55 protein-coding genes, 3 tRNA genes and 5 rRNA genes (1 of these 63 running past the window's edge) are annotated in these 57671 nt (G+C 44.9%); 54 read left to right on the top strand and 9 right to left on the bottom strand.

From position 1 onward, the window contains the following. The 7 genes from SJY39_RS19610 to hflC form a co-directional block, all read left to right on the top strand. Positions 1–877: the 3' portion of a LysM peptidoglycan-binding domain-containing protein gene (locus SJY39_RS19610; protein ID WP_010434091.1), read on the top strand. The gene continues 845 nt to the left of window position 1, outside the view; only the last 877 of its 1722 coding nucleotides appear in the window; its start codon lies beyond the left edge, outside the window; the stop codon is at positions 875–877. A 51-nt stretch (positions 878–928) separates the two neighbouring features. Then, on the top strand, positions 929–3124 hold the full coding sequence (mutL, locus tag SJY39_RS19605) for a DNA mismatch repair endonuclease MutL (protein WP_010434093.1): 2196 nt from the start codon (positions 929–931) through the stop codon (positions 3122–3124). Between the two features lie 167 nt (positions 3125–3291). Next, on the top strand, positions 3292–4224 hold the full coding sequence (miaA, locus tag SJY39_RS19600; protein ID WP_010434095.1) for a tRNA (adenosine(37)-N6)-dimethylallyltransferase MiaA: 933 nt from the start codon (positions 3292–3294) through the stop codon (positions 4222–4224). 193 nt (positions 4225–4417) lie between these two features. Then, positions 4418–4681 carry an RNA chaperone Hfq gene (hfq, locus tag SJY39_RS19595; protein ID WP_010434097.1) on the top strand — a complete coding sequence of 88 codons (264 nt, stop codon included), beginning with the start codon at positions 4418–4420 and terminating at the stop codon, positions 4679–4681. A gap of 44 nt (positions 4682–4725) precedes the next feature. Further along, positions 4726–6033: a ribosome rescue GTPase HflX gene (gene hflX / locus SJY39_RS19590; protein ID WP_010434098.1), complete on the top strand. Its 1308-nt coding sequence runs from the start codon at positions 4726–4728 to the stop codon at positions 6031–6033. Positions 6034–6059: 26 nt separating this feature from the next. Continuing rightward, the gene (gene hflK, locus SJY39_RS19585) at positions 6060–7262 is read left to right on the top strand and encodes an FtsH protease activity modulator HflK (RefSeq protein WP_010434100.1); all 1203 of its coding nucleotides are present in this window, start codon (positions 6060–6062) and stop codon (positions 7260–7262) included. Positions 7263–7264: 2 nt separating this feature from the next. Next, positions 7265–8242, top strand: a complete 978-nt coding sequence (hflC, locus tag SJY39_RS19580; protein WP_010434102.1) for a protease modulator HflC — start codon at positions 7265–7267, stop codon at positions 8240–8242. 189 nt (positions 8243–8431) lie between these two features. Here hflC and SJY39_RS19575 read toward each other — a convergent pair whose 3' ends face one another. Further along, entirely contained in the window at positions 8432–8620 is a 189-nt protein-coding gene (locus tag SJY39_RS19575) for a DUF2065 domain-containing protein (protein WP_010434105.1), read from the bottom strand. A 172-nt stretch (positions 8621–8792) separates the two neighbouring features. Here SJY39_RS19575 and SJY39_RS19570 point away from each other — a divergent pair, with 172 nt between their 5' ends. Then, complete coding sequence (locus tag SJY39_RS19570; protein WP_010434108.1) at positions 8793–10109, top strand: adenylosuccinate synthase; 1317 nt, start codon at positions 8793–8795, stop codon at positions 10107–10109. 334 nt (positions 10110–10443) lie between these two features. Further along, a complete protein-coding gene (locus tag SJY39_RS19565) occupies positions 10444–11079 on the top strand; it encodes a flagellar protein MotX (protein WP_010434109.1) in 636 nt (211 codons plus the stop codon). Between the two features lie 171 nt (positions 11080–11250). Here the strand turns inward: SJY39_RS19565 and SJY39_RS19560 are convergent, their stop codons facing one another. Then, positions 11251–12660, bottom strand: coding sequence for an amidohydrolase (locus SJY39_RS19560; protein ID WP_016794670.1), 1410 nt, complete (start codon positions 12658–12660; stop codon positions 11251–11253). Positions 12661–12907: 247 nt separating this feature from the next. Here SJY39_RS19560 and rnr point away from each other — a divergent pair, with 247 nt between their 5' ends. The 5 genes from rnr to rplI all read left to right on the top strand — a co-directional run bounded on the left by rnr (position 12908) and on the right by rplI (position 17793). Then, the gene (gene rnr / locus SJY39_RS19555; RefSeq protein ID WP_016767556.1) at positions 12908–15406 is read left to right on the top strand and encodes a ribonuclease R; all 2499 of its coding nucleotides are present in this window, start codon (positions 12908–12910) and stop codon (positions 15404–15406) included. Positions 15407–15554: 148 nt separating this feature from the next. Then, complete coding sequence (gene rlmB, locus SJY39_RS19550; RefSeq protein ID WP_371979037.1) at positions 15555–16295, top strand: 23S rRNA (guanosine(2251)-2'-O)-methyltransferase RlmB; 741 nt, start codon at positions 15555–15557, stop codon at positions 16293–16295. A gap of 277 nt (positions 16296–16572) precedes the next feature. Continuing rightward, positions 16573–16962, top strand: a complete 390-nt coding sequence (rpsF, locus tag SJY39_RS19545) for a 30S ribosomal protein S6 (RefSeq protein ID WP_004741278.1) — start codon at positions 16573–16575, stop codon at positions 16960–16962. Positions 16963–17074: 112 nt separating this feature from the next. Next, entirely contained in the window at positions 17075–17302 is a 228-nt protein-coding gene (gene rpsR / locus SJY39_RS19540) for a 30S ribosomal protein S18 (RefSeq protein WP_000090472.1), read from the top strand. A gap of 38 nt (positions 17303–17340) precedes the next feature. Beyond that, positions 17341–17793, top strand: a complete 453-nt coding sequence (gene rplI / locus SJY39_RS19535) for a 50S ribosomal protein L9 (protein WP_010434182.1) — start codon at positions 17341–17343, stop codon at positions 17791–17793. 162 nt (positions 17794–17955) lie between these two features. Here the strand turns inward: rplI and SJY39_RS19530 are convergent, their stop codons facing one another. Further along, the gene (locus SJY39_RS19530; RefSeq protein ID WP_016767559.1) at positions 17956–18873 is read right to left on the bottom strand and encodes a DUF481 domain-containing protein; all 918 of its coding nucleotides are present in this window, start codon (positions 18871–18873) and stop codon (positions 17956–17958) included. A gap of 175 nt (positions 18874–19048) precedes the next feature. Between SJY39_RS19530 and SJY39_RS19525 the strand changes: the two genes are divergently transcribed. From SJY39_RS19525 to SJY39_RS19515, 3 genes are read left to right on the top strand one after another with little or no spacing between them, the layout of a single operon-like run. After that, positions 19049–20440, top strand: a complete 1392-nt coding sequence (locus SJY39_RS19525; protein WP_016767560.1) for a replicative DNA helicase — start codon at positions 19049–19051, stop codon at positions 20438–20440. Between the two features lie 6 nt (positions 20441–20446). Continuing rightward, positions 20447–21532, top strand: a complete 1086-nt coding sequence (alr, locus tag SJY39_RS19520) for an alanine racemase (protein ID WP_016767561.1) — start codon at positions 20447–20449, stop codon at positions 21530–21532. Positions 21533–21534: 2 nt separating this feature from the next. Beyond that, the gene (locus tag SJY39_RS19515) at positions 21535–22740 is read left to right on the top strand and encodes a BamA/TamA family outer membrane protein (RefSeq protein WP_016790124.1); all 1206 of its coding nucleotides are present in this window, start codon (positions 21535–21537) and stop codon (positions 22738–22740) included. A 118-nt stretch (positions 22741–22858) separates the two neighbouring features. Here SJY39_RS19515 and SJY39_RS19510 read toward each other — a convergent pair whose 3' ends face one another. Further along, positions 22859–23278, bottom strand: coding sequence for a secondary thiamine-phosphate synthase enzyme YjbQ (locus SJY39_RS19510; protein ID WP_010434207.1), 420 nt, complete (start codon positions 23276–23278; stop codon positions 22859–22861). A 326-nt stretch (positions 23279–23604) separates the two neighbouring features. Here SJY39_RS19510 and pgi point away from each other — a divergent pair, with 326 nt between their 5' ends. Beyond that, a complete protein-coding gene (gene pgi, locus SJY39_RS19505; protein ID WP_016787894.1) occupies positions 23605–25257 on the top strand; it encodes a glucose-6-phosphate isomerase in 1653 nt (550 codons plus the stop codon). 139 nt (positions 25258–25396) lie between these two features. On the opposite strand, the gene SJY39_RS19500 is transcribed toward pgi, so the two are convergent. The 4 genes from SJY39_RS19500 to SJY39_RS19485 all read right to left on the bottom strand — a co-directional run bounded on the left by SJY39_RS19500 (position 25397) and on the right by SJY39_RS19485 (position 28079). Beyond that, positions 25397–25858 (bottom strand): chemotaxis protein CheX, encoded by a 462-nt coding sequence (locus SJY39_RS19500; protein ID WP_009847897.1) that lies wholly within the window; start codon positions 25856–25858, stop codon positions 25397–25399. A gap of 17 nt (positions 25859–25875) precedes the next feature. Continuing rightward, the gene (zur, locus tag SJY39_RS19495; protein WP_010434215.1) at positions 25876–26334 is read right to left on the bottom strand and encodes a zinc uptake transcriptional repressor Zur; all 459 of its coding nucleotides are present in this window, start codon (positions 26332–26334) and stop codon (positions 25876–25878) included. Between the two features lie 699 nt (positions 26335–27033). Next, the gene (locus SJY39_RS19490; RefSeq protein ID WP_017071571.1) at positions 27034–27453 is read right to left on the bottom strand and encodes a type II toxin-antitoxin system PemK/MazF family toxin; all 420 of its coding nucleotides are present in this window, start codon (positions 27451–27453) and stop codon (positions 27034–27036) included. Between the two features lie 20 nt (positions 27454–27473). After that, entirely contained in the window at positions 27474–28079 is a 606-nt protein-coding gene (locus SJY39_RS19485) for a helix-turn-helix transcriptional regulator (RefSeq protein WP_372275796.1), read from the bottom strand. A gap of 134 nt (positions 28080–28213) precedes the next feature. On the opposite strand from SJY39_RS19485, the gene SJY39_RS19480 reads away from it, so the two are divergent. From SJY39_RS19480 to SJY39_RS19380, 21 genes are all read left to right on the top strand, one after another. Continuing rightward, on the top strand, positions 28214–28468 hold the full coding sequence (locus SJY39_RS19480; protein WP_371975450.1) for a pyocin activator PrtN family protein: 255 nt from the start codon (positions 28214–28216) through the stop codon (positions 28466–28468). 9 nt (positions 28469–28477) lie between these two features. Next, a complete protein-coding gene (locus tag SJY39_RS19475) occupies positions 28478–28672 on the top strand; it encodes a hypothetical protein (protein ID WP_102313228.1) in 195 nt (64 codons plus the stop codon). Next, a complete protein-coding gene (locus SJY39_RS19470) occupies positions 28672–30501 on the top strand; it encodes a replication endonuclease (protein ID WP_016787886.1) in 1830 nt (609 codons plus the stop codon). Before SJY39_RS19475 ends, SJY39_RS19470 begins: the two co-directional genes overlap by 1 nt. 3 nt (positions 30502–30504) lie before the next feature. After that, a complete protein-coding gene (locus SJY39_RS19465; RefSeq protein WP_016787885.1) occupies positions 30505–30690 on the top strand; it encodes a hypothetical protein in 186 nt (61 codons plus the stop codon). After that, complete coding sequence (locus SJY39_RS19460) at positions 30683–31066, top strand: hypothetical protein (protein WP_372275794.1); 384 nt, start codon at positions 30683–30685, stop codon at positions 31064–31066. The genes SJY39_RS19465 and SJY39_RS19460 overlap by 8 nt, the downstream gene beginning before the upstream one ends. Next, the gene (locus SJY39_RS19455; protein ID WP_102315761.1) at positions 31067–31537 is read left to right on the top strand and encodes a hypothetical protein; all 471 of its coding nucleotides are present in this window, start codon (positions 31067–31069) and stop codon (positions 31535–31537) included. Continuing rightward, complete coding sequence (locus tag SJY39_RS19450) at positions 31538–32197, top strand: ATPase (protein ID WP_102315762.1); 660 nt, start codon at positions 31538–31540, stop codon at positions 32195–32197. A gap of 252 nt (positions 32198–32449) precedes the next feature. Beyond that, complete coding sequence (locus SJY39_RS19445; RefSeq protein WP_102351225.1) at positions 32450–33253, top strand: major capsid protein P2; 804 nt, start codon at positions 32450–32452, stop codon at positions 33251–33253. A 10-nt stretch (positions 33254–33263) separates the two neighbouring features. Further along, positions 33264–33536: a hypothetical protein gene (locus SJY39_RS19440; protein WP_372275791.1), complete on the top strand. Its 273-nt coding sequence runs from the start codon at positions 33264–33266 to the stop codon at positions 33534–33536. A 13-nt stretch (positions 33537–33549) separates the two neighbouring features. Then, positions 33550–33702 carry a hypothetical protein gene (locus tag SJY39_RS19435; RefSeq protein ID WP_016783619.1) on the top strand — a complete coding sequence of 51 codons (153 nt, stop codon included), beginning with the start codon at positions 33550–33552 and terminating at the stop codon, positions 33700–33702. After that, the gene (locus tag SJY39_RS19430) at positions 33699–33920 is read left to right on the top strand and encodes a hypothetical protein (RefSeq protein WP_102351227.1); all 222 of its coding nucleotides are present in this window, start codon (positions 33699–33701) and stop codon (positions 33918–33920) included. The genes SJY39_RS19435 and SJY39_RS19430 overlap by 4 nt, the downstream gene beginning before the upstream one ends. 5 nt (positions 33921–33925) lie before the next feature. Continuing rightward, positions 33926–34327, top strand: coding sequence for a hypothetical protein (locus tag SJY39_RS19425; protein ID WP_372275790.1), 402 nt, complete (start codon positions 33926–33928; stop codon positions 34325–34327). Further along, positions 34327–35022, top strand: a complete 696-nt coding sequence (locus SJY39_RS19420) for a hypothetical protein (protein WP_210473924.1) — start codon at positions 34327–34329, stop codon at positions 35020–35022. Before SJY39_RS19425 ends, SJY39_RS19420 begins: the two co-directional genes overlap by 1 nt. Next, on the top strand, positions 35019–35624 hold the full coding sequence (locus tag SJY39_RS19415; protein WP_372275788.1) for a hypothetical protein: 606 nt from the start codon (positions 35019–35021) through the stop codon (positions 35622–35624). The genes SJY39_RS19420 and SJY39_RS19415 overlap by 4 nt, the downstream gene beginning before the upstream one ends. Further along, on the top strand, positions 35621–35893 hold the full coding sequence (locus SJY39_RS19410) for a hypothetical protein (protein ID WP_102413450.1): 273 nt from the start codon (positions 35621–35623) through the stop codon (positions 35891–35893). Before SJY39_RS19415 ends, SJY39_RS19410 begins: the two co-directional genes overlap by 4 nt. Next, the gene (locus SJY39_RS19405) at positions 35886–36734 is read left to right on the top strand and encodes a hypothetical protein (protein WP_372275787.1); all 849 of its coding nucleotides are present in this window, start codon (positions 35886–35888) and stop codon (positions 36732–36734) included. Before SJY39_RS19410 ends, SJY39_RS19405 begins: the two co-directional genes overlap by 8 nt. An 83-nt stretch (positions 36735–36817) precedes the next feature. Continuing rightward, on the top strand, positions 36818–37060 hold the full coding sequence (locus tag SJY39_RS19400) for a phage tail assembly chaperone (RefSeq protein ID WP_372275798.1): 243 nt from the start codon (positions 36818–36820) through the stop codon (positions 37058–37060). A gap of 17 nt (positions 37061–37077) precedes the next feature. Continuing rightward, complete coding sequence (locus SJY39_RS19395) at positions 37078–37497, top strand: virion protein (protein ID WP_132764229.1); 420 nt, start codon at positions 37078–37080, stop codon at positions 37495–37497. A gap of 91 nt (positions 37498–37588) precedes the next feature. Then, positions 37589–37807: a hypothetical protein gene (locus tag SJY39_RS19390; RefSeq protein ID WP_016783629.1), complete on the top strand. Its 219-nt coding sequence runs from the start codon at positions 37589–37591 to the stop codon at positions 37805–37807. Then, positions 37808–37972 (top strand): hypothetical protein, encoded by a 165-nt coding sequence (locus SJY39_RS19385; protein WP_372275786.1) that lies wholly within the window; start codon positions 37808–37810, stop codon positions 37970–37972. A gap of 74 nt (positions 37973–38046) precedes the next feature. Then, positions 38047–39618 carry a hypothetical protein gene (locus SJY39_RS19380; protein ID WP_372275785.1) on the top strand — a complete coding sequence of 524 codons (1572 nt, stop codon included), beginning with the start codon at positions 38047–38049 and terminating at the stop codon, positions 39616–39618. 21 nt (positions 39619–39639) lie between these two features. Here the strand turns inward: SJY39_RS19380 and SJY39_RS19375 are convergent, their stop codons facing one another. Further along, complete coding sequence (locus SJY39_RS19375; protein ID WP_372275783.1) at positions 39640–40710, bottom strand: tyrosine-type recombinase/integrase; 1071 nt, start codon at positions 40708–40710, stop codon at positions 39640–39642. Positions 40711–40814: 104 nt separating this feature from the next. Here SJY39_RS19375 and dusA point away from each other — a divergent pair, with 104 nt between their 5' ends. The 15 genes from dusA to SJY39_RS19300 form a co-directional block, all read left to right on the top strand. Then, on the top strand, positions 40815–41819 hold the full coding sequence (dusA, locus tag SJY39_RS19370; RefSeq protein ID WP_372275782.1) for a tRNA dihydrouridine(20/20a) synthase DusA: 1005 nt from the start codon (positions 40815–40817) through the stop codon (positions 41817–41819). A 261-nt stretch (positions 41820–42080) separates the two neighbouring features. After that, a complete protein-coding gene (gene pspG / locus SJY39_RS19365) occupies positions 42081–42302 on the top strand; it encodes an envelope stress response protein PspG (protein WP_372264240.1) in 222 nt (73 codons plus the stop codon). Positions 42303–42437: 135 nt separating this feature from the next. Further along, positions 42438–43109, top strand: coding sequence for a TIGR04219 family outer membrane beta-barrel protein (locus tag SJY39_RS19360; protein ID WP_010434222.1), 672 nt, complete (start codon positions 42438–42440; stop codon positions 43107–43109). A gap of 204 nt (positions 43110–43313) precedes the next feature. Further along, a complete protein-coding gene (locus tag SJY39_RS19355; RefSeq protein ID WP_004735813.1) occupies positions 43314–43544 on the top strand; it encodes a hypothetical protein in 231 nt (76 codons plus the stop codon). 123 nt (positions 43545–43667) lie between these two features. Continuing rightward, positions 43668–45533, top strand: coding sequence for an assimilatory sulfite reductase (NADPH) flavoprotein subunit (locus tag SJY39_RS19350; RefSeq protein ID WP_372264241.1), 1866 nt, complete (start codon positions 43668–43670; stop codon positions 45531–45533). Further along, positions 45533–47260: an assimilatory sulfite reductase (NADPH) hemoprotein subunit gene (gene cysI, locus SJY39_RS19345; protein ID WP_016796224.1), complete on the top strand. Its 1728-nt coding sequence runs from the start codon at positions 45533–45535 to the stop codon at positions 47258–47260. Before SJY39_RS19350 ends, cysI begins: the two co-directional genes overlap by 1 nt. Further along, positions 47253–48029: a phosphoadenylyl-sulfate reductase gene (locus SJY39_RS19340; RefSeq protein WP_016799327.1), complete on the top strand. Its 777-nt coding sequence runs from the start codon at positions 47253–47255 to the stop codon at positions 48027–48029. Before cysI ends, SJY39_RS19340 begins: the two co-directional genes overlap by 8 nt. A gap of 675 nt (positions 48030–48704) precedes the next feature. Then, positions 48705–50259, top strand: a 16S ribosomal RNA gene (locus tag SJY39_RS19335). A gap of 64 nt (positions 50260–50323) precedes the next feature. Beyond that, positions 50324–50399 (top strand) — tRNA-Glu (locus SJY39_RS19330). Between the two features lie 428 nt (positions 50400–50827). Next, a 23S ribosomal RNA gene (locus tag SJY39_RS19325) occupies positions 50828–53720 on the top strand. A 101-nt stretch (positions 53721–53821) separates the two neighbouring features. After that, a 5S ribosomal RNA gene (gene rrf, locus SJY39_RS19320) occupies positions 53822–53937 on the top strand. 424 nt (positions 53938–54361) lie between these two features. Then, positions 54362–55916: ribosomal RNA gene (locus SJY39_RS19315) — 16S ribosomal RNA — on the top strand. Between the two features lie 66 nt (positions 55917–55982). Further along, positions 55983–56059 (top strand) — tRNA-Ile (locus SJY39_RS19310). A 14-nt stretch (positions 56060–56073) separates the two neighbouring features. Next, positions 56074–56149: transfer RNA gene (locus tag SJY39_RS19305), tRNA-Ala, on the top strand. Between the two features lie 378 nt (positions 56150–56527). After that, positions 56528–57671, top strand: a 23S ribosomal RNA gene (locus SJY39_RS19300); the annotation flags it as partial.

The following is a 57671-nucleotide window of genomic DNA, read 5'->3' as shown; positions in this document are numbered from 1 at the left end:
AGAGTTGCTCGGTGGCAGTGGTGCTGCGTTCACTGGCAATATTGATGATAAGAACGTAAACCAAACCCTGCTTGATCTGCAGTTTAGTCACTCTCAAAAAGAGGGTTATAAACTGGCAACGGCGATTCTATCTGAAATGGGTAAAGTCGCGAAGCTGCATAACAGTAAGCCAATAAACACCAGCTTAGCAGTATTACGCTCACCACAAATTCCATCGGTGTTGGTCGAGACAGGCTTTATTTCAAACCCGACGGAAGAGAAGCTTCTTTTCCAACGTTCGCACCAAGACAAGCTGGCTCGTGCTGTGACTAAAGCCGTTGTTAAGTATTTGAAAGCTAACCCGCCAGAAGGGATTATCTTATCGAATGCGACATCTTCAACAGGCAGCGTAAGCCAACATAAAGTATCGCGTGGTGAGTCTTTATCTGTGATTGCGAGTAAATATGGCACCTCGACGCAAGCCTTGATGAAACTCAATAATCTGAAGTCGAGTAGCCTAGCGATTGGTCAAGTACTTAAGATACCAAGCAGCGCTCAAGGTTCATCATCAAGCAGTGCAGTCAAAACTAAGACTATTACTCACACGGTTAAGTCTGGAGAGTACCTAGGCAAGATCGCCAGCCGTTATAAAGTATTGGTAGCGGACATTAAGCGTGAGAACCGTTTAAAATCTGAAACATTGAGAGTGGGTCAGAAGCTACGTATTACGGTAGAAGTAAAAGACATACCTCTGCGTAAACACAAAGTCGCAAGAGGTGATTACCTAGGTAAGATAGCCTCTAAGTACGGTGTGAGTGTTGATGCTATCCGTAAAGCGAATAACCTACGTTCTGACAGCCTAGCGGTGGGGCAGGTGTTGATTATTCCGCATAAGTAATCTTTTTAACGCAGACATGTTTCCATCAATGGCAGTAAGGTAGCTATAAATATGACGATCAAAATACTGCCAGCTCGGTTAGCGAACCAAATTGCAGCCGGTGAAGTGGTAGAAAGACCCGCTTCTGTTGTGAAGGAGTTGGTTGAAAACAGTTTGGATTCAGGTGCCACACGTATCGATATTGATATCGAGAAAGGTGGCGCCAAGATGATCCGCGTGCGTGACAACGGTAAGGGCATCGTTAAAGATGAACTTGCGTTGGCATTGAGCCGTCATGCGACCTCTAAGATTCATACCCTTGATGACCTCGAGGCGATCGTCAGCCTTGGTTTCCGTGGTGAAGCGCTCGCGAGTATCAGCTCGGTTGCACGTTTAACCATGACTTCGCGCCCTGCGACTCAAGATCAAGCTTGGGCTGCGCACAGCGAGGGCCGAGACATGCAGGTGAAACTGCAACCTGCAGCGCATCCCATTGGCACTTCGGTTGAGGTGTTGGACCTGTTCTTCAACACACCAGCACGTCGCAAGTTCTTACGTACTGAGAAAACCGAATTTACTCACATTGATGAATTGCTTAAGCGAATTGCGTTAAGTCGCTTTGATGTGACGATCAACCTTCGTCATAACGGTAAAATGATTCGTCAATACCGTGCGGCCAAAACCGATGTTCAGGCTGAAAAACGCATTGCAGCGGTATGCGGTAATCCTTTTGTTCGTCATATGCTTAAGATTGAGCTGGAGCATCAAGGTTTGAAGCTTCATGGCTGGATCACCACACCTGAAGGGGCAAGGCAACAAAGCGACCTACAATACTGCTATGTGAATGGTCGTATGATGCGCGATAAGCTGATCAATCATGCGATTCGTCAAAGCTATGAGACCAGCCTACGCCCAGATCAATTCGCAACGTATGTGTTATTCATTGAATTAGACCCGCATCAAGTGGATGTGAATGTTCACCCAGCTAAACATGAAGTGCGCTTCCATCAAGCACGATTAGTACATGATTTTATTTATCAAGCCTTGAGTGATGGCCTGGCACAAAGCAAGCAGATTGATGCAGCTCCGCTCAATCAATCTGCGTTCCATCAGTCAGATACTGATCATTATCAGCAAGATGCTTCTGGCGATGCGACGCGTTTTTCTGATCAAGAAGACACGGTGCCTTCCAACTCAGAGCCAGATTTGGTTTCAGAAAGGGTGCGACATGCCATCGAGCAAACGCCAGCCTATCCAAGAAAAGCTGAATCTGAGCAGGTTTATGATAAACCCCAACACAGCGTTAATGATGCGAGCCAACGCTATAGCTCATCATCTAATACAGGCTCATCATCTACCACAGGCTCGTCATCTAGCGAAATCAGTTTTACCGGCTCTCCTCGACAAGAGTGGATTGAGTCTCGACCTGCGCCGAAGAAAGAAAAAGAACCGCACCAACATCATGCTGAACCGGCGCCCTCTAAGCGTGAAGTGAAAGCCTACAAAGAGCTTCTGAAAACGCCAGATTTTGATGATCAAGTTGTAGCTCCATCATCTCCTCAAGAGCATGTCGCACCAGCCGAAACCAGAGAAAATATAGAAAATATAGAAAATATAGAAAATAAAGAAGCTAAGCCTGTTCAACAGAATCCCGTTAACTCGAAACCGCGAGCACCCGTCACTGATTTGGGCAAAGCGGTTTCAATTGTTGAGGGGCAGTATCTGGTCATGGGCAATAAGAATGGTTGTGTCCTGGTTTCCTTAGCAAAAGCTGAATTATTGCGTGTTGTGGGTCAACTCGATACTCGTAACGGGCCATTAAAAAGCCAACCATTACTGGTGCCTTTGTCGATCAAGCTTGGTAGTGAATTGGTTGAAGTCGCGAAAGCGCTGAGCCAAACATTGGCGCTGCTTGGTATTGAGCTTAAAGCACGAAACAGTGAAGCAGTGATGGTGATGGGAGTTCCTTCTCCTCTGAGACAGCAAAACTTACAAATTTTGATCCCAGATCTGTTATCGTACGCGGCTTCAATAAATACTCAGATTTTAGATAATAACGCGGGTAATGTTTTGAACGACCTGTTGCCATCATTGGTTAACTGGGTCGGGATTCAAACGGCACAAGTAAAAAGCGACTACACTTTATCTGAAGCGGTTCAACTAGTTGGGGAACTTGAGCAGCTTTGGCATGGTCTACTTCCATTAGATGATCCAGAGTTTGTTAATCCTATCGACTTTTCGGCGACTATTGCGGCTTTTATGGCTTAGTTTGTAGGTGAATTTTCACCGCTGAGTTTTAGATAAATTAAGCTTATTTCGGCTTCGGCTGTTTACGATTTAATGTGTTGTGATGGCATTGACCTTAGTTACAGGGCACATCGCGACATGAAGCCTTTTTATAAAGCGCTCTAACAGAGAAACAAATACAAAATATCATGACTGAAAAATTACCTTTAGCGTTGTTTTTAATGGGCCCAACGGCATCAGGAAAAACAGATTTAGCTATCCGCTTACGTCAGAAATACCCAGTAGAGATCATCAGTGTTGATTCTGCATTGATCTATAAAGACATGGATATTGGCACCGCTAAACCCGATGCGGAAGAGCTCGCGCTCGCGCCTCATCGCTTGATTGATATTCTGGATCCAAGCGAAGCGTATTCTGCGGCAGATTTTCGTCGTGATGCGATCAGCGAAATGAATAAGATTGTAGCGGAAGGAAAAATCCCGTTACTGGTTGGCGGCACGATGCTGTATTACAAGGCGTTGTTGGAAGGTTTATCGCCACTACCCGCAGCGGATCAAGAGATACGCAAGCAGATTGAAGCGGAATCTATCGAGCAAGGTTGGCAAGCTTTGCATGATCAATTAAGAGAGATAGATCCCGTATCCGCTGAAAGAATACACCCAAATGATCCACAAAGGCTTTCAAGGGCATTGGAAGTTTACCGAATTTCGGGTAAAACATTAACTGAGCTAACTCAAACGAAAGGCGATAGCCTGCCATTTCGTGTGAAACAATTTGCTATAGCTCCCAAGGAAAGGACTGAACTCCATCGTCGTATTGAGCTGCGTTTCGAGAAAATGATAGAAGCGGGGTTTGAGGATGAAATGAAGGCGTTGTATGCCAGAAAAGATCTTCACCCAGAGCTACCTTCGATCCGATGCGTTGGTTATAGACAGATGTGGGATTATTTAGACGGGAATTGTGATTTAGACGAAGCGGTTTTCCGTGGTGTCTGTGCAACTCGTCAGTTGGCCAAGCGACAAATCACCTGGTTGCGCAGTTGGGATGATTTAACTTGGTTAGATAGCGAAAACATTGATCAAGCGTTAGAAACTCTTTCAGATGCAATAGCATCTGATTAGTATTGCTGTGTATAATGTGATCGCTTTTGCGTGAATATACTCTGGAAAGGATCAGTTATTGAGGCTTTTAAAAAATCACAGCCTTTCAATAACAACGGAGTTTTTTTATTCGTTTAGCTCAGATGCAAAGGCCGCACCTTTTTGTGCACCACTAGCTAAATAATTACAACAAAATATAAATAAGGAAAATAAAATGGCTAAGGGGCAATCGCTACAAGACCCATTCCTAAATGCACTCCGTCGTGAGCGCATTCCAGTCTCTATCTATCTTGTTAACGGCATTAAGCTGCAAGGTCAGATCGAGTCTTTCGATCAATTCGTGATCTTATTGAAGAACACAGTAAACCAAATGGTTTACAAGCATGCGATCTCTACTGTGGTTCCTGCTCGTGCAGTTAGTCACCACAGCGGCGAGCAACGTGCTCCATCTGATCGTCCAGAGAAGACTGAAGATTAATCGTTCAATTGATACAGCTTGCGCTGTAATAAGGAGTTGGTTGCTTGTTTGACCGTTATGAATCTGGCGAGCGAGCCGTACTTGTTCATATCAACTTCACGCAAGAGGGAGAATGGGAAGATCTAAGCGAGTGTGAAATGCTGGTCTCTTCTGCGGGGGTAGAAACGCTACAAGTTATTACTGGTAGCCGACAATCCCCACTCCCTAAATACTACGTTGGAGAAGGTAAAGCCCTAGAAATCGCTCAAGCCGTTCAGCTGACCGGAGCTGAAATTGTGATTTTTAACCACTCTCTCTCTCCTGCCCAAGAGCGAAACCTTGAACAGTTGTGCAAATGTCGTGTGATTGATCGCACGGGTTTGATCTTAGATATCTTTGCACAGCGTGCACGAACTCACGAAGGTAAACTGCAAGTTGAGCTCGCTCAGCTTCGTCATATTTCTACCCGACTGATTCGAGGTTGGACTCACCTTGAAAGGCAGAAAGGTGGTATTGGTCTTCGTGGTCCAGGTGAAACTCAACTGGAAACCGATCGACGTTTGCTGCGTGACCGTATAAAGGCAATATTGCGTCGTTTAGCGAAAGTCGCTAAGCAGCGTGAACAAGGACGACGTGCTCGTAATCGAGCTGAAATCCCAACAATTTCTTTGGTTGGTTATACCAACGCAGGGAAATCAACACTTTTCAATCGCATCACAAGTGCAGGTGTTTATGCTGCAGACCAGCTGTTTGCAACCCTAGACCCAACACTACGTAAGATTGATTTGGCAGATGTCGGGCCTGCAATTCTCGCAGATACCGTAGGTTTTATCCGCCATCTACCACATGATTTGGTCGCTGCATTTAAGGCAACGTTACAAGAGACGCAGGAAGCTGACATTTTGTTACATGTTGTTGATGCCAGTGATGACCGCTTTCGTGAGAATATTCAGGCTGTTCATGATGTATTAGAAGAGATCGATGCTCATGAAGTGCCAACCCTTGTAGTCATGAATAAGATTGACTGCATGGAAGACCAAAAACCTCGAATTGAAAGAGACGAAGAGGGCGCACCACGCGCTGTTTGGGTTTCTGCAATGGAAGGAGAAGGTATTGAACTGCTGTTTGAAGCTTTAACTGAGCGTTTAGCGAGTCAGATGGTTCAATTCCGGTTGTGTATTCCACATCAACATCAGGGCCGTATTCGTAGCTTATTCTTTGAGATGAAATGTATTCAACAGGAAGAGTATGATGAAAATGGTAACTTGTTGATAGATATTAGAATGCAACAAATAGATTGGTCTAAACTCGAAAAAAGAGAAGGGGCGCTCTTAGGTGACTTTATCGTTACCAAAGAGACTGCTACAGTATAACGTCATATCAATGATGGAGTTTTCTAATGGCGTGGAATGAGCCTGGAAATAACAACAACGGCGATAATAACGGCCGCGATAACGACCCTTGGGGTAAGAATAATAATCGCGGCGGCCGAGATCAAGGACCGCCAGATCTAGACGAAGTGTTTAGTAAACTAAGTCAAAAGTTAGGTGGCAAGTTTGGTAAAAAGGGTGGTAGCGGTAACGGACCATCTATTGGTGGTGGCGGTGCAATTGGCTTTGGTGTCATTGCCGTTATTGCGATTGCTATCTGGTTCTTCGCTGGTTTCTACACCGTTGGCGAAGCAGAAAGAGCAGTAGTACTTCGATTGGGTCAGTTCGACCGTATCGAAGAGCCTGGTCTTAACTGGCACCCACGCTTCATCGATGAAATCAAAGATGAGCAACTAGTAAACGTTCAAGCGATTCGTTCACTACGTGCTGCTGGCACGATGCTAACGAAAGATGAAAACGTTGTGACCGTTGAAATGGGTGTTCAATACCGTGTTTCTGACCCATACAAGTACTTGTATCGTGTAACGAATGCAGACGACAGTTTACGCCAAGCAACCGATTCTGCGCTTCGTGCGGTAATTGGTGACTCACTAATGGATAGTATCCTGACAAGTGGTCGTCAACAGATTCGTCAAAGCACTCAAGAAACGTTGAACCGTATTATTGATAGCTACGACATGGGTATTCTGATTGTTGATGTGAACTTCCAGTCAGCACGTCCACCTGAGCAAGTGAAAGATGCATTTGATGATGCTATCGCGGCTCGTGAGGATGAAGAGCGTTTCGAGCGTGAAGCTGAAGCTTACCGAAATGACATTCTTCCAAAAGCAACAGGTCGTGCTGAGCGTTTGAAGAAAGAAGCGGTGGGTTACTCAGAGCGCACAGTTAATGGTGCTCTAGGTCAAGTGGCTCAGTTCGAGAAACTGCTACCTGAATACCAAGCAGCTCCTGAAGTAACACGTAACCGTATGTACCTTGATACAATGGAAAAAGTGTACTCAAGCACATCGAAAGTCCTGATTGATTCTGAATCAAGTGGTAACTTGCTATACCTACCAATTGATAAGCTAGGCGCACAAAGTGGTTCTCAGTCGGGCACTCGCCCTGCAAAAGCATCATCAACTTACGATCAAATTGAGTTAGAAACTCAAGCGGATCCAAAGTCTAGCACTCAAACTCGTTCAGACAGTTCACGTCAAGGGAGATACTAATAATGCGTAAATTAATGATCCCTGTATTAGTTGTGACGATTGCCCTTTTATTGATGTCACTATTTGTGATTCAAGAAGGCGAACGTGGCATGGTAATTCGTTTTGGTCGAGTTCTCGATGACAACGGCGTATCACGAATCTATGAACCAGGCCTGCACTTTAAACTGCCTATGTTTGATCGCGTAAAAGTGCTTGATGCTCGTATTCAAACGATGGATGGTCGTTCTGACCGTTTCGTAACGTCAGAGAAAAAAGACGTTCTAATTGATACCTACGCAAAATGGCGTATTGCTGATTTTGGACGTTTTTATCTGAGTACAGGCGGCGGCAACATCATGACGGCAGAAGCACTTCTTGAGCGTAAAGTGACAGATGTTCTTCGTTCTGAAATTGGTTCTCGTGAAATTAAGCAGATCGTATCAGGCCCTCGTAATAAGGACATCCTGCCAGACTCTGCTGATAGCGAAGTCGTCACAACGGTAGCGGCTGCAGAAGCACTAGAAGTTGATGGCGAACGCGATAAGATCATGGAAAACGTTTTGTCTGGAACGGCAGAAAGTGCGATGGCTGATTTAGGTGTTGAAGTTGTTGATTTCCGAATGAAGAAGATTAACCTTCCTGACGAAATCAGTGAATCTATCTACCGCCGTATGCGTGCAGAGCGTGAGTCGGTTGCTCGTAGACACCGTTCACAGGGTCGTGAGAAAGCGGAAGTTATCCGTGCTCAAGCTGAGCTAGAAGTGGCAACAGTTCTTGCTGAAGCTGACCGTACAGCTCGAATCACTCGTGGTGATGCTGATGCAGAAGCAGCGAAGATCTACTCTGATGCGTTCAGCAAAGATCCTGAGTTCTATGGCTTTATGCGTTCACTGCAAGCTTATGAGACATCATTTAGCGATAAGAGCGACATTCTAGTACTGGATCCGAAGACTGACTTCTTCCAATACATGAATCAAGCAAGCGGCGCTCCAGCAAAATAAGCTGATGCGTTAGCGAATGCTTAGCTCAATAAGCAAAATACGTTAAAACTCAAAAGGCTCCTATTATGGGAGCCTTTTTGTTTTCTATGACCTATTTCAGGACGAGACATGTTTGCGGATTCGCTATTGGGGCGCGAGGGAAGGCGCTTAACAGAGTGGTACTTATAAACAGATTAGTACTTATAGAAACTAACGGTAGGTCATGAAAGCGATAACGGCGCCAGCGACCACAAGACAACCGCCAATGCGTCGCAGTTGCGTGTCGGGTTGTTCGCTCAGTTGCGCGACCATGTTTCTCCAGCCATTGGGTGCAATCAAAGGGCCGAGCCCTTCAACAATAAGTACGAGCCCAATAGCGAGCCAAATTGATTGAGACATGCTTCTGCCTTTTGTCTGTAAAAACGCAATGATATCAGCATCTTTACACATTCGCCTTCAGTTACGGGTGGTTTATTTCTGTACAGCATTAACGTTTATGAACAAAAAGTGACTGCAAGAAGTGTGATTCAGTGCTAGAATCCATTTTTAATTAGCAACAGAAATTGGAAAGATGGGAAATAACGTAGTCGTTCTAGGCACCCAATGGGGTGATGAAGGTAAAGGTAAAATCGTTGACCTTTTAACTGAAGATGCAAAATACGTGGTTCGCTACCAAGGCGGTCACAATGCAGGTCACACACTTGTAATTGACGGTGAAAAAACCGTTCTTCACTTAATTCCATCAGGTATCCTACGCAATAACGTTAAATGTGTTATTGGTAACGGTGTAGTATTATCGCCTGACGCACTTCTAAAAGAAATGAAGCCTCTTGAAGATCGCGGTATTCCAGTACGTGAGCGTCTTTTCATCTCTGAAGCTTGTCCTCTAATTCTTCCGTACCACATTGCTATCGACAACGCGCGTGAAATCGCTCGTGGCGCTAAAGCTATCGGTACAACGGGTCGTGGTATCGGTCCTGCTTACGAAGATAAAGTTGCTCGTCGCGGTCTACGCGTTGGCGACCTTTTCGATAAAGAAGCATTCGCTGAGAAGCTAAAAGAAGTTATGGAATTCCACAACTTCCAACTAGAGCACTTCTACAAAGCTGAAACAGTAAGCTACGAAGAAGTTCTTGAGCAAGCGATGAGCTACGCAGACATGTTAACTGCGATGGTTATCGACGTAACTGACGAACTAGACGCAGCACGTAAGCGCGGCGACAAGATCATGTTCGAAGGTGCTCAAGGTACGCTACTAGATATCGACCACGGTACTTACCCATACGTAACGTCTTCTAACACGACTGCTGGTGGTGTTGCTGCAGGTTCTGGTTTCGGTCCTCGTCATATCGGTTACATCCTTGGTATCACTAAGGCTTACTGTACTCGTGTTGGTTCAGGTCCATTCCCAACTGAGCTATACGATGGCCTTGAGAAGCAAGACCCAGTTGGTAAACACCTAGGCGATGTTGGTCACGAGTTTGGCGCAACAACGGGTCGTCTACGTCGTACTGGTTGGTTCGATGCTGTTGCTATGCGTCGTGCAATCCAAATCAACTCTCTATCTGGTATGTGTCTAACTAAACTAGACGTTCTAGATGGCCTAGAAGAGCTAAAAATCTGTACTGGTTACAAGATGAAAGATGGTTCTATCCTAGAAGTTTCTCCAATGGCTGCTGAGTCATTTGAAGAAGCAACGCCAATCTACGAAACAATGCCTGGTTGGTCTGAAAACACATTTGGTGCTAAATCTATCGACGCGCTTCCACAAGCTGCTCTAGATTACATCAAGCGTATCGAAGACCTAACTGGTGTTCCAATTGATATCGTATCAACTGGCCCAGATCGTAACGAAACTATCATCAAGGTTCACCCATACGGCGCATAATGCCCGTTGAGTGATTACCACAGCACAAATCGTACTGTGGTAATTAAAGTACTTTGCTAGTTAAAGTGCTCTGATAATGAAATAGTTTTCTAAAAGCCGACTTTATTAAGTCGGCTTTTTAATACCTGCAATGTGGCTAAGCACTCTTTGATGGTGATATTTTAAGCGTCATCAGGCAAAATATTGCCCATTAGCGGCAAGTTTTGTCTAAAGCCGTCAGGGTTATTGCCGATACAGATATCATGGAAAGTGAAGTTCACCCTATTTTGGGGCTTGTAGAGATTGTCTGCATCCACCAAGAGATAACTTTAGCGACAGATAATAGAGTGCAGGTATGAAGCTACGAATTGTGGCAGCTTCATTGATAATGGCGCTGAGCTCACCCTTGAGTCATGCAAATTTGGCTGAAGTGGGAGAGCCTGTTCCAATATACACAGAAGCTGAACTGATTAAGTTAATCGAAAATAATCAACATCTTGAGCGTGTGAAAGCGGATAAGTGCCAACTAGTGGAAGACATCGTTGCGCGTGCAACGCGTATTAGTTTGCCTTCTTATGAGTTTTTATACGGCGATATGTTGGCGTGGGGCGTGTGTGTTCCACAAGATGTAGAGCTTGGCCTTTACTATATGGAAAACGCGGCACATCAAGGTTTGCCAGCTGCGCTAGAACAGCTAGGGCGTTATTACTCTCGTGGTACTTTGGTACAACAAGACAAAGAGCGCGCGATTCCGTATTTACGTGAAGCCGCCTCTATGGGGAACCTAAGTGCGAGTATTCACTTAGCGGAACTCTTGCTGCGTGATTACGGTAGCCCGTTAGATTATGAAGATGCTTACCGTTGGTTGTATAACTCGGTAACGGCTGATCAAAGACAACACAAACGCATCACTGTGCTTCGTAGCGGTTTAGAACAGAGAATGCCAGACAATATTATTGCACGAGCAAAACGTCGAGACGTGTTCTGGTAAGAACGATTATTGAATGAACGTTGATGATTAATGACTGCACTCGTTAATGATTGACCTACATTAAAAAGGCCTCATAGGTATATACCTATGAGGCCTTTTTTGATTTAACCGTTGTCTCGATTTACCCGCTTTTTAGAGTTAACAGAAAGCGCAGCGAATGAGTTGGAGTCGTTATTGAACTACTTCACCAGACTCAATCACCGTTTTACGAACAATTTTGGTGAAGTCGAGTGCTTCTTGGCGGATCTTATCTTCGTCTACCGTTAACATGTCGCGGTCTTGCATGATGATCTTGCCATCGACGATGGTGTGGCGAACGTTGCCAGAGTTAGCTGAGTACACTAATGCAGAGTATGGGTTGTAGACAGGTACCATGTTCGGAGCCTTAGTATCGATTACTATGATGTCGGCTAGCTTACCCGCCTCAAGAGAACCGATCTTATCTTCCATGTGTAGCGCTTTTGCTGCGCCCATTGTCGCCATGTCGATCACTTTGATCGGCGGCATTGCAGCACGATCTTTATTAACCAGTTTGTGAACTTTAGCCACTTGGTTGAACTCATCAATGGTGCTCAGTGTGTTACCTGACATTGGACCATCAGTACCTAGACCAATACGCACGTCTTCGTCATACATCTTAAGTGCTGGTGATACGCCTTTTGCTGATTTGATGTTAGCACTCATGTTATGAGCGACACCCATATCTGACTTTTTCACCAGTTCGATATCATGGTCATCAACCAAGATCATGTGTGCACCCACCAAGTTTTTGTTGAGTGCGCCAATGCTGTCCATGTATTGAACTGGGGATAGGCCTTCTGAGCGCTCGGCGATTTTCTCTTCTTCGCGGTGCGATTCAGCAAGATGAATCATCACAGGTACATCTAACTCTAGAGAGAGCTTGGAAATTTTCTGCAGGATCTCAGTCGTATTTGTGTAAGGCGCATGTGGGGCAAACGCTGGGGTGATACGCGGGTGATCTTTGTATTCTTCAATGAAGTTCAATGCGTACTTAATGCCCTCTTCGGCGTTGGCTGCGTCAGCGACTGGGAACTTAATCACGGTTTCACCAAGAATGGCACGCATACCGATCTTATCGACGGTTTTCGCTACTTCATCTTCAAAGTAGTACATGTCGGCGTAAGTGGTTACACCGCCTTTTACCATTTCGACGTTACCTAGGTTAGCACCAATACGTACCATGTCGCGTGACACCAACTTCTTCTCTAATGGGAAGATGTAGCGGTGCAGGCGATCAGGCACATCATCGGCTAGTGAGCGGAAAACCGTCATTGATACGTGAGTATGAGTATTGATGAGACCTGGCATAACGATGTCACCATCCACATCGAGTACTTGCTTAGCTTGGTATTGCTTCTCTAATGAAGCATCGCCTACCGCAATGATCTTATTGTCTTTCACGACAACAGTGCCGCTTTCATAAACCGTTTTGTCTTGATTCATGGTGAGAACCATCGCATCGGTAATCATTAGATCGGCTTTTTCCATCGCTGAACTTGTAAATGGAAATAGAGCGAGGCTTGCCATTGCTGAAGCCAGTAGGGTGCGTTTTAATTTCATATCAATACTCAGAACAGGAGTTGGTAAAGTGTGTGGATAATAGTGTATTTCATTCATGCCGCAAACGTTTGTTTTATCGTTTGCTTCAAATTCTGATGATAAATGTGGTTGTGAAATAATGTTTCACAGCATGAAAATGGACGTCAATCTGAGGTTATTTTAGGCTTTTCCAAAGCATATCTGTAGGTTACCTCTAGCATCAGATATACTAGGGGTATATACATTCCTTGCTTAAGCAGGCCCGCCTATGTCAAAAAACACACCAATGCCAGAAAACACGACAGCGACAACCACTGTTGACCCTTTTGCCGACCGAGAGTCGAAAAATTACGAAAACCCAGTACCAAGCCGAGAGTTCATTATTTCGTTCCTAACAGAAGCGAATATTCCAATGAACCGTAATGACCTATTCGAAGCTTTGGGTCTTGCTGGAGAGGAGCAATATGAAGGGCTGCGTCGTCGTTTACGTGCAATGGAGCGTGATGGACAGCTAATCTTTACTCGTCGTCAGTGCTATGCATTGCCCGAGAAGATGGAACTGATTAAAGGCTATGTGATCGGTCATAAAGACGGTCATGGTTGGGTTCGCCCAGATGGCAGTGTAGGTAAAGATAACGATATCTTGTTGCCGCATCATCAGATGAAAACCATCATGCACGGGGATTACGTGTTGGCTCAGCCGACTGATAACAGTAAGCGTGGTCGTCGTGAAGGTCGTTTAGTGCGTGTTCTTGAAGAGCGCAAAACGCCACTGGTTGGTCGTTTCTTCCTAGAATACGGCCATTCTTATGTGGTTGCTGATGATTCACGTATTAGTCATGATATTCAGATCCCTACTGAGCATAAAGGCGGTGCTCGAATGGGTAATGTGGTTGTGATTGAAATTACGGATCGCGGTGGTCGTTCTCGTAACATGATGGGTAAAGTCACTGAAGTTCTTGGTGAGAACATGGCGCCGGGTATGGAAACGCAAATTGCGATCCGTACTCACCAGATCCCACAAGAGTGGCCTGAAGCGGTAGATAAGCAAATCGAAAACCTTGGTGAGCATGTTCCTGAGGAAGCAAAAGAAGGACGTGTTGATCTGCGTAAACTGCCATTAGTTACCATTGATGGTGAAGATGCACGTGACTTCGATGATGCCGTTTACTGTGAAGCGAAGAAAGGCGGAGGCTGGCGCCTATGGGTAGCGATTGCTGACGTAAGTTACTACGTTCGCCCTGATACAGCGCTAGACAAAGAAGCGATTAACCGTGGTAACTCGGTATACTTCCCGTCACAAGTGGTGCCAATGCTGCCAGAAGTCCTTTCTAACGGCTTATGTTCACTGAACCCTCAAGTCGACCGTTTATGTATGGTGTGTGAGATGACTATCTCAGACAAAGGTAAACTGTCGGGCTACAAGCACTACGAAGCAGTAATGAATTCTCATGCTCGTCTTACTTACAATAAAGTAGGCGCAATCTTAGATGGCAATGAAGAACTTCGCGAGCGTTACGAGCCAGAAGTACCGCATCTTGAAGAACTGCATAAGATGTACAAAGTACTTAAGAAAACGCGTGATGAGCGTGGTGCGATTGAGTTTGAAACGGTCGAAACGAAATTCATCTTCAATGCGGATCGTAAGATCGACCGTATTGAACCAGTAATCCGTAACGATGCACACAAGATCATCGAAGAATGTATGATTCTTGCGAACATCGCATCGGCATCTTACGTAGAAAAATCGAAAGAGCCAGCTCTGTACCGTGTTCACGATACTCCGGGCGAAGAGCGCTTAATGGGCTTCAAGAGCTTCTTAAGTGAATTAGGTTTAACACTGGAAGGTGGCCTGTCGCCATCTCCAGTAGACTACGCACAACTGATGCAACAGATTAACGAGCGTGAAGATCGTGAGTTAATCCAAACTATGCTGCTGCGTTCAATGAAGCAAGCGGTATACAACGCGGATAACGCGGGTCACTTTGGTTTAGCACTTAAACGCTACGCTCACTTTACCTCGCCGATTCGTCGTTACCCTGACTTGTTATTGCACCGTGCGATTAAGTACCTTATTGCGAAAGAAGGTGGGCGTAACAGCGAACGTTGGACGCCTACCGGTGGTTACCACTACACGTTCGATGATATGGACTTCTACGGTGAGCAGTGTTCAATGACTGAGCGTCGTGCTGATGACGCAACGCGTGAAGTAAACGACTGGTTGAAGTGTGAATACATGCAAGACCATGTCGGTGAAGTGATGGATGGCGTGATTGCCAACGTGACTGGCTTCGGTTTCTTTGTGCGTCTAACTGAACTGCACATCGATGGATTAGTACATATCTCAGCGCTAGCGAATGATTACTACCAATTCGATGCTGTTGGTCAGCGTTTAGTCGGTGAAAGCTCAGGTAATATCTATCGCTTGGGTGATTCGGTTAAAGTGAAAGTTTCTGCCGTTAATTTAGAAACTCGTCAAATCGACTTCGATCTAGAAGACACCGATCGTCAGCCACGCGGCAAAGGTAAAACAGCCAAGAAGCGTGCTGCAGAAGCGATGAAAAAGGCGAAAAGTAAGAAGCGTTCAGCGGTGAAGAGCAATCAGCCAGGCGTTTCTGCGAAACCTTTAGTTGAACCCACTAAGCGACCAGATGGCAGTAGCGAAAGTTCAGCTAAGAAAAAGTCGTCGAATAAAACCGGTGCGGCTAAGGCGCGAGCTAAGAAAAAGCGTACAGCAAGCCGTAAGCCAAAGGCTGACAAGTCTTAAAGCTTTTTGGGTTACAAGGGTTAGCCTTTAACTGATTAAATGCGAGAGTATCAGGCGGAAGATGCATGCTCTCGAAATAAACAATACAGAGATGGATGCATCGGGTTTGATGTCGTTCATCTCTGAGCAATAAGAGTAATTTGAGACAATGAGTAACGAATTTATTTACGGTATTCACGCGGTGAAAGCCGTACTAGAAAAAGATCCTGCGCGCTTTATCGAAGTTTATGTATTGAAGGGCCGCCAAGACGAGCGTCTTCTTCCATTACTGAACCAACTGCAGCAGTTTGGTGTGTCGATTCAACAGATGGGTCGTAAGCCGCTTGATGAAAAATCACAAGGCGCGAATCACCAAGGCATTATCGCTAAGGTGAAACCTGCTAAGCAGCTTAATGAAACTCACCTAGACGACATCCTAGCGCAGCACGAACAACCGTTACTGTTGGTTCTAGATGGTGTAACAGATCCGCACAACCTAGGCGCTTGTCTGCGTAACGCAGATGCGGCGGGTGTTGCTGCGGTTATCGTACCGAAAGACCGTTCTTCGCCTTTAACGGCAACGGTTAGCAAGGTAGCGTGTGGTGCGGCTGAAACGGTTCCTCTAGTACGTGTAACTAACCTTGCTCGTACTATGCGTGCATTGCAAGAACAAGGCGTATGGTTCGTAGGTACAGCCGGCGAAGCAACGCATGATATCTACCAAGCGAAACTAACAGGCCCACTTGCAGTTGTGATGGGAGCCGAAGGTGACGGTATGCGTCGTTTAACTCGTGAAACTTGCGATGATCTGATTAAGATTCCAATGGCAGGTAGCGTATCGAGCTTAAATGTTTCTGTGGCGTCGGGTATTTGCCTGTTCGAAGCGGTAAGACAGCGTTTAGCTCAGTAATGCGTTAACGCTGCTTTAAGTCTATGAATTTATTAGCGCTCACCACTTGCTGGTGGGCGTTTCTTTTTAGGCTGTTATAGCAAAATCCATTGGTTTGTCGGATGGCTAGATGGCGACAGAAAAACTGTTTCATTATTCACCAAATAGCGCTTGCCAATACCGGGTTCTTTCTATAACATTTGCCGTCCTTAAAACTCGGTCATTTATCTTTAGTTCCTTGCTTCCTCTGGACGACCGGGCCACTCGTGGAAGCTAATAATCCGTAAGGAGCAACCAAATGCGTCATTACGAAATCGTATTCATGGTTCACCCTGATCAAAGCGAGCAAGTTGCTGGCATGATCGAGCGTTACACTGGTTCTATCACTGAAGCTGGCGGTACTATCCACCGTCTAGAAGACTGGGGTCGTCGTCAAATGGCTTACCCAATCAACAAGCTTCACAAAGCTCACTACGTTCTTATGAACGTTGAAGCTGGTCAAGAAGTGATTGACGAGCTAGAAACTGCTTTCCGTTTCAACGATGCAGTTCTACGTAACATGATCATGCGCACTAAAGGCGCTGTGACTGAGCAATCTATTATGCTTAAGCAAAAAGAAGAGCGTGCAGAGCGTGCTCCTCGTCGCGAAGAGCGTACAGAAGCTAAACCAGAAGCAGCTGCTGAGTAATTCTTTTTTGGCTTAATGCCTTAAAAAATTCTCAACTTGTTTAAGGTCATTGATAGTTATTTCGATAATTGTGAAAGACCGCTTTACTAAATTTAAGATCAGGAGATAGCCCATGGCTCGTTTCTTCCGTCGTCGTAAATTCTGCCGTTTCACTGCAGAAGGCGTACAAGAGATTGACTACAAAGACGTAGCAACTCTTAAAAACTACATCACTGAAGCTGGTAAAATCGTACCTAGCCGTATCACTGGTACAAGCGCTAAGTACCAGCGTCAACTAGCTCGCGCTATCAAGCGTTCTCGTTACCTAGCTCTACTACCGTACACTGACAAGCATCAGTAATCGGTAATAGTTAATAATAGTTTAAGAGGACTAAGATAATGCAAGTTATTCTACTTGATAAGATCGGTAACCTAGGTGGCCTTGGCGACCAAGTAAACGTTAAATCTGGTTACGCTCGTAACTTCCTTATCCCACAGGGTAAAGCAGTTATGGCAACTAAAGACAACGTTGCTATGTTCGAAACTCGTCGTGCTGAACTAGAAGCTAAAGTTGCTGAGCAACTAGCTGCTGCTGAAGCTCGTGCAGAGAGCGTTAACACTCTAGAAGGCGTTACAATCGCTTCTAAAGCTGGTGACGAAGGTAAACTATTCGGTTCTATCGGTACTCGTGACATCGCTGACGCTATTACAGCGGCAGGTGTTGCAGTAGCTAAGAGCGAAGTACGCCTACCTGAAGGCGCTCTACGTAACATCGGCGAATTCGAAGTAAGCATCCAACTTCACTCTGAAGTTTTTGCTACTGCGAAAATCGCTATCGTTGCAGCTGAGTAATTTCAGTACCAAGACGAATTCTTTCTTTTGAAAGTTTTAAACACCAGCTTCGGCTGGTGTTTTTTTATGTCTGGAATATAGGAAAAGGTAAGAGAGGGTTACATTAGGTTAAAAGCCTACTATGATCCAAAAGCTCTGATGGCTGAACAACCAGCCATGGAATTAGAATTGAAAGAGTAGGTTAATCGACAGCACAGAGTCTTCTTTGCTTAATCCTTCAGGAACTTTGTCGTGGTATTGACGAGAGTGAGCGATCTTCAGCGCGATATTGTCAGTGATATCATTGATGGCTTCTAATTCGGTATCAAACTTAAGGTTGCTGTGACCAGACACTAACGTCACGTCCGCTTTAAACTGCAAGTTCTTCAACACCTGCCATGATGTATTCACATTGCCACGGAAAATCGCTTCTTCAACAATTTCAGGAAAGATGATGTCATCGTCGTCTAGTTCATCGAGATTCGGTTCTTGATAACGAAAACCCGGCCCGACTTCCACTTCCAAAACAAACTCTTCGGTATTCGAAAACTGATAACCCAGACCACTCGAAACGGTATAGTCCTTAAAGTAAGCACTGTATCGTGAATCAACACCTTTGAAGCTGCCGTAAAGGTAGGTTTTAGGACTTAACTTGTAGTCACTCTGAGCCGAGTAAGTCGATTGCCTTTTATCTTCCTCACCATCTTTATAGAGATTGTAGTATTTCCATTCGCCACTGGTTCTATGACGACCAGCGGTATACTCACCGTTCAGGCGTGCGTTAAGCGATCGTGAATCCGAATTACCAGTATGCGACTGATATCCAAATTCGACCTCAGTCTTTAGTGGGTTAGGCAGCTCTGTATCAGCCGTATCACTTGGTGCGATATCCAACTCTTTTTCTTCAGGTGTCGGTGCAACGACGATCGGCTCAGCTGTAGTTTCTGGTACTACTATAGAGTCGAGAATAGAATCAACAGAGGTATTAGCATCAACAGAGGCTTTAGTATCATCAGCTAAGGCCAACGGAGTGCTCAGGAGACCGATGCTTAGAAGACTAGAGCTCAGAAGACCAGTGCTCAGAGCCAATAATTTGGACACGCATACCCCAGTTATACAGTGAATGAATGGAAGGATCGTAATGCTACCCTTGGTTAATTCCGTCAGCAATAAGTAAATTCTTTCTGAAGAATAAAACAAACTCATAGGATCGGATTACAAATGGATGTTCTTGGGTATAATGAACGATCATTATTAGTTATTGAGTGTAGTCATAGTGGATACCAAAAGTCAGAAATCAGCCAACGATCAGGTGGACGCCATCAAGGTCCCGCCACATTCATTAGAAGCTGAGCAATCTGTTATTGGCGGTTTGTTATTGGATAACGAACGCTGGGATACAGTTGCCGAAAAGGTTGTGGCCAAAGACTTTTATAGTCGTCCTCACCGTCTGATCTTTGAAGCGGTAAAAGATATCCTTGAAGAAAGTTCTCCTTTGGATCTTATTACACTCTCTGAACATCTAGAGCTGCGTGAGCAACTTGAAGAAGTGGGTGGCTTTGCTTACCTTGCTGACCTAGCTAAAAATACCCCAAGTGCGGCGAACATTAACGCTTACGCGGATATCGTGGCACAACGTGCGTTGGTACGTAGTCTGATTGGTGTTGCGAATGAGATTGCTGATTCTGGTTACGATCCTCAAGGTCGTACATCGGAAGAGCTTGTTGATCTGGCTGAGAGTAAGGTCTTTGCGATTGCAGAAGGTCGAGCAAGTGAAAACGAAGGTCCACAAAACGTTGATAGTATTCTAGAGAAGACTCTGGAACGAATCGAGATCCTATATAAAACACCACAAGATGGTGTGACTGGTGTCGATACTGGCTTTAACGACCTCAATAAGAAAACAGCAGGCCTACAAGGTTCTGACTTAATTATTGTCGCCGCTCGTCCATCAATGGGTAAAACCACGTTTGCGATGAACTTGTGTGAAAACGCGGCGATGAAGCAAGATAAGCCAGTGTTAATCTTCTCGTTAGAGATGCCAGCTGAACAGCTAATGATGCGTATGCTTGCGTCACTTTCTCGCGTAGACCAAACCAAGATTCGTACCGGTCAATTGGACGATGAAGATTGGGCTCGTATCTCGTCGAGTATGGGGATTCTGATGGATAAGAAGAATATGTATATCGATGACAGTTCGGGCCTGACACCAACAGAAGTACGTTCTCGTGCTCGACGTATTGCTCGTGAGCATGATGGTATTTCCATGATCATGATAGATTACCTTCAATTAATGCGTGTACCTTCGTTATCTGATAACCGTACTCTTGAAATCGCCGAGATTTCTCGCTCATTGAAAGCGCTCGCAAAAGAGCTCAACGTTCCGGTTGTTGCACTTTCTCAGCTTAACCGTTCCCTAGAGCAACGTGCTGATAAGCGTCCAGTAAACTCGGATTTGCGTGAGTCAGGTTCGATTGAGCAAGATGCCGATTTGATCATGTTCATCTATCGTGATGAGGTTTATAACCCAGACAGTTCATTGAAAGGCATCGCTGAGATTATCCTGGGTAAGCAGCGTAACGGCCCGATCGGTTCGGTTCGTCTGACATTCCAAGGGCAACACTCCCGATTTGATAATTATGCAGGCCCTGCATTTGATGATGAGTAATCGCTAATGACTTACATGAAAGCGGCGACGGCGAGCATTGACTTAAACGCGCTCGAACATAACCTGAACCAGATAAAGTCGAAAGCGCCTCAGTGCAAGGTAATGTCCGTTGTGAAAGCGAATGGCTACGGGCACGGCTTACTGCATATCGCTAAGCATTCAAAAAGTTCTGATGCTTTTGGTGTGGCGCGTATTGAAGAAGCATTACAACTTCGTGCTGGTGGCATAGTTAAACCTATTTTGTTGCTGGAAGGCTTTTACTCTTCGGGTGACTTACCCATTCTAGTAACCAATAACATTCAAACCGTGGTGCATTGTGAAGAGCAATTAAGCGCGCTAGAGAATGCCGATTTGGAAACACCCGTTGTGGTATGGCTAAAAGTCGACAGTGGTATGCACCGCCTAGGCGTTCGCCCTGAGCAATACCAGAACTTTGTTGAGCGTTTGCATCAATGCCCAAATGTGGCAAAGCCATTGCGCTACATGAGCCATTTTGGATGTGCTGACGAGTTAGATAGAACCACAACAGTTGAGCAGACTGAGCTTTTCTTATCTCTTACCGACGGTTGTGAAGGGGAGCGTTCACTTGCGGCCTCTGCAGGTCTATTAGCTTGGCCTGATAGTCATCTTGATTGGGTTCGTCCCGGAATCATCTCTTATGGTGTTTCTCCGTTTGTTGATAAATCAGCGCAAGAGCTGGGCTTTTTGCCGGTGATGACTCTGACTTCACACTTAATTGCGGTTCGTGATGTGAAGGCTGGTGAAAGTGTGGGTTATGGTGGTAACTGGACCAGTGAGCGTGATACCAAGGTTGGTGTTATCGCAATTGGTTACGGCGATGGTTATCCTCGCACTGCACCTAACGGCACCCCAGTATTCGTTAATGGACGAAAAGTACCAATCGCAGGGCGTGTGTCCATGGACATGCTAACAGTTGACCTTGGTCCTGATGCTACGGATAAAGTGAGTGACGAGGCGACGCTTTGGGGTAAAGACTTACCCTCAGAAGAAGTGGCTGAACATATCGGCACTATCGCTTACGAGCTCGTGACTAAACTGACGTCTCGCGTGGCAATGGAATACGTAAAATAGATATGTTCAAGCGAACTTCTCGATACTGGTTAATGTCTGCAATGGCAGTAACTGGTGTCAGCTTTTCTTCTTCTGTTCTAAGTGAAGAAAAAGACTCCGCTTTTGTTCCTTTCTATTTCAGTACTGAAACCATGGGCAATACCTTTGGGGTTGCTGGTGTCGCAAAGGGCGTTTGGCAACCTCAAGCGGCTCTGTTTGGTATGGCTTTGTATTCAGACAAAGACAGCTATGTCGGTTTTCTATCGGCCTTTAATTATGCCTTGTCTGAGAATATCTTGTTTAGTACTCAGATGTACCAAGCGCGCTTCAACGACAATCCTTATTATATTGGCTCTCAAGGCGATAACGATTCATCTATCGATGACAAAACTATAGTTGATGGCTTAGAGCAGAATTATCAGTTTGAATTTAAATATCTGCTGCCTTGGGGCAATGTTGCAGAGCATGGCTTACTCGGCGCGTTTCAACCAATCAAAGAGGTCAGTTTTGCTTCGCCAGTCGAATCGGGTGTCAGTTCGATTTTATTTACACCTTTTTATACTGCTCGTGAGCTAGAAGGTTTAAATAATACTGAAGAGGCGACCGGTTTTAGTTTGGCGTTCGATTGGGATAATCGTGATAGCACACGTAACCCAACCAAAGGATCTCATACCAATCTTGAGTTCACGACGGGCGCTGAAAGTTGGTCTAACGACGATTTGTGGCTGAAATGGACTTTTCAAAACAGTCAGTACTTCGCTTTAGGTCCTCTAGGAGACTTGTTCGACCAACAAGTTGTGGCACTCGATTTCTATACTGCTGATACACCAACCTGGGATAACTGTTCTGGGCAGGATTGTGCTCGTCCACCGGAAACAGAACAAGCTCGATTGGGTGGTTTGTATCGTTTACGTGGCTATACCGGAGGTCGATATCATGGGCGATCTGCTGTTCACTATTCTGCAGAGTATCGAGTGCTCCCAGATTGGCAGCCACTCGGTGATATTCCGCTGATCAACTACTACGACCTGCCTTGGTGGCAATGGGTCGCATTCGCCGAAGTAGGGCGTGTGGCTGATGAGTACGATATCAAAGAATTGCACACCGATATGAAATGGAGCTTAGGCGGCGCGGTTCGTTTTCAAGTGGAAGGCATTGTTGTTCGTGCAGAATTAGCGCGAGGCGGTGATGAAGGGACCTTTAGGGTTATGATAAACCAGCCCTTCTAAAGCTTTCGGCCTACAGTAGGCCAAATACTATCTTGATAAGAGTGGTCGTGGAAACACACCACTCTTTTTGTATTAAAAAGGCACTGTTTTTATTAATAAAATCTTGCTTTCAAATAGTCTACTCACCTTGAATAGTCGCAATCACTGTGCGGCTGCCACCACAATCACGGTGTTCACCCAAGTATATTCCCTGCCATGTTCCCAAAGCTAAACGACCGTTGGTTATCGGAATTGTCACACTGGTGCCAAGTGTCGATGCTTTAATATGAGCAGGCATGTCATCATCACCTTCATAGGTGTGTCTGTAATAAGCGGCTCGCTCGGGTACGAACTTATTGAAGTGTGATTCCATGTCGCGGCGAACCGTCGGATCGGCGTTCTCATTGAGTGTGAGGCTGGCAGAAGTATGTTGAAGAAAAAGATGTAATAAACCAACAGATAGAGAATTGATATCGTTTATCTGTTGTTCAATTTCATCAGTAATGAGATGAAATCCACGCTTTCGTGCATTTAGGTGTATAGTCTTCTGAATCCACATACGCCATCCTTTATAATGTGTTTGGAAAAAAAGTGGTTTAACGCTATCTTTTGAACTTGAATTTATCAGCTATCGCTCACATTTAATTATGTTAGAGCCTGAGTCAGCATCGATCTCTCTATCAGGAAATCGAATCCTGATTTATCTCAAGGTGGCGCTCTTCATATACGGCATAATACGTCGTGAAAAAAAATTACAAAGAATCTTTCAGTGGTGATGCGGTCTGGTCATCATAGAAAAATATAAACTTTCGCCTAATCGGGGGTTCTATTCATCACTTAGGTGACGTCTAGAATAAAACCTACAGTAATATCGGGATAGATACCATGTTGAAAAATATCAACCCAACGCAAACACAAGCGTGGAAAGCTCTAACTGCACATTTTGAGTCTGCTCAAGATATGGATATGAAAGAACTATTTGCTCAAGATGCAAAGCGTTTCGAGAGCTTTTCTACTCGTTTCGGTTCGGACATCTTAGTGGATTACTCTAAGAACCTTATCGACGCTGAAACGATGCAGCACCTATTTGCTCTTGCAAATGAGACTGAAGTTAAGTCTGCAATTGAAGCTATGTTTAGCGGTGATGCAATCAACAAGACTGAAGGTCGTTCAGTACTTCACACTGCTCTACGTAATCGTAGCGATAAGCCAGTAATGGTTGATGGCAAAGACGTAATGCCAGCAGTTAATGCAGTACTAGCAAAAATGGAACTGTTCACACACCGTATCGTTTCTGGTGAGTGGAAAGGTTACACCGGTAAAGAGATCACTGATGTTGTCAACATCGGTATCGGCGGTTCAGACCTTGGTCCATACATGGTGACTGAAGCACTAACGCCATACAAAACGCGTCTAAACATGCACTTTGTTTCGAACGTAGATGGTACTCACATTGTTGAGACACTTAAGCCTCTGAATCCAGAAACAACGCTATTCTTAGTGGCATCTAAAACATTTACCACTCAAGAAACAATGACGAACGCGCACTCTGCACGTGATTGGTTCTTGGCTGAAGCAGGTGACAACGCGCACGTTGCTAAACACTTCGCTGCACTATCAACTAACGCAACTGCGGTCGCTGAGTTTGGTATTGATACTGACAACATGTTCGAATTCTGGGACTGGGTTGGTGGTCGTTACTCACTATGGTCTGCGATTGGTCTGTCTATCTCTCTTTCTATCGGCTTCGATAACTTCGTTGAGCTATTAGATGGTGCTCATGAGATGGATAACCACTTTGCTTCAACTGAATTTGAAAGCAACATTCCTGTTATCCTTGCGCTTATCGGCGTTTGGTACAATAACTTCCACGGCGCTGAGTCAGAAGCGATTCTACCTTACGATCAATATATGCACCGTTTTGCGGCTTACTTCCAACAAGGCAACATGGAATCGAATGGTAAATTTGTTGACCGTGACGGCAATCCAGTAGAATACCAAACTGGTCCTATCATCTGGGGTGAACCAGGTACAAACGGTCAGCACGCTTTCTACCAACTGATTCACCAAGGCACTAAGCTGATCCCATCAGACTTTATTGCTCCTGCTATCAGCCACAACCCAGCATCTGATCACCACCAGAAGTTGATGTCTAACTTCTTTGCTCAAACTGAAGCGCTTGCTTTCGGTAAGACAAAAGAGACAGTAGAAGCTGAATTCCTAGCGGCAGGCAAAACAGCAGAAGAAGCAGCTGAACTTGCGCCTTTCAAAGTGTTTGAAGGTAACCGTCCAACGAACTCAATTCTTGTTAAGCAAATCACTCCTCGCTCTTTAGGTAACCTAATCGCGATGTACGAGCACAAGATTTTCGTTCAAGGCGTAATCTGGAACATCTTCAGCTTCGACCAATGGGGTGTAGAGCTTGGTAAGCAACTAGCAAACCAAATTCTTCCAGAGCTTGCTGACGATGCTCAAGTAACCTCTCACGACAGCTCAACAAACGGTCTAATCAATGCATTTAAAGCGCTTAAAGCTTAAGACTGTTTAAGTAACACCAAGTAATAACTGTAAACGCCAACCTTTCGGTTGGCGTTTTTTATGTCCGTTGGTTTTACGGCAATAAAAAAGGCTGACGTATATACGTCAGCCTTTCGTTTTTTTATTTACTCGATTGTCTCTATTCGAAACAGATCTCGATGAAGGCATTACCCCATTGAGATGAGAAAGGCATGATGATGATTGCTCCTTCACATTTGTGACGGATAGTATGTCCTTTGCCTGAAACGACGATTGGCGTGGCCATATCGAAGTCAAAGCCGCTTTCTGCAAGAATACGTTTTGCACCGCCAGTCACCATGTTGGTGATTTCACCGACCATATCAGTGACTTCTTCGTTCAAGCCGTTTGGGCGTTCACCTAGCATGTTTTCCATGATTTCAAGAGCGAGACCCTCATCGAAGGTGATCGACATTGAACCACGAGATTGTGTACCCACCATGCCAATTAGGCCGGATACATCACCACGAGCGATCTCATCTTTCTTAACTCTTGGTTTTTGTGGCTTTAATTCTAGAGAAGCCATCGTTTTTAATACGTTCATCAAAGAAGCTAAAAACGGGTTTACAAATTCAGCGCGCATAATGTTCTTCTATAATCTTATTCTTTCATATCGGAGGAGCAAGTTTGGCAAATGCCATGCGATTCAATGACTTGATTTGTCAATTGGAAACCGTGCTTCTCAGCGTTACTAGCGAGTAGAGTAACAAGCGCATCGTCTTGCAGTTCTACCACTGTGCCACATTTATCGCAGATCAGTAGTTGAGAGAAATGTTTATGGGCATTGCAAGAACAGCAGCATATAAAGCTATTGGTTGACTCAACTCGGTGAATGAAACCTTGTTCCAGCAAGAAATCCAAAGCGCGATAAACAGTAGGTGGCTTGGCTTGCGGTTCACTGACTTTCAACTGCTCTAATAATTCATAAGCACTGGAGGCTTTTTTATTAGAGAAAATGAGCTCAAACACTCGCTTTCTCTGAGGCGTTAATCTAACTCCTCGCGATGCGCATATCCCTTCAACTTGCTCTATTAATGTGTGGTCCAAATTTTTCACCATTCAATCGGACATCCCTATTCAAACCCTATTTCTAGGTTACTACGTTTTGGGAGCCAATGATTTCTATTAAAGTCAGGTACAGAGCGTATTGTGACCTACGACTTTGAATAAGACAAGGTAACTCAAAATGACAGTGTGACTCAAGGCATAACTGATTAGTGAGGCTGAATTAGAGGTTTGGTGAATAGGTTTAAATAAAAAATGTGAGGTAAAGTTCATATAGCACAAACTGAGCATAGCATTTACAATAGCCGACCTTGCTTTTGCTGGGTATTCCAGCATATTTTTTTGACTCGCTACCAGGGTACTTTACCATGACACATTCATGTAGATTGTCTGTCGCTCCAATGCTCGATTGGATTGATTAAGCAGCCTTAGCAAGGGCTGAGCTAGTTCGAGGGGTACCATAGGAGTACCACGTAGCGTTCTATGCTATTCCTTAGATACAGAAAACCCCCGCCTAAGCGAGGGTTCTGTAAATCGGCAGCACCAATAGGTTTGTTATCACCTGTCTTTGGGCTGGCTGTAATCCTACGAAAACAGTCTTAGTGCATCTCTTTGAGTTTCCTCAAAGGAGCGGGAACAAGTAAATATTACATGTATAGCTTAGAACTGGCAAGTTATTAACCGCGTTCAATATCCTCCAATGACTCTCAATAACCCTCAATGACCTTCAGTTTAGGCAAATAATATGAAGTATTACAGGTGATTACCCAAGTGTCCTAGGTTCATCCCATGTAATACGCAAGTAAAAATACTTTTCATATTTTCACGGCTAAGTGATTGCTCGAAGTAAACCCTCTTACCATTATCAAATCCTAGCCTGATCAGGTCTAACCGCTCAAAACCCATTGTGTAAATCATGTCGCCTTTCAACCATGTTTCCTTTCCTTCAAAGAATTTATCTCTGGGTAGGTATTTATCATCGATTAACATGTGATAGGCCATTTGCGGTTCTGGGGTGGCAGTACTTAGGCAAGCTACTTGTACTAATTTTGGTCCATAACGAGAAGATTTTATAACGATAACCGGACGTCTTTTTACCATTTCAGGTTCTTTCATTCCTTTGAAATCACACATGAGTATCTGGCCAACTTTTGGTGAGTATTTTAATCCCAAGTTATTCTCCTTTTTCTAAGTTACATTCTCTGCCCTGACCAAACCACTTCACCGATGATTTCGAAGTCGGCACCTTCCATCTCTTTCTTTCCAAGTTCCCATGCTTCATAAGCACTGTTGTCACTAACTACCTTGATTCCGTTTGGTAGAAATTGAAGTCTCTTCACCATCAATCGATTGTCATACCTGAATACGTAAATTCCATCAGTAGAAAAACCATCAACGCGGTTCACCATTACGACACTCTGATTTTTGAGGGTAGGGATCATGCTGTCACCGCGAACAGGCATCAAGAAAATGTTGTTTGGATTAAAGCCAAGCTCTTGTCTAATAAATCGCTCACTAAAAACCATCGCGCTAGATTCTTCTTCTTTTTCAACAAGCGCTCCATGTCCTGCACTTACTTCAATATCGAAGAACTTCAATTCCAAATAACCTTTTGGTGCAAGAGACCCCGTTTTTGCGATCTCTTTCGCTTTTAAGAAAATATCTTCAGGGATGTGATCACGGTGTTTCCAGTTGGAAATTGTCTTAGGTGATTTACCTAAAACTCTTGCTAAATCAACATTCTTAGATGTGTTCGTCAGTTCTTTTAATTCTCTAAGTTGTTCCTCAAAAGTTCCCATTTTAATATCTCCGTGTATATTTGGGGTTGCTAAATGGAATTAGATCCTCAATAATTCCCTTTGAAATGATTAGGGATGTTTGAGGGATACTTAAGTTTCCTCGAATGACTTCAAGTGTACTACACGGAGGATGCATGAACACAAAATTTGCACTACTAGCTAGGTTTGAGAGCCCAACCGTAGAACTAAAACAAGTCAGCCAAGAATTTTTTGGCATCACTCCTAGAACAGCGGAGCAACGAGCGAAAGCTTGTGACTTCCCTGTTCCTACTTTCAAGCTCCGTGATTCGGAGCGTAGCCCGTCACTGATCAAGATTGAAGATCTAGCTGTTTATATCGATAAGTGCCACGAGGAAGCCAAGCAAGATTGGCTTTCTGTTAACGGGTAGGTGGTTGCTATGAATGTATCTGACCCTATCCACCTACCTTGCCCCGATATGCTCGGTATGGTTGACCCAAAACCAGAGCTACGCGAGCGCTCTATCTATTTGCTAGATAAATTGCGTGAGAAACACGGCTTATCGAAGCGTCCAAAGCGCAAAGCTAGACCGATGAATTACGTTTGCACAAATAACGCGTGTACGGGGCTGTAATGAACGAACAAGCGGTGATAGATGCACTTGCTAGTATGGAAGCGAAAAGTGAAGCAGGGGACATTCCTCGTTACTCTGCATTCACTAAACGCTTCTTTCCTCGCCTACCTAAAATTGTGCGTAACGATGTGAAGCGCAAAATAGCCAAGCGTAAGCAGCGTCAAAACCCAACCAAAGAAAACCTGATACTAGCTGCAGAAGATGCCGTTAAGTTTGGTCTGAAAAGAGCGCATTTCATTGAAGATAAATTCCCGTTTGTCGATAGTCGCGCCAAGAGCCGAACCCAACCTTTAAGCCACGATATTTTGATGCGTGATGATGCTGTCAGCGAACTAGCAAAAGAGTTCGCTGATAAATGCGCGTTACTACTTACCGAAGAAAGCCAACCGGAAGTATTTAAAAGCTTTTTGGATGCGATAGAGCACGTTTACCAATTACAGTCAGCTGAACTAAAAACGATTCATGTTAATGCGCCACAAGTGAACTTTAAAAAGCGCGACAAGAAACCGGAAGAGTTAGAACAAGACCTACAGGTAGCCGTGCTTAAGATGCAATCTGAATCTTGGATTGAGGGGCGCTTGCTACATCTTCGAGCGCAATACATCGAGTATTCACAAATCACGCTTGAACGTGTGGGTGAGGGAAAGCATCAGTCGCCGGTGATCAGTGCGTTGTCATTTGCTAACTGGAAACAGAAACAGCGCGACGCTAAAGCATTCCTTGAAACCATGGCCGTTATGAATAACGAGACGGGTGATTCGTTCAATCTTGAAGATGTGATTAAGCGAACCACGGCAAATCCAGAAAACCGCCGCATTGAAATGATGGTGCGCTCTCGTGGTTTTGAAGAGCTAGCTCAAGATTTAGGTTATACCGCGCTTTTTATTACTTGGACGCTGCCGAGCAAATACCACCGCGTTTCTAAAAAGTGGAATGGTGCGAGTATCAAAGACGGTCACCAAGTTCTCATGCAGCAATGGGCGCTAGGCCGTGCGTTGATAGCCAAAGAAGACATTCATTACTTTGGTTTCCGCGTGGCTGAACCACATAAAGACGCGACCAGTCATGCTCACTACTTTCTGTTTTGTTCACCTGACGATAAAGATTTTATTATCGAAACCTTAAAGTCGTGCGCTATCTCTGAGGATAAGCACGAACTAGGTTCTGATATTTCGCCTCGTTTTGATGTGAAAGAAGCCGATCCGAAAAAGGGCGGGGCGACTGCCTACATTGCCAAATATGTATCGAAAAACATCAACGGTAAGCACATGCCAGAAAACGAGGGTGAAGAATCGGCCTACCGTGCTCGTGCTTGGGCTTCCACTCACCGAATCCGCCAGTTTCAACAGTTTGGCGGTCAGCCTGTTTCCCTTTGGCGAAATTTACGCAGGGCTAAACCGGAACAGACCATGATAGACCCAAAGCTCGAAGAGCTACGCCAAGCGGCCGATTCTTCGAAGTGGTCGCTGTTCTGCCAATTGGCTGATAGTGCAAAAGTGGCCTACCAAACAAAACAAAACCAATACGGTGAAACCACCAAAAAGGTGATCGGCTTTTCTTGGCTCGGTCGTCTTATCGAAACGGCTAGCGAGTGCTATTCGCTAGTTAAGAAAAAAGACGTGAAGCGTCTTCAAGAGGCGCGGAGCGTCTCACCTTGGAGCACTGAAAATAACTGTAACTCTCCCTTAGTTGAACATCTTCAACGCGTGACCGGATGGAGCGTGGAGGGAGTCCAATGCCTGATTTCGCCACTGGTCGCAGGGGCGAAAGTGCCCATAGACCGACATTTAACAATCCAACTTAGAAACAATCGACTCACGGTGACCTAGAACATGAGCAAAGAAGAAACCTTACAAACGGAATCAACCAGAATCCTGAACGAAATGGACAACGAAGCTAAATCATATAAGCCGCCTTTGGGGTTTGGTTTTATTAAGCCATGGCTAACCAAAACCATTTGGTTGTTCAAAGCGTTCAACAAACGTCTAACTGACTTAGAGGGAAAATGTAATGGATAACGAAACCCCAATATTAGGTTATGTGCAATGCCGAACTTGCTCACAACCGAAAGCGATTAAGCAAGGCAAAGGAAAACGCGCGGCGTTTGTTCATGGCCGTTGTGAATGTGGGCCTGATACGCGAACGGGCAAAGCGGCTCAAGCTGAGATGAAAGCGTTTAAATCCTTGGAAGAAGTTCAAGCCGATATCGAAGCAATCAATAACCCTGTTGTGGAAGCACAACCAATGGCAATTAAACCGGAAAAAGAAACCGAATCTAAACCAAAAAATGAGACTGAACCAAAGCCAATCACAACCGTTAAATGCGTTGGTATTGGTGCGGTGCTTGGCTTGTTCTTCGGTGGTGTAATCAAAACAATCAAAGTGGTGGCGTAAATGGAACAAACAGAACAACTAGACCAAATCGAAATTGAAGAACTAGAGCAGCATGACGAAAGTGAAGAGCTTGCTTTGTTGGCCGAACTTGGCGAAGAAGATTTCGACCCTTCCCAATCCGAACAAAAAACCGATGCTAAACAAGCCGCACTATTGGCAGGCGAAGCAACGGCAAGTGCGGTTCTTGGCGTGACAGAGCAAATGTTAAAACAGTTCGGTCACCAAGAGTTTGCTTTTGATGTTGAACAAGCTCAAAGCGTTGCAAGTGCAGCCGCGCCGTTGTTCGTTAAATATGGCGGTGAGCTTCCACCGTGGTTAGCTCATTACAAAGAAGAACTGTCATTTGTGATCGCAGCTGGCGCACTTGGTTTTACTTCGTTTAACCAAATCCGAACCCTTAAAGCGATTGATGAAGCGAAAGAGGTAAACCCTCAAGAGACTGAATCAGAGGGAAAAGAGGAAGTGCAATAAATGCAACCAATTAACCCAAATAATGCCCTTAAAAATGGTCACGTGTTTGCGGTTGGTATGAGCGGCAGCGGTAAAACCTCTGCCGCCAAAAAGCTGTTTATCAAATCTACCGACCAAGTAGCCATGTTTGATCCAATGGGCGATTACAGCGGAAAGCTAGCAGGGCGAGTGGTGCGCGGTTATTCCAGTATTAAGGAGTTTGCCGCCGCACTGATTGCAGGGCGCAAAACAAAGCAGGGCTTTAAGATTGCATATCAACCGACTCATGAAACCACATCAAAGGACTTCGATAAGTTTTGTCAGGTCGTTTGGGCTATGGGGAACGGAAAGCATACCAAACCATTAAAAATCATTTGTGAAGAGGTAGCCGAGCATAGTGAAAATGCGGGTAAAGCGGTTGGCTACCATGGAAAGATATTGCGCTTAGGTAGGAAGTTTAACCTACACACTATCAATCTGTTTCAACGTGGTCAGGAAGTATCGAAGACCATTATTGATAACTGTCAGCATGCTTGTGTGATGATGCAAAAGACCAAAGCCAGTGCAACCTATTTGGAAAAAATGACAGGAATCCCTGCTGATGCGATCGAGCAACTCGACCCGCTTGAGTATCTACTTCAAGACGGAAAAGCATTCAAAAAGGGTGTTATCCGGTGGTAGTTTGTGATTCAAGTCTCATTTAAACCAAACCTAAACCAAATAAGTATTAGGAATCCAAACCAAATCATTTGTTTAAGTAAAGGCCGTCCAATGTTGGGCGGTCTTTTTTATAGGAAAACAAATGGCAGGTTTTACACCAAAAAAATTAGCAGTCATTGCTGTGCTAGCAGGCATTGTGGCAGCGGGTGTTGTTTGGGCTTCAAACAACGTTGATGCTGTTGAAGACCAAATCGGTTAAGGGAGTTAGTTACTATGTCTACTCCAACTAAACTGAACTCTTTTACGGGTACGGGCTACGGTGAGAAAGCTACGTTAACCATTCCGATTGGTCCTACGTACGATGAGATTTTTCTCGAAACCAATCTTAGTGCGGCTCAACTTCGACGCGTAACCATTAGCTTGAATGCGGATGAAATTATCGTTCTTGATGGTGAGCTGATTAAAAAGATTGAAGCGTACAAAGGCTTAGCTCAAACGGATGGTTTTTTCACAATTCCATTAGCTGATATTTCTGCAAAAACTAAGAACGGGGTTCGTTACACGGGTCTTGTGACTGAAGCGGGTGACAATATCACTCTGGAAGTTGAGATTGCAGATTCTACTCAAGACAACGCGCCTGCTATCAAGCTTCAAGCGTGGGCAACAGTGTCAGCGCGTCAGCCTGCTCGTGTTGTTATCCCACAAATCAAAAAGCAGACGATGCAAGCAAGCTCAACAGAAAATGAGTTTCTTGATCTCGTTTCGGGTCCTCTTCATCTCGTGCGCCGTATGCACTTCATGAGTGACCAAATCCACGCCCTACAAATCTATCGTGATTTCGTGAAAGTGCATGATTCAAGCCGAGCGCTTGAAGATATGCGTGCCAAACGAAACCGCCGTTTTTGGCAGTCGGGTTGTTACCACTTTGACCCAATCATGCGCGGCTTTTATATCGATGAGCTGTTTCCTACGGCGCACGGTTCAGAGCTGAAATTCACGGTGAAAACCAATCAGCCTGTGGGTTCAATTCCAATCATTGTTGAGTCGGTGCTCGTTGTTCGCCCTGACTTAGTGTAGGGGGTGACTATTGGCTTTTTGGGATGACTTAACGGACTTCGGTTCTGGTCTGCTTGATGACGTTGGCGAGGGGATGGGCAACTTGATTGATGTCGCGACTAAAGACGACTCATCAAAAAATGCAGCCACAACGCAACAGCCACAACAAACAGTGAAAGATAACCACGGCAACGCGGTTACGGGTTCCTCTGTGCAGAGTAACGACAAAACCCTTTTGTATGTGGGCGGTGGTATTGGTGCTGCGGTGCTTTTACTTGGTCTTATCGTGGTTTTGAAAAACTAACAGGGGGAGAGTTATGCCATTAATTGTGGTTCTTCCTCTGTTAGCGGGTGGTCTTGGTTTTGGTGCGGGTTTTTGGTCTGGAAGTAGCGTCACCAAACTATTAAAAATCGGTGCCATTGGTGGCGGTTGCTATGTGACTTATCGAGTCATTAAGGGGAACAAATGATACCAGGTATCGGTGGTGGCTTGAGTGCAGGCGGTTCTATGCCAATCAGTGCCGGAGGCGGCGCAGCGGGACCAAGTGAAGCAACGGGCACTAACTCAATTGGCGGGGTTCGAAATGGAGCGATCAACTTTGGTGGTAGTGCGGGGCAAAAGCTCGCGCAAAACATACCGTTTGTGTTGTTAGCTGTTGGCATTGCGTGGGTGGCGTTTAAGAAATGAATTTTATGTTGATTAGACCCACTCGCGCAGATATTGCCGCTCAGTTTTCGCTAATTAAATCCGCGTTCAATGGGGTGTCACAAGCTAAGGCTGAATTTGATTTTTGCTGTGATGCGGTGAAAACCAAACGAGCCAGTTTTTATCACTTGAAAGGGGTAGGCGTTTCGGTTCGCTTTGTGGGCTTCGTCACCAGTGACAATGATTATTTGATTCTAGCAATGGCAGGTAAGGGGCTAGTGAAAGCTGCGCCTTGCATCATTGAAGCAGTGAAATCTCAAGGGTATCGCTCAATCAAATATCACACGGTTCGCCGTGGCATGGTGCGAATACTTGGGCGTTTCGGTTTTTCGGTTTCGGGTAAGTCAGGCCGTGAGTCTGTTTTATCCCTTGTTTTGGAGAATGACTAATGGGCGGAGGTGGTAGCAGTTCAAGTAAGAACGTAACCAACACCACGAACACGAGCGGCACCAGTGCCATTAGTGGGGATAACCTTGGTGTCGTTCTCTCTGGCATAAATGGCAACGTTGGCAATATCTCTATGACTGATCACGGCTCAGTAAAAGCCGCGTCAGAAATAGCGAAACGGGCGATGGATAGCAATAGTGCCGCAATGGATAAAGCAGCGCGTTTAGGTTCGGATGCACTCCGCGCCAATGAACATGCGGTAGATGAGTCGTTTGATTTTGGTCGTGATGCGATCAAGTCAAACGAGAACGTCAGCAAAGAGGCTCTTAAACTAAACGGCCAAATTGCTTCTGATTCGATTAAGGCAAATAAAGACTCATTAAGAGCGGCACTAGATAACGGTCAGGAATCAATATCTAAGGCATTCGTATTTGGTGAGAAAGCGTTAGAAAACAGCCGCCGAACTAGTGAAAAGGCGTTAGACAATATGCGCTCGAACAGCGCGGATACAACGTCAGCTATTAAGTCTATGGCAGCACAATCGGGAGAAAACGCCCGAGCTGCTTTAGCCATGGCCGAAAACACCGCATCACGCAGCCAAACGGGTAGCTCTGGTGATATTAGCAAGGTGGCAATTGCTGTCGCTGCTGCTTTTGCTATCGCAGGCGTTGCTTTTGCACTTAAGGGGGGCAAATGAAAGCGATAACTTTAGAACCTAGTGCAGTTAAGCGTTTTGGTGTCGGTTCGGCTCGTTGGTTGATTGTCCGTGAATCTCAGGAATATCTATACGTTCGAAGTGACAACGGCGAAAAAATCCGTGTTGATGCAGGCGATACGTTAGACGTTTCTAGTTTTAAAGAGCTTGAGGTTTCTAACCCGCACATTGCGCCTATCCGCGTTGTGTATCAGCTAACTAAGCAGGACCTAAAAACAACACCGCCTGCTCAAGTGAAATTTGCTGAGTCTATGGCTATCAGTGAAGTGCGATCAGTTGTTACGACCCGACAAGAGATTGCACAACGCTTTATTAGCCGTGACCACATTCTTATTCAGCCAAACAACAAAGTTCGTTTAGTTAATGCTTCGGTTACACGACTAGAAGCGATTATTCAGAACATCAGTGATTCCGAAGCCGAGGCGATGCTCGGTGACTCGCATGTTTCTGCTGTAGTGGGATTACCCGTTTTAGGTGATCGCACGGCACCCGCAGGAATCACACTGACGGGAGGCGGTGAACTGTGGGCGTATAACAACAGCAATACACCTTTAAAACTGGCAATGATGGAGGTTCACCGATGAGCCACTTCATGCCACGTCGAGCGGTCGTGAAATACGACCCGCTCACCGAACACTTAAAGAACCTACAACCTGATCAGGTAGACGCGTTGGAAATGATGCGCGGCGTATACAGCAATCAGGTATCACTAAGCTCGGCGGTTGTCTCATTACAACGCCACGCTTTCAATTCAGATAATGACGTTCACGAACTGGCCGACAGTGTGGCAGCTAATACGTTGCCACGCCTGCAGAACGTAGCGGAAGAAATGGAGAAAGAACTCAATGAGTGATTTTACGGCAATCGGGCAACTGGTGACCGAAGCCCGAAACCTACTAGATAGCATCAAGGGCGGTGCGATTCGAACCATGCAAACGCAGTTTGATGCGTTGAAAAAAGTGATTACGACTGATGGTGCAAAGGTTGTTTCTGATGTTGATTCACTTGGTCGCAGTAAGTTGCAACAGCTTGATTCTGAACTTGCCCGAGTTAAGCAAGGCGTTGATATTCAAGCACTAGGCGGTCAAGGGCGTTACGTCACTGAAATTACGGTGAACGGCGACAAGGATACTTTCTACCCTGTGTGTTTCACTTTACCAACGGGTGATGAAACCGAAATTCAGGTTTTCCGACATTACTCTTGGAACAGCAAAAACTCAGGAGCTCAAGCAAGTGATTTTGATACAACTCATGTCGCGTCGGCTCTGGTTGTTCTTAAAGGGCAGGCTTCCCCATGGAGTGGAGACGCTAACTATTTACGAACTGTAGTGAATTATCAGCGGTATCGCCAAGCAGTTGCCAACGTTGCGTTTAGTGCATATTGCCTAACGGAGAAAAAAGACCCATCAGGTCCAGATACTGGATATAACAAAGCGGGTTTGGGTTATCTGGCTCGTAGTTATTCTGGTTTTATGCTACGTGGCGGGAAATTGAAATATCAAATTATTTCAAACAAGCCAATTAAATTCTCACTGCTAGATGATGGAGACATTATCGGAAGTTCTAGTGCATCAAACACCAACGTTAATTGGGTAGCGAAGACAGTACCGCTAGCCTCCGTTGAAACGGGTGATAGTTCAAACAAACACTCAACAACTTATATTGGGTACAAGAAACCAGAGGTGAGCGCATGATTAAACAGTTAATTGTTAACTCCGAAACCCTTATCAACGTTCCTGCTGATAAAACGATCCTTATTGAACTTGGCTTATCAGAGTTGGAAGCGGACAGCGTATTAGCCGAACATAAAACCGCTCAAGAATTAGTTGCCATTCGAGAGCATCGAGCTCCTTTACTGGTTGAAGCTGATCACTTAGTCAATCTTGCATTGGATAGTAAAGTTGAAATCACACCATTTCGTCACTATCGCCAACAACTACGCGATATTACTCAAACCTATAAAACGCTTAAGGATGTGGTATGGCCTCAAAAACCATTATTGCCGCAAGCGTCTGCATAATTGGGGGGCTAGCCTACATGACATATAGAAAAACTCTGCCGCGTGGTGTGCGTAACAACAACCCGCTAAATATTCGTGAGTCCAAAGGTGATCGTACTCAATGGAATGGTGAGCATCTACTCGACCTTGATAAAAGCTTCGAAGAGTTCAAGCATCCGGTTTATGGCTTTCGAGCGGGTGCGCGTGTTCTGCGTAGCTACTCACGACAAGGCTTTCAAACCTTGAGCGAAATGATAAACCGCTTCGCTCCGTCAGTGGAGAACGATACCGAGCTATACATCAAACACGTTAGCGAGTGGACGGGCATCGGTCGTAATCAGGTTGTCGATGTGAATAACAACGAACAGCTGGCACAGCTACTACATGCAATGAGTCGTAAAGAAGTCGGGAGCTATTACGGATTAAGTATGGCGCGTGAAGGAGTCGCCATGGCATGACCAAAGAAGACTACAAGAAAATAGCTATTACCGTAGTTGGTGGCGTTCTCGCCGCCTACACCATCAAGTATTTACGACAGAGCAAATTATTATGAAAAGCCTACTAGAAAAAATCGGAATCGACCTTGATCAACCATCTACAAAAAAGGGTTTAGCGTTACTTGGCGCGGGAGCTGCTTTGGTATCTGGTCACCCTGAACTTATCACCGCAAGCGTATCGGCAGACGGTGTTCAATTCGGTGGCATTATTGGCGCAAGTGCTCCAATAGTATTTGGCCTATGGGAAACCCTGCGCAATGAGTTCAAGTAAATGGCAGAGTATCAAACACTAATAGTCGCGGTTGCTACAGGGTGTGTCTCAAGTATGGCTACGGTCGCTGCGATTAGAGTTGATATTGATTGGCTCAAAATTGGATTAGGCGAACTGAAACTGAGGGTTATCGAGCTAGAGAAAACAAACAAGGACTCTCAATAATATCTTGTTGTTTTATGTAGTTAAGGGATAGAGTGTTGCTATTTCTCCAATGTTAACTTCATAGGTTGTAGTGAATGGCTCCAATTCATAAAAGGCATGATTTTCTTGAATCGACTAAACGCTCTTTAAGAGAGAAAGTTGCGAACTTATGCTCAAAACCCGACTGTAGAGTTCTTACCGTAGCGTCTAAAATTGATAACTGTTCATTATCGAACGTGGGTGTCGCGGCTCATATTTGTGCTGCTGCACCTGGAGGACCTCGTTATAAGAAAGAGCAAACAGAAGCAGAAAGAAAGCATTATGATAATGGTATTTGGCTGTGTACTACTTGTTCTAGGCTTATCGATGTTGATGATGGCTCCTACTCTGAAGAGCTCTTACGTGATTGGAAGAATCAAACGTTAATTTTTGTGAGAGATAACCTTGGTAAGCAATTCCTCCCTAAAGAAGAAATTGAATCAAAAGCACTAAAGAATACATTGGATTACGTAACTGGTAAGGGAGCTATTTTATCTGGCGATACACCATCCAAAATGATTGGCTTTATTGACGACCACCTTAACCAGTTAGACAGTCGATTTTCAGTCCAGACTAGTATTATTAATGGCGCAACACTGAGAAATATCACTCCTCTATCTAGTGATGCAGATTTTTCTTTGTCAATGAGTAAGTCTGATGGAGAAGAATTTCAAGCTAACATGGGGGTGATGATAGAGACTGGTAAACCAGTGAAGTTATCTGGTGACCGTTTTAAGTTTACAGGCTCAAAATTATTTGAGGCAATTGGTAATGACGTAAGTGGATCTAGCGAATTAGTTATTACGCCAGCTTCAACAAAGGTTACTGTTGGTCTTTATGCAATCTCTAAATCACAGCAAATTTTTCTTGGAGGTTTTAAAGGTAAGCAATTTAACTTGAAACAAGGACTAAAATTTGAAGCTTTGGCGTTTAATAAGCTAATTAAAATATCGTGTTTTTGTGACCTTTCAGCTACGAAAAAAACTAAAATTACATGCAATTACGTTATTAGTACATCTTTGTGGGATGGAAAAAGTATTAATCAAATACCTTTGTTCCATAGACTCCTCAAGGCGAAAGAAATTTTACAATCAGGGGGCGGCTTAAGCATCGGATTGGAGTTTGAAAATGGCCAATCTATAGAGCCCATGCCTATGTTAGAAGGTAACCAAGAACGGCTGAAACTTTTTAAAGATTTTGGTGATATTATTCATATCATTGATTGCTATAGAAGAATATTAGATAAGTTTGATTTGCCAGTACCAGTTTACGGAGACTTTGAGTTATCAGCTGACGAGTATGATACGTTGACTTACGTTGTTGACTTGCTTGATGGAGAAGAAATTGTATTGGGTAATGATATTACTCCTTTTCAAGTTGATGTTAGTTTGGACGAGTACGAAAAATTCTCAGAAAGAAGAAAAGCAGGCAGCCTCGATGAACTGAATGTCAGTAAGAAAAATTTCGTACCTGAGATCTTTGGACTTAACTTAAAATCAATAGAGTTTGAACGCACCTATTTTTATATGGACTTAGATGCGTCAATCGAAGGAGAAAAAGTTAAGTTAAAATTTATACCAAATGAAAATTCGAAATCAGTTTCGCGTTTGTCACTTTCAGGTGACTGATTTTATTGGCTGTATGTCAAACTAATAGTGTTTTTTGTGTAATTTGTGTGGGAATAGCTGCGTATAAACCTGCCACAAGATATTTAAATTCCGATGACCTGTCACTTGGGCTACTTCTTCAATAGAGTAGCCTTTTTCAAACAAGCGACTTGCTCCCTCTCTCCGCAAGTCGTGGTACCTCAAATCCTCAATACCTAACTCATTTCTAACTCGCTGAAACCCTGCGCTAACGCTTCGTGAGTTGTATGGAAAAATGAGTTCACCTTTGTTTGGTTGCTTTAGTGCGATCTCAAATGACTCACCAAGCAACGGCACTATCATATGGTTACCTGCTTTTTTCCTTGGGTCTTTTCTATCTCTAACCAGTATCGTTTTGTGTTCTTGGTTGAGGTCTTCCCAACGCAATTTGCATACTTCACCTATTCGCATACAAGTAAGAATGCTGAACTCTAGAATGTCAGTGAATGGGATTCTAGTTGTACCGTTTGGCCGGAAAGATTCACGTTGTTCTAACCCAAGCTTTAAGCGTTTCAATTCTTCGGAAGTTGGGCGGCGTGTTCGTTTCTGGCTCTTACCGACTAACCCCATATCAATCAGAACGGGTACGGCTTCATCAAATATCTGGTGATTGGTGTCGATGTTGAAGACAGGCTTAGATTTTTTCATTACAGAACGTAGGTAAGCAATATCATGATAAATCGTTGCGGGTTTGGCTCCTGCGCCTCTTCGGTTTTTACAGTGCTCGATTAAGTCGCTTGTTCGCAATTGGTTACTCTCGACATTAGCGATGTCGCAATCCCTAAGCATCTTAATCACATAGCGTTTTGTGCGGCCTGTATTGTCCCAGAGGTCACGCTCTGCCATGAATAAATCGAGGAGTACCGAAAGGGGGACTGTTTTTGGCTGATTGAGTACCCCTTGAGCTTCTAGTTCAGCTACCCTTTTTTTACCGAAAGCTTTAGCGAGTGCTTTCTTTTTTAGAGTTTTGCTTTCCCTGTGTATAATGCGCGAATTCTTTTTAACGATGATTGTTACCTTGAACCTTGGTTCACCGCTTTTTAGCTTTCTGGTCTCGATGGTATAACTTGCCATTGTCCAACTCCTAAAGGGGTACTTGAGGGGTACTACAGGAAGTAATTCCGTTTAATTCTAGGTAATTCACTGTATGTTTGTACAGTATTAATTGAGACTGAATCATGACAAACACTAATAAAACCAGTAAATACGCTAGTCACCGACTTTCTGTTGCACCCATGCTCGATTGGACTGACCGCCACTGTCGTTACTTTCACCGTTTGCTTTCTAAGCAGACTCTTCTGTACACAGAAATGGTAACAACAGGCGCGATCTTACATGGTAAGGGCGACTTTCTAGAATACAACGAGCAAGAACATCCTCTTGCACTTCAACTCGGCGGTTCAAACCCGGTTGATCTTGCTGCTTGTGCCAAACTTGCTGGTGAGCGTGGTTACGATGAAGTAAACCTAAATGTAGGTTGTCCTTCAGATCGAGTTCAGAATGGTCGCTTTGGTGCGTGCTTAATGGCTGAACCTGAGCTGGTGGCAGATTGTGTGTCTGCGATGAAAGAAGTCACTGATATTCCAATTACCGTGAAAACACGTATTGGTATCGACGACCAAGACTCTTATGAGTTTTTAACTAAGTTTGTTTCGACGGTTTCTGAAAAAGGCGGCTGTGAGCAATTTACTATTCATGCTCGTAAAGCATGGTTGAGTGGTCTTAGCCCGAAAGAGAACCGAGAGATTCCACCGCTAGATTACGATCGTGCATACCAAATCAAGAAAGACTTCTCTGATCTTGTGATTGCAGTGAATGGTGGCGTTACTACTCTGGAGCAAACTAAAGAGCACTTGCAACATCTTGATGGTGTGATGATCGGCCGTGAGGCTTACCATAGCCCGTTTATCTTGGCTGAAGTCGATCAGCAGATCTTTGGTTTAGACACGCCGATCAAGAAGCGCTCACAAGTGGTTGAAGAAATGTACCCGTACATTGAACGTGAGCTTTCAAATGGTGCAAGCTTAGGACACATCTCTCGTCATATGCTTGGTTTGTTCCAAAGTATGCCGGGCGCAAGACAATGGCGCCGCTACATCAGTGAAAACGCACATAAGAAAGGTGCAGGTATCGAAGTGATGCAGATAGCATTGGCTAAGATCCCTAAAGAGCTAAACGTATAACCTCCCTCGAGGTGAAAAGTTCGAGCTTAAAAGCCCAAGCTGAAAACCAAGCTTAAAAAGTTAAGCTTAAAAACCTAAGGCTAAATTCGCCACTAGAGGCTAAATTTGCCATTGATAGTTTCTTTAAAAGCCACGCATTTAGATGTGTGGCTTTTTATTTGTCTGATAAGTAAGGGTTTTATTGATTTCACTAACTTGGTATGGAAGCTGCAATGTTAGATAGTAGGAAAGATAGGTCATTAACTCATTAGGGAGACCATTATGTTTGAATTAATCTTTGTTCTTATTTTCGTCGCAACTCTACTTGTCACTGGTATCACGTTTATGACGGTATTGGCTGCAACCGGAATCGCGTTAGCCATTATGTTGGTCTTAGGTATGATGGGGGTTGTGTTTAAGTTGCTGCCTTGGTTAATTGTGATTGCATTGGGTATCTGGTTTTTCAAAAACTTTGTACACAGTTCTAACCAAAGACGTTACTAAGGTCATGGTGTCGTCAAATCTTTGATCGTCATCGGTTTATCGTTTGAGAATTTAAGATGTGTGATAGAATTTTCCCCAATAATCTATGAATGTGCATACAATTAGCACAACGATATGGAATTGGAGCTATCTCAAATGAATAAAATGCCATTAATTGCTTTAGTGGGAATGCTATCTTTAAGTTCGGCAGTGTCTGCTGAAGAAGAGTTTTCTTACACGGCTAAAGTCGGTGCCGATATGTGGTGGGGAAGTACAAAGCTAAACGAAGTTAGACAGAGCGATGATTCTAATTCTCCTTCGTTGTATTTCGCATTTGAGCATAATGCCCCAATGCTACCAAACGCTAGTTTTCGCTACACCTCTGTTGATGCGGATTCATTGGCCTTCGATAAGTACGATTACACCTTCTATTACACATTGTTAGATCATAAGCTAATGAACTTTGACGCGGGTGTGACATTTACTCAGTACTCGAACTCTAACTATATTGAACCAAAAGCTACTGATGCAAAAACATCAACCTTTGATGAGTTTACTTGGAGTTTCTACGGCAACGCAGAGATCAATGTTCCTGATACCAATTTCGATATCATTGGTACGATGGAGTTCGGTGATAGCAGTGGCATCAAGAGTACTGACTTGATGGCGGGTGTTCAGTACCGAATTCCTGTATCAGAATCTGAGATTGCCTTGCGTGGTGGTTACCGTGTTATCGATCTAGACTCGGATGAGTTTTTTAGCTCTGAACTAGGCAAGAGCTTTGTTATGGTTGACGGTTGGTTCGCAGGCGCTGAAGTGCGTTTTTAGGCTACTAAAGCTAATTTTAAAGAGCATCTAAAACGAATTTTAGGAACGCCACTTTGTTAAGTGGCGTTTTTTATATCTATTGGTTATATATCTTTCTGGAATTAGTTAGCACATTCGTCACTTTCGACCATCCTTACTACAGAGTTCTAATTAGCGTCTATTCTTATAAGGTCTATGTTGTGAGGTCAAAGCAAGGGATGGTGTATGACACTCAATGAATTAAGAAATTTATATAGAGAAAACTTGTTAGTTGAAGCGATCATAGAGCCCTCAATTCAAGAAGGGTCTTGGGTTGTGGAGTTTCGCCATATGGGAGGTGGCTTTGTTCTGCTCACTGATGTCCATGGTGAAGAGTGCCATTATGCAGATTTAGATCTGGCTTCTAAGTCGGCAATGGCGGTTGGCTTTCAGCAAGTGCGCATTGAAAATCAGTAAGTCAATTTATGGTTCAATCGGTTTTTACTTCCAAAAAGTTATAAAACATACTTTTCTATTCTTTCTTGTTATTAAAAGTAGTGGTTAATCTATCGTCACGCAATGATTAGGGATGTCGTGACCATGTCTTTAAATAAGAAAGAGTCTTCACAAAATAATAATGCACAGTCTGGGGCTAATGAGCTACCTGGGCTAGCAGCACCACTTAATGACCAACAATTGGGTCATCTTCAACAATCGGTTTCTGAGTTATCTTCGCAACAACTGGCTTGGGTCAGTGGTTATCTTTGGGGTGTGAGTCAAGCTCAGCCTGTAGGTGCAGCCGCGCCAATCGCTCAAGCCGCCGCTGCAGTAGCCGCTAAACCTGCGGGTAAGTTAAGTATTATCTTCGCTTCTCAAACGGGTAATGCTAAAGGTGTTGCTGAATCGCTTGAGGCAGAAGCAAAGGCTTTAGGTATTGCTGTCGAGCTTTTTGACGCAAGTGACTATAAGGGCAAGAACTTAGCCAAAGAGACACACGTCATTTTCGTTGCTTCAACCAATGGCGAAGGTGAAGCTCCAGATAACGCTATTGAGTTACACGAGTTTCTACAATCGAAGAAAGCGCCGAAATTATCAAACCTACAATACGGTGTTATTGGTTTAGGTGATTCAAGTTATGAGTTCTTCTGCCAAACCGCGAAAGATTTCGATAACTTCTTAGCTAAGCTTGGTGCTAAATCGTTTGTTGATCGTCTTGATTGCGATGTTGATTACGAAGCATCGGCAACAGAGTGGCGTGCTAAAGCATTAGAGCAAGTAAAAGAGACACTATCGACAGGCACTGAAGCCGATGTCGTTCAGTTACCAGTTGGTCAAGTGGCCGCGGGTCATTCGCAATACACCAAACAAAACCCATACACAGCCACATTACTGACGAGTCAAAAGATCACGGGTCGCAACTCTGGTAAAGATGTTCGTCATATCGAGATTGATCTTGATGAGTCAGGTATTACTTATCAACCTGGTGATGCGTTAGGTGTATGGTTTGAAAACAGTTCAGAACTTGCCAATCAGATCCTTTCTAAGGTTGGGTTATCTGGTATCGAAAGTGTCGATGTAGATGGTCAAAACTTATCTCTCCATAGTGCTCTAGTGAGTAAATTCGAGATTACGTCATCAAACCCTCAATTTGTAACTAAGTTTGCCGAGTTATCTGGCAGCAAAAAGTTAATCAAGCTGGTGGAAGATAAAGACAAGCTTCGTGAATATGCGGGTAATACTCAAATTGTCGATGTTTTAGCTGAAAAGAAAACCAAGCTATCAGCTGATGAGCTAATCGGTCTTCTACGTAAGTTAACGCCACGTCTTTATTCTATTGCATCAAGTCAAGCTGAAGTAGATGAAGAAGTTCACTTGACGGTTGGTCTGGTTGAATACCAAAAAGGTGATGAATCTCGTTTAGGTGGAGCGTCAAGTTTCTTAGCTCAACGCCTAGAAGAAGGTGGTGAAGTTAAGGTGTTTGTAGAGAACAACAATAACTTCAAACTGCCACAAGACGACAATACACCAATCATCATGGTTGGTCCTGGCACTGGTATTGCTCCATTCCGTAGTTTCGTTCAAGAGCGTGAAAACAATGACGCTCAAGGTAAGAGCTGGCTGTTCTTTGGTGACCGAACCTTTACTCAAGATTTCTTATATCAAGTTGAATGGCAGAAGTACCTTAAGTCTGGTGCGCTAACCAAGCTTGATGTGGCATTTAGTCGTGACCAAAAAGAAAAGGTTTATGTTCAAGATCGATTAATTGAACAGGCAGAGCAGGTTTGGCAATGGCTTCAAGAAGGCGCGTACTTCTATGTATGTGGCGATGCGACTCGAATGGCAAAAGATGTCCATGAAGCGTTAGTTACGATAGCGGAAAAATATGGCAATCAGAGCCGCGAACAAGCTGAACAATATATTAATGATTTACGTAAAGCGAAACGTTACCAAAGGGATGTGTACTAATGAGCAAGCAAGTAATAGAGCAAGAAGTGCTAGGTCAAGTACTGGGACCTTTGGCTGACAACGAGCGTTTAAAGCGTGAAAGTAAAAATCTTCGCGGTACGATTGAACAAGATCTTCAAGATAGAATTACGGGTGGCTTTACTGCTGATAACTTTCAGTTGATCCGCTTCCACGGTATGTATCAGCAAGATGATCGTGATATTCGTAACGAGCGTGCAAAGCAAAAACTAGAACCTTTGCATAATGTAATGCTACGTGCTCGTATGCCAGGTGGCATTATTACTCCTAAACAGTGGTTGGCGATTGATAAGTTTGCAGATGAAAGTACCTCTTATGGTTCTATCCGTCTTACAACCCGTCAAACTTTCCAGTTTCATGGTGTGTTGAAGCCGAACATTAAGTTAATGCACCAAACCCTAAACAATATCGGTATTGATTCGATTGCGACAGCGGGTGACGTAAACCGAAATGTTTTGTGTACGACAAACCCGGTTGAATCTGAGCTCCACCAAGAAGCTTATGAGTGGGCAAAAAAAATCAGTGAACATCTATTACCTAAGACTCGTGCTTACGCAGAAATTTGGTTAGATGGTGAAAAGCTAGCAACAACGGACGAAGAACCTATCTTAGGTAGCAACTACTTACCACGTAAGTTCAAGACGACGGTTGTAATTCCTCCACAGAATGACGTAGATGTTCATGCTAACGATCTTAACTTCATCGCGATTGCTAAAGACGGAAAGCTGGTGGGCTTCAACGTCTTAGTTGGCGGTGGTCTTGCAATGACGCACGGCGATACTTCTACTTACGCGCGCAAAGCTGACGATTTTGGTTTTGTGCCATTAGATAAAACGTTAGATGTAGCAGCGGCGGTGGTAACGACTCAGCGTGACTGGGGTAACCGTTCGAACCGTAAGAACGCAAAGACCAAATACACACTAGACCGTGTTGGTATTGATGTATTCAAAGCAGAAGTAGAAAAACGTGCAGGCGTTGAGTTTTCTGAAAGCCGTCCTTATGAGTTTACTGGCCGTGGCGATCGTATCGGTTGGGCGGAAGGCATTGATGGTAAGCACCACTTAGCGTTATTCATCGAAAATGGTCGTTTACTTGATTTCCCTGGGAAAGCGCTGAAAACAGGTGTTGCTGAAATAGCGAAGATCCACAAAGGTGACTTCCGCATGACAGCGAACCAAAATCTCATTGTTGCAGGTGTGCCTAAGAGCCAAAAGGCAAAAATTGAAAAGCTGGCACGTCAATACGGTTTGATGGATGATGCCGTTTCCGAGCAGCGTAAAAACTCAATGGCCTGTGTGGCATTCCCAACATGTCCTTTAGCAATGGCAGAAGCTGAGCGTTTTCTTCCTGAGTTTGTAACGGATGTTGAAGACATTCTAAAGAAGCATGGATTACCAGAGGAAGATAATATCATCCTTCGTATCACGGGTTGTCCAAACGGTTGTGGTCGTGCAATGTTGGCTGAGCTGGGGTTAGTCGGTAAGGCTCCGGGGCGTTACAACATGCACTTAGGTGGCAACAAAGCCGGAACTCGTATCCCGAAGATGTATAAAGAGAACATCACTTCAGCTCAGATCTTAGAAGAGATTGATTCGCTGGTGGGACGTTGGGCTACGGAACGTAACGACAATGAAGGGTTCGGTGATTTTACAATCCGAGCTGGCATCATCGAAGAGGTGATAATTTCAAAGAGGGATCTGCATGCATAATTCTGTCACTTCAAAACTGAAGTTAGCAGAGCTACTCGCATTGACTAAGACGGAGCAAATACTTCGTCTTGGACAAATTAATGTTGAGTTAGAACAGCTAACGGCATTAGAAAGAGTTAAGTGGGCTTTAGACAATTTAGAAGGGACACATGTGGTGTCTTCTAGTTTTGGAATCCAAGCGGCTTTGATGTTGCATTTAGTTACTCAGGCGAAACCAGATATTCCGGTTATTCTGACGGATACTGGATATTTGTTCCCTGAAACATATCGATTTATAGATGAGTTAAGTAAGAAGTTGACTCTGAACCTTCAAGTATTTCGCGCACAACAGAGCCCTAATTGGCAAGAAGCGCAATATGGCAAACTTTGGGAACAAGGAATAGAAGGGATAGAAAAGTACAACAAGCTTAATAAAGTTGAACCGATGAGAAGAGCGCTGGATGAGCTTGAGGCTGGAACATGGTTTTCTGGTTTAAGAAGAGAGCAATCTCAATCGCGCGCGAACCTACCAATTTTATCCATCCAAAATGGTGTGTTTAAATTCTTACCGGTAATCGATTGGACGAATAAAGATGTTCACTATTACTTAGAAGAGCATAGTCTCAGTTATCACCCGCTTCGAGATCAGGGTTACCTTTCTATTGGTGATACACACACAACTAAGAAATGGGAACCGGGCATGACTGAAGAGGAAACCCGTTTCAATGGATTAAAACGAGAATGTGGCCTTCATGAGGATGATGGAGAGCAATATGGCTCTGGGATTTAAACTCATTGCTATTCGAAAAGCTGCCATAAGGCAGCTTTTTTAGTTTCTAGGAGATGAAATTAGAACAATTGTGGATAAGTCTGTGGTTATTATGTAGTTAGTTTGTAGTTAAAGTTGCAAAAATAAGGGTTTGGGTGTTTATTCGTCATGTAATCGTTATTTTTGCATTTTTCTTTAATAAACACTTGCCAATGTGAGGAACATCTCTATAATGCCGCCTCACTGACACGGTAGACGCCATAAGGCTTCAACGAAGAATGTTAGTAAGGCTACTAGCTTTGAGTGATTATTTACTCCTACTTTTAAAAAAGTAGAAATTAATTTTCAAAAGTGTTTGACACTGAGAATTAAATAGCTAGAATGGCCGCCTCTTCCGAAGTGATGCAAATCACAACGAAGAGAAGCTCTTTAACAATTTAAACCTATCAATCTGTGTGGGCACTCGTTGATGAATATCAAAACGTTTTATCCTTTGGATAAAACAGTTACTTCGGTAACACAATGATTTCAATGAACTGAGTGACCAATACGTTTAACTACTTTCTCTTGTAGAAAGAAATTATTCGGCACAGTCAATTCATTACCATTCTGTTGGAATGGTAATAGCTTTAAAATTACACTCTTTATTTATAAAGAATAGTTTTGAAGTCAGTATTCGTTGAGTCACAAAATCTTAAATTGAAGAGTTTGATCATGGCTCAGATTGAACGCTGGCGGCAGGCCTAACACATGCAAGTCGAGCGGAAACGACACTAACAATCCTTCGGGTGCGTTAATGGGCGTCGAGCGGCGGACGGGTGAGTAATGCCTAGGAAATTGCCTTGATGTGGGGGATAACCATTGGAAACGATGGCTAATACCGCATGATGCCTACGGGCCAAAGAGGGGGACCTTCGGGCCTCTCGCGTCAAGATATGCCTAGGTGGGATTAGCTAGTTGGTGAGGTAATGGCTCACCAAGGCGACGATCCCTAGCTGGTCTGAGAGGATGATCAGCCACACTGGAACTGAGACACGGTCCAGACTCCTACGGGAGGCAGCAGTGGGGAATATTGCACAATGGGCGAAAGCCTGATGCAGCCATGCCGCGTGTATGAAGAAGGCCTTCGGGTTGTAAAGTACTTTCAGTTGTGAGGAAGGGTGTGTAGTTAATAGCTGCGCATCTTGACGTTAGCAACAGAAGAAGCACCGGCTAACTCCGTGCCAGCAGCCGCGGTAATACGGAGGGTGCGAGCGTTAATCGGAATTACTGGGCGTAAAGCGCATGCAGGTGGTTCATTAAGTCAGATGTGAAAGCCCGGGGCTCAACCTCGGAACTGCATTTGAAACTGGTGAACTAGAGTGCTGTAGAGGGGGGTAGAATTTCAGGTGTAGCGGTGAAATGCGTAGAGATCTGAAGGAATACCAGTGGCGAAGGCGGCCCCCTGGACAGACACTGACACTCAGATGCGAAAGCGTGGGGAGCAAACAGGATTAGATACCCTGGTAGTCCACGCCGTAAACGATGTCTACTTGGAGGTTGTGGCCTTGAGCCGTGGCTTTCGGAGCTAACGCGTTAAGTAGACCGCCTGGGGAGTACGGTCGCAAGATTAAAACTCAAATGAATTGACGGGGGCCCGCACAAGCGGTGGAGCATGTGGTTTAATTCGATGCAACGCGAAGAACCTTACCTACTCTTGACATCCAGAGAAGCCAGCGGAGACGCAGGTGTGCCTTCGGGAGCTCTGAGACAGGTGCTGCATGGCTGTCGTCAGCTCGTGTTGTGAAATGTTGGGTTAAGTCCCGCAACGAGCGCAACCCTTATCCTTGTTTGCCAGCGAGTCATGTCGGGAACTCCAGGGAGACTGCCGGTGATAAACCGGAGGAAGGTGGGGACGACGTCAAGTCATCATGGCCCTTACGAGTAGGGCTACACACGTGCTACAATGGCGCATACAGAGGGCAGCAAGCTAGCGATAGTGAGCGAATCCCAAAAAGTGCGTCGTAGTCCGGATTGGAGTCTGCAACTCGACTCCATGAAGTCGGAATCGCTAGTAATCGTGAATCAGAATGTCACGGTGAATACGTTCCCGGGCCTTGTACACACCGCCCGTCACACCATGGGAGTGGGCTGCAAAAGAAGTGGGTAGTTTAACCTTTCGGGGAGGACGCTCACCACTTTGTGGTTCATGACTGGGGTGAAGTCGTAACAAGGTAGCCCTAGGGGAACCTGGGGCTGGATCACCTCCTTATACGAAGATACCACGATGAGTGTCCACACAGATTGATATGTTTAAACAGTTAAGAGTAACCTATGTCCCGTTCGTCTAGAGGCCTAGGACACCGCCCTTTCACGGCGGTAACAGGGGTTCGACTCCCCTACGGGATACCATCTTTAAGCACATTTATTTAAGTGTTTTTAAAAATGGTTCATTTTATTGAATCAAGCTCTTTAACAATTTGGAAAGCTGACTGATTTGATTACTTAAGAGTAATTCAAATCAAATTTAAAAGTTCTCAATGTTTATCTGCTCTTATTTAATAAGAACGGTATAAACACAACAAACACATTCAAGTGTCTTGTATTCGAATGATCAGAAATGATTGTTCATTTTTTGATTCTACTTTTTATTAAAAGTGGAAACAAAAAGTAAATTGAGTCCGGCAAACAGTTATCAAGAATTAACCCTTCTTGATGACAACCAAAAACCTTGGTTAGTTGCCATACGCTTATTTGTCTTCACTCCTGTTTGTCTTCACTTTTTAAAAGTGAAAATAAAAAGGAAAGTGAAAGCAAATAGAAACCCTTTCGGGTTGTATGGTTAAGTGACTAAGCGTACACGGTGGATGCCTTGGCAGTCAGAGGCGATGAAAGGCGTAATAACTTGCGATAAGCCCAGATTAGGTAGTAATAACCTTTGAGTCTGGGATTCCTGAATGGGGAAACCCACGTGCATAAGCACGTATCCTGTTGTGAATACATAGCAACAGGAGGCAAACCGGGGGAACTGAAACATCTAAGTACCCCGAGGAAGAGAAATCAACCGAGATTCCGAAAGTAGCGGCGAGCGAAATTGGATTAGCCCTTAAGCTTTTAATGATGCAGGTGAAGAGTCTGGAAAGTCTCGCAATAAAGGGTGATAGCCCCGTAACCGACACATCATAATCAGTGAAAACGAGTAGGGCGGGACACGTGATATCCTGTCTGAATATGGGGGGACCATCCTCCAAGGCTAAATACTACTGACTGACCGATAGTGAACCAGTACCGTGAGGGAAAGGCGAAAAGAACCCCTGTGAGGGGAGTGAAATAGAACCTGAAACCGTGTACGTACAAGCAGTAGGAGCACCTTCGTGGTGTGACTGCGTACCTTTTGTATAATGGGTCAGCGACTTAATTTTAGTAGCAAGGTTAACCGTTTAGGGGAGCCGTAGGGAAACCGAGTCTTAACTGGGCGTACAGTTGCTAGGATTAGACCCGAAACCAGGTGATCTAGCCATGGGCAGGTTGAAGGTTGAGTAACATCAACTGGAGGACCGAACCGACTAATGTTGAAAAATTAGCGGATGACTTGTGGCTAGGGGTGAAAGGCCAATCAAACCTGGAGATAGCTGGTTCTCCCCGAAAGCTATTTAGGTAGCGCCTCGGACGAATACTACTGGGGGTAGAGCACTGTTAAGGCTAGGGGGTCATCCCGACTTACCAACCCTTTGCAAACTCCGAATACCAGTAAGTACTATCCGGGAGACACACGGCGGGTGCTAACGTCCGTCGTGGAGAGGGAAACAACCCAGACCGCCAGCTAAGGTCCCAAAGTATAGCTAAGTGGGAAACGATGTGGGAAGGCTCAGACAGCCAGGATGTTGGCTTAGAAGCAGCCATCATTTAAAGAAAGCGTAATAGCTCACTGGTCGAGTCGGCCTGCGCGGAAGATGTAACGGGGCTAAGCTATACACCGAAGCTGCGGCTACGTACCTTAGGGTATGTGGGGTAGGGGAGCGTTCTGTAAGCCGTTGAAGGTGGTCTGTAAGGGCTGCTGGAGGTATCAGAAGTGCGAATGCTGACATGAGTAACGATAAAGGGAGTGAAAAACTCCCTCGCCGGAAGACCAAGGGTTCCTGTCCAACGTTAATCGGGGCAGGGTAAGTCGACTCCTAAGGCGAGGCCGAAAGGCGTAGTCGATGGGAAACAGGTTAATATTCCTGTACTTCTTACAATTGCGATGGGGGGACGGAGAAGGCTAGGTGGGCCTGGCGACGGTTGTCCAGGTTCAAGTATGTAGGCGGGTGGTTTAGGTAAATCCGGACCGCTACTAACGCTGAGATACGATGTCGAGCTACTACGGTAGTGAAGTCATTGATGCCATGCTTCCAGGAAAAGCCTCTAAGCTTCAGATTGTAAGGAATCGTACCCCAAACCGACACAGGTGGTCGGGTAGAGAATACCAAGGCGCTTGAGAGAACTCGGGTGAAGGAACTAGGCAAAATGGTACCGTAACTTCGGGAGAAGGTACGCTCTTATCAGTGAAGTCCCTTGCGGATGGAGCAGACGAGAGTCGCAGATACCAGGTGGCTGCAACTGTTTATTAAAAACACAGCACTGTGCAAAATCGTAAGATGACGTATACGGTGTGACGCCTGCCCGGTGCCGGAAGGTTAATTGATGGGGTTAGACTTCGGTCGAAGCTCTTGATCGAAGCCCCGGTAAACGGCGGCCGTAACTATAACGGTCCTAAGGTAGCGAAATTCCTTGTCGGGTAAGTTCCGACCTGCACGAATGGCGTAATGATGGCCACGCTGTCTCCACCCGAGACTCAGTGAAATTGAAATCGCTGTGAAGATGCAGTGTACCCGCGGCTAGACGGAAAGACCCCGTGAACCTTTACTACAGCTTGGCACTGAACATTGAACCTACATGTGTAGGATAGGTGGGAGACTATGAAATTGCGTCGCTAGATGTGATGGAGTCGTCCTTGAAATACCACCCTTGTAGTTTTGATGTTCTAACGTTGGCCCCTGAATCGGGGTTACGGACAGTGCCTGGTGGGTAGTTTGACTGGGGCGGTCTCCTCCCAAAGAGTAACGGAGGAGCACGAAGGTGGGCTAAACACGGTTGGACATCGTGTGGTTAGTGCAATGGCATAAGCCCGCTTGACTGCGAGAATGACAATTCGAGCAGGTGCGAAAGCAGGTCATAGTGATCCGGTGGTTCTGAATGGAAGGGCCATCGCTCAACGGATAAAAGGTACTCCGGGGATAACAGGCTGATACCGCCCAAGAGTTCATATCGACGGCGGTGTTTGGCACCTCGATGTCGGCTCATCACATCCTGGGGCTGAAGTCGGTCCCAAGGGTATGGCTGTTCGCCATTTAAAGTGGTACGCGAGCTGGGTTTAGAACGTCGTGAGACAGTTCGGTCCCTATCTGCCGTGGGCGTTGGAAAATTGAAAGGGGCTGCTCCTAGTACGAGAGGACCGGAGTGGACGAACCTCTGGTGTTCGGGTTGTCATGCCAATGGCATTGCCCGGTAGCTAAGTTCGGAATCGATAACCGCTGAAAGCATCTAAGCGGGAAGCGAGCCTTGAGATGAGTTTTCCCTGGCACTATAAGTGTCCTAAAGGGTTGTCGTAGACTACGACGTTGATAGGCAGGGTGTGTAAGTGCTGCGAGGCATTGAGCTAACCTGTACTAATTGCCCGTGAGGCTTAACCATACAACACCCAAGGGGTTTTGTGGACTCAATAGAAAGACAGACCTTGAATGCGTTTGAAGAGACATAACTTTTAAATACAGTTTTCCGAATTTTAAAATTTGCTTGGCGACCATAGCATTGTGGACCCACCTGATTCCATGCCGAACTCAGAAGTGAAACACAATAGCGCCGATGGTAGTGTGGGGCTTCCCCATGTGAGAGTAGGACATCGCCAGGCTTTAATTTCGACTTATCTCGAAAGAGATGAGTCAACATAGTTTTCTGAGTGAAAACTTAGAATATTATGTTGACTTTCAAAGTGGAAAGCGTATTATACGCGTCCTGCTTAAGTGCTAAGGCACTGAAAGCGTTCTCTTTTTAGAGAACAAGCTCTTTAACAATTTAAACCTATCAATCTGTGTGGGCACTCGTTGATGAATATCAAAACGTTTTATCCTTTGGATAAAACAGTTACTTCGGTAACACAATGATTTCAATGAACTGAGTGACCAATACGAATAACTTCGGTTATTTGGCACAGTCAATTCATTACCATTCTGTTGGAATGGTAATAGCTTTAGAATTACATGTTTATCAATCTTTTTCGAAAGAGCGAATGAATATTAGTTTTGAAGTCAGTATTCGTTGAGTCACAAAATCTTAAATTGAAGAGTTTGATCATGGCTCAGATTGAACGCTGGCGGCAGGCCTAACACATGCAAGTCGAGCGGAAACGACATTAACAATCCTTCGGGTGCGTTAATGGGCGTCGAGCGGCGGACGGGTGAGTAATGCCTAGGAAATTGCCTTGATGTGGGGGATAACCATTGGAAACGATGGCTAATACCGCATGATGCCTACGGGCCAAAGAGGGGGACCTTCGGGCCTCTCGCGTCAAGATATGCCTAGGTGGGATTAGCTAGTTGGTGAGGTAATGGCTCACCAAGGCGACGATCCCTAGCTGGTCTGAGAGGATGATCAGCCACACTGGAACTGAGACACGGTCCAGACTCCTACGGGAGGCAGCAGTGGGGAATATTGCACAATGGGCGAAAGCCTGATGCAGCCATGCCGCGTGTATGAAGAAGGCCTTCGGGTTGTAAAGTACTTTCAGTTGTGAGGAAGGGTGTGTAGTTAATAGCTGCGCATCTTGACGTTAGCAACAGAAGAAGCACCGGCTAACTCCGTGCCAGCAGCCGCGGTAATACGGAGGGTGCGAGCGTTAATCGGAATTACTGGGCGTAAAGCGCATGCAGGTGGTTCATTAAGTCAGATGTGAAAGCCCGGGGCTCAACCTCGGAACTGCATTTGAAACTGGTGAACTAGAGTACTGTAGAGGGGGGTAGAATTTCAGGTGTAGCGGTGAAATGCGTAGAGATCTGAAGGAATACCAGTGGCGAAGGCGGCCCCCTGGACAGATACTGACACTCAGATGCGAAAGCGTGGGGAGCAAACAGGATTAGATACCCTGGTAGTCCACGCCGTAAACGATGTCTACTTGGAGGTTGTGGCCTTGAGCCGTGGCTTTCGGAGCTAACGCGTTAAGTAGACCGCCTGGGGAGTACGGTCGCAAGATTAAAACTCAAATGAATTGACGGGGGCCCGCACAAGCGGTGGAGCATGTGGTTTAATTCGATGCAACGCGAAGAACCTTACCTACTCTTGACATCCAGAGAAGCCAGCGGAGACGCAGGTGTGCCTTCGGGAACTCTGAGACAGGTGCTGCATGGCTGTCGTCAGCTCGTGTTGTGAAATGTTGGGTTAAGTCCCGCAACGAGCGCAACCCTTATCCTTGTTTGCCAGCGAGTCATGTCGGGAACTCCAGGGAGACTGCCGGTGATAAACCGGAGGAAGGTGGGGACGACGTCAAGTCATCATGGCCCTTACGAGTAGGGCTACACACGTGCTACAATGGCGCATACAGAGGGCAGCAAGCTAGCGATAGTGAGCGAATCCCAAAAAGTGCGTCGTAGTCCGGATTGGAGTCTGCAACTCGACTCCATGAAGTCGGAATCGCTAGTAATCGTGAATCAGAATGTCACGGTGAATACGTTCCCGGGCCTTGTACACACCGCCCGTCACACCATGGGAGTGGGCTGCAAAAGAAGTGGGTAGTTTAACCTTTCGGGGAGGACGCTCACCACTTTGTGGTTCATGACTGGGGTGAAGTCGTAACAAGGTAGCCCTAGGGGAACCTGGGGCTGGATCACCTCCTTATACGAAGATACCACGATGAGTGTCCACACAGATTGATTAGGTTTAGAAAAGTTAAGAGACGATATTGGGTCTGTAGCTCAGCTGGTTAGAGCGCTCGCCTGATAAGCGGGAGGTCGGTGGTTCAAGTCCACTCAGACCCACCAATATCGACCTAGATGGGGCTATAGCTCAGCTGGGAGAGCGCCTGCCTTGCACGCAGGAGGTCTGCGGTTCGATCCCGCATAGCTCCACCATCTTTAAGGGTTTTTCCCTAAGAATCTTTAAAAATGGTTCATTTTATTGAATCAAGCTCTTTAACAATTTGGAAAGCTGACTGATTGATTACTTACGAGTAATTCAATCAAATTTAAAAGTTCTCAATGTTTATCTTTCATTAGATAAACACAACAAACACATTCAAGTGTCTTGTATTCGAATGATCAGAAATGATTGTTCATTTTTTGATTCTACTTTTTATTAAAAAGTGGAAACAAAAAGTAAATTGAGTCCGGCAAACAGTTATCAAGAATTAACCCTTCTTGATGACAACCAAAAACCTTGGTTAGTTGCCATACGCTTATTTGTCTTCACTTTTTAAAGTGAAAGCAAATAGAAACCCTTTCGGGTTGTATGGTTAAGTGACTAAGCGTACACGGTGGATGCCTTGGCAGTCAGAGGCGATGAAAGGCGTAATAACTTGCGATAAGCCCAGATTAGGTAGTAATAACCTTTTGAGTCTGGGATTCCTGAATGGGGAAACCCACTTACATAAGTAAGTATCCTGTTGTGAATACATAGCAACAGGAGGCAAACCGGGGGAACTGAAACATCTAAGTACCCCGAGGAAGAGAAATCAACCGAGATTCCGAAAGTAGCGGCGAGCGAAATTGGATTAGCCCTTAAGCTTTTAATGAGACAGACGAAGGCTCTGGAAAGTGCCGCAGTAAAGGGTGATAGCCCCGTAGTCGACATCTCATAATCAGTGAAAACGAGTAGGGCGGGACACGTGATATCCTGTCTGAATATGGGGGGACCATCCTCCAAGGCTAAATACTACTGACTGACCGATAGTGAACCAGTACCGTGAGGGAAAGGCGAAAAGAACCCCTGTGAGGGGAGTGAAATAGAACCTGAAACCGTGTACGTACAAGCAGTAGGAGCACCTTCGTGGTGTGACTGCGTACCTTTTGTATAATGGGTCAGCGACTTAATTTTAGTAGCAAGGTTAACCGTTTAGGGGAGCCGTAGGGAAACCGAGTCTTAACTGGGCGTACAGTTGCTAGGATTAGACCCGAAACCAGGTGATCTAGCCATGGGCAGGTTGAAGGTTGAGTAACATCAACTGGAGGACCGAACCGACTAATGTTGAAAAATTAGCGGATGACTTGTGGCTAGGGGTGAAAGGCCAATCAAACCTGGAGATAGCTGGTTCTCCCCGAAAGCTATTTAGGTAGCGCCTCGGACGAATACTACTGGGGGTAGAGCACTGTTAAGGCTAGGGGGTCATCCCGACTTACCAACCCTTTGCAAACTCCGAATACCAGTAAGTACTATCCGGGAGACACACGGCGGGTGCTAACGTCCGTCGTGGAGAGGGAAACAACCCAGACCGCCAGCTAAGGTCCCAAAGTATAGCTAAGTGGGAAACGATGTGGGAAGGCTCAGACAGCCAGGATGTTGGCTTAGAAGCAGCCATCATTTAAAGAAAGCGTAATAGCTCACTGGTCGAGTCGGCCTGCGCGGAAGATGTAACGGGGCTAAGCTATACACCGAAGC

Origin of the sequence: Vibrio sp. R78045, from assembly GCF_042466085.1 — a bacterium.
Classification (GTDB): Bacteria; Pseudomonadota; Gammaproteobacteria; order Enterobacterales; family Vibrionaceae; genus Vibrio; species Vibrio cyclitrophicus.
This window is presented reverse-complemented; position numbering and strand designations above follow the sequence as displayed.

Excerpts from the sequence above, each read along its gene's own strand:
- mutL (WP_010434093.1), top strand. The coding sequence starts at position 929 with ATGACGATCAAAATACTGCCAGCTCGGTTAGCGAACCAAATTGCAGCC.
- miaA (WP_010434095.1), top strand. The coding sequence starts at position 3,292 with ATGACTGAAAAATTACCTTTAGCGTTGTTTTTAATGGGCCCAACGGCA.
- hfq (WP_010434097.1), top strand. The coding sequence starts at position 4,418 with ATGGCTAAGGGGCAATCGCTACAAGACCCATTCCTAAATGCACTCCGT.
- hflK (WP_010434100.1), top strand. The coding sequence starts at position 6,060 with ATGGCGTGGAATGAGCCTGGAAATAACAACAACGGCGATAATAACGGC.
- hflC (WP_010434102.1), top strand. The coding sequence starts at position 7,265 with ATGCGTAAATTAATGATCCCTGTATTAGTTGTGACGATTGCCCTTTTA.
- SJY39_RS19575 (WP_010434105.1), bottom strand. The coding sequence starts at position 8,620 with ATGTCTCAATCAATTTGGCTCGCTATTGGGCTCGTACTTATTGTTGAA.
- SJY39_RS19570 (WP_010434108.1), top strand. The coding sequence starts at position 8,793 with ATGGGAAATAACGTAGTCGTTCTAGGCACCCAATGGGGTGATGAAGGT.
- SJY39_RS19565 (WP_010434109.1), top strand. The coding sequence starts at position 10,444 with ATGAAGCTACGAATTGTGGCAGCTTCATTGATAATGGCGCTGAGCTCA.
- SJY39_RS19560 (WP_016794670.1), bottom strand. The coding sequence starts at position 12,660 with ATGAAATTAAAACGCACCCTACTGGCTTCAGCAATGGCAAGCCTCGCT.
- rnr (WP_016767556.1), top strand. The coding sequence starts at position 12,908 with ATGTCAAAAAACACACCAATGCCAGAAAACACGACAGCGACAACCACT.
- rlmB (WP_371979037.1), top strand. The coding sequence starts at position 15,555 with ATGAGTAACGAATTTATTTACGGTATTCACGCGGTGAAAGCCGTACTA.
- rpsF (WP_004741278.1), top strand. The coding sequence starts at position 16,573 with ATGCGTCATTACGAAATCGTATTCATGGTTCACCCTGATCAAAGCGAG.
- rpsR (WP_000090472.1), top strand. The coding sequence starts at position 17,075 with ATGGCTCGTTTCTTCCGTCGTCGTAAATTCTGCCGTTTCACTGCAGAA.
- rplI (WP_010434182.1), top strand. The coding sequence starts at position 17,341 with ATGCAAGTTATTCTACTTGATAAGATCGGTAACCTAGGTGGCCTTGGC.
- alr (WP_016767561.1), top strand. The coding sequence starts at position 20,447 with ATGACTTACATGAAAGCGGCGACGGCGAGCATTGACTTAAACGCGCTC.
- SJY39_RS19515 (WP_016790124.1), top strand. The coding sequence starts at position 21,535 with ATGTTCAAGCGAACTTCTCGATACTGGTTAATGTCTGCAATGGCAGTA.
- SJY39_RS19510 (WP_010434207.1), bottom strand. The coding sequence starts at position 23,278 with ATGTGGATTCAGAAGACTATACACCTAAATGCACGAAAGCGTGGATTT.
- pgi (WP_016787894.1), top strand. The coding sequence starts at position 23,605 with ATGTTGAAAAATATCAACCCAACGCAAACACAAGCGTGGAAAGCTCTA.
- SJY39_RS19500 (WP_009847897.1), bottom strand. The coding sequence starts at position 25,858 with ATGCGCGCTGAATTTGTAAACCCGTTTTTAGCTTCTTTGATGAACGTA.
- zur (WP_010434215.1), bottom strand. The coding sequence starts at position 26,334 with ATGGTGAAAAATTTGGACCACACATTAATAGAGCAAGTTGAAGGGATA.
- SJY39_RS19485 (WP_372275796.1), bottom strand. The coding sequence starts at position 28,079 with ATGGGAACTTTTGAGGAACAACTTAGAGAATTAAAAGAACTGACGAAC.
- SJY39_RS19480 (WP_371975450.1), top strand. The coding sequence starts at position 28,214 with ATGAACACAAAATTTGCACTACTAGCTAGGTTTGAGAGCCCAACCGTA.
- SJY39_RS19475 (WP_102313228.1), top strand. The coding sequence starts at position 28,478 with ATGAATGTATCTGACCCTATCCACCTACCTTGCCCCGATATGCTCGGT.
- SJY39_RS19470 (WP_016787886.1), top strand. The coding sequence starts at position 28,672 with ATGAACGAACAAGCGGTGATAGATGCACTTGCTAGTATGGAAGCGAAA.
- SJY39_RS19465 (WP_016787885.1), top strand. The coding sequence starts at position 30,505 with ATGAGCAAAGAAGAAACCTTACAAACGGAATCAACCAGAATCCTGAAC.
- SJY39_RS19460 (WP_372275794.1), top strand. The coding sequence starts at position 30,683 with ATGGATAACGAAACCCCAATATTAGGTTATGTGCAATGCCGAACTTGC.
- SJY39_RS19455 (WP_102315761.1), top strand. The coding sequence starts at position 31,067 with ATGGAACAAACAGAACAACTAGACCAAATCGAAATTGAAGAACTAGAG.
- SJY39_RS19450 (WP_102315762.1), top strand. The coding sequence starts at position 31,538 with ATGCAACCAATTAACCCAAATAATGCCCTTAAAAATGGTCACGTGTTT.
- SJY39_RS19445 (WP_102351225.1), top strand. The coding sequence starts at position 32,450 with ATGTCTACTCCAACTAAACTGAACTCTTTTACGGGTACGGGCTACGGT.
- SJY39_RS19435 (WP_016783619.1), top strand. The coding sequence starts at position 33,550 with ATGCCATTAATTGTGGTTCTTCCTCTGTTAGCGGGTGGTCTTGGTTTT.
- SJY39_RS19430 (WP_102351227.1), top strand. The coding sequence starts at position 33,699 with ATGATACCAGGTATCGGTGGTGGCTTGAGTGCAGGCGGTTCTATGCCA.
- SJY39_RS19425 (WP_372275790.1), top strand. The coding sequence starts at position 33,926 with ATGTTGATTAGACCCACTCGCGCAGATATTGCCGCTCAGTTTTCGCTA.
- SJY39_RS19420 (WP_210473924.1), top strand. The coding sequence starts at position 34,327 with ATGGGCGGAGGTGGTAGCAGTTCAAGTAAGAACGTAACCAACACCACG.
- SJY39_RS19415 (WP_372275788.1), top strand. The coding sequence starts at position 35,019 with ATGAAAGCGATAACTTTAGAACCTAGTGCAGTTAAGCGTTTTGGTGTC.
- SJY39_RS19410 (WP_102413450.1), top strand. The coding sequence starts at position 35,621 with ATGAGCCACTTCATGCCACGTCGAGCGGTCGTGAAATACGACCCGCTC.
- SJY39_RS19405 (WP_372275787.1), top strand. The coding sequence starts at position 35,886 with ATGAGTGATTTTACGGCAATCGGGCAACTGGTGACCGAAGCCCGAAAC.
- SJY39_RS19395 (WP_132764229.1), top strand. The coding sequence starts at position 37,078 with ATGACATATAGAAAAACTCTGCCGCGTGGTGTGCGTAACAACAACCCG.
- SJY39_RS19390 (WP_016783629.1), top strand. The coding sequence starts at position 37,589 with ATGAAAAGCCTACTAGAAAAAATCGGAATCGACCTTGATCAACCATCT.
- SJY39_RS19385 (WP_372275786.1), top strand. The coding sequence starts at position 37,808 with ATGGCAGAGTATCAAACACTAATAGTCGCGGTTGCTACAGGGTGTGTC.
- SJY39_RS19380 (WP_372275785.1), top strand. The coding sequence starts at position 38,047 with ATGGCTCCAATTCATAAAAGGCATGATTTTCTTGAATCGACTAAACGC.
- SJY39_RS19375 (WP_372275783.1), bottom strand. The coding sequence starts at position 40,710 with ATGGCAAGTTATACCATCGAGACCAGAAAGCTAAAAAGCGGTGAACCA.
- dusA (WP_372275782.1), top strand. The coding sequence starts at position 40,815 with ATGACAAACACTAATAAAACCAGTAAATACGCTAGTCACCGACTTTCT.
- pspG (WP_372264240.1), top strand. The coding sequence starts at position 42,081 with ATGTTTGAATTAATCTTTGTTCTTATTTTCGTCGCAACTCTACTTGTC.
- SJY39_RS19360 (WP_010434222.1), top strand. The coding sequence starts at position 42,438 with ATGAATAAAATGCCATTAATTGCTTTAGTGGGAATGCTATCTTTAAGT.
- SJY39_RS19355 (WP_004735813.1), top strand. The coding sequence starts at position 43,314 with ATGACACTCAATGAATTAAGAAATTTATATAGAGAAAACTTGTTAGTT.
- SJY39_RS19350 (WP_372264241.1), top strand. The coding sequence starts at position 43,668 with ATGTCTTTAAATAAGAAAGAGTCTTCACAAAATAATAATGCACAGTCT.
- cysI (WP_016796224.1), top strand. The coding sequence starts at position 45,533 with ATGAGCAAGCAAGTAATAGAGCAAGAAGTGCTAGGTCAAGTACTGGGA.
- SJY39_RS19340 (WP_016799327.1), top strand. The coding sequence starts at position 47,253 with ATGCATAATTCTGTCACTTCAAAACTGAAGTTAGCAGAGCTACTCGCA.